This window comes from Mitsuokella sp. UBA4253, from assembly GCF_002395285.1.
Lineage (GTDB): Bacteria > Bacillota > Negativicutes > Selenomonadales > Selenomonadaceae > Mitsuokella > Mitsuokella jalaludinii.
The window spans coordinates 43,654-100,085 of record NZ_DGWR01000009.1 but is presented as its reverse complement, the minus strand read 5'-3'; the positions used below and the strand labels follow the sequence as shown (position 1 = coordinate 100,085).

Below are 56,432 nucleotides of genomic sequence, written 5' to 3'. Positions count from 1 at the left end.
TGCCGGACAAGCCGGGCCAGCTGCTCAACGTCTCGCGCATCCTCGCCGAAGAGAATGCCAACGTCATCAAGCTCGACCACGACCAGACGAAGGTCACCGACAGCTTCAAGAAGGTCGTATTGACCGTCACCGTCGAGACGCACAACGAGCAGCACATCCAGAAGATCATCCAGGCCCTCAACGCGAACGGCTACGAAATCCAGAAAATCTACTGAGTAAACGGGCAGGAAAATCCTCTCTTCGGAGAGGTTTTTTCCGCCCGTTTTCCTGTCTGAAGATTTTTATTCTTAGAAAGATAAAACCTTTATTTTCACCATTGACTTTCTGCGAAAGCTGTCTATATAATGAGGTATCCATTCATCTTTTTTTCAGATGGAACCCATCATTTTAAACGATAAGCATAGAAAGGAAGGACAAAATGTTTCTCATCGCGCTCTCCCCAATCCTATGGCTCATCATCGCGCTGAGTGTGCTCAAGATAGCGGCCTACAAGGCTTGCCCAATCGCACTCGTCATCGCCCTGACGGCCGGCATCTTCGTCAATGACATGACGATTCCCCACGCAGTCCAGGCGACGCTCGAAGGTGTCGCACTCGCCTGCTGGCCTATCCTGCTCGTCATCATCGCCGCTATCTTCACCTACAACCTGACCCTCCAGACGAAGGCGATGGACACGATCAAGAAGATGCTGACCTCCGTCAGCAATGACCGCCGCGTGCTGATCCTGCTGATTGGCTGGGGCTTTGGCGGCTTCCTCGAGGGCATGGCCGGCTTCGGCACGGCCGTCGCGATACCAGCCGGCATGCTCGCCGGCATCGGCGTCAACCCGGTGCTCGCGGCCATGGTCTGCCTGATCGCGAACTCAGTCCCGACTGCCTACGGCTCCATCGGCATCCCGATCGTCACGCTCGGCAATGTCACGGGCATCGACCCGATACAACTCGCGACCTACACGGCTCTACAGCTCATACCGCTCACCGTCCTCTGCCCGTTTCTCATGGTCATCGTCGCAAGTCACAGCCTCAAAGGCCTCAAGGGCATGGTGCTCATGTGCCTGGCGGCCGGCGTCGGCTTTTCTGCCACAGAGCTTGCCATCGCCATGTTCATGGGCCCGGAGCTCGCCGTCGTCGGCGGTTCCATCGTCGCGATGGCCGCCATCATCGCCTGTGCCAAGCTCTTCCCCGTCAATGACCCGGAACACGCCCTGCCACCGCATGACGACGAAGCGCCCATCACGGCAGGCACGGCCGTCCGCGCCTGGATGCCATTCATCCTCATCTTCATCTTCCTTCTCATGACGTCGAAGCTCATCCCGGCCATCCATGATCCATTGAACCTCATCAAGACCAGCGTGCTGATCTACGACGGCCCCGGCGGTGAACCGTACACCTTCACCTGGCTCGCAACGCCCGGTGTTCTCATCCTGCTCGCGGCCTTCATCGGTGGTACCATCCAGGGTGCCGGCTTCGGCAGCATGGTGGGCTGCCTGCGCCGCACGGCTTGGAACCTGCGCTTCACCATCATCACGATCATCACGGTCATCGCCACGGCTAAGGTCATGGGCTATGCGGGCATGACGCACGAGATTGCGGAGACGGCCGTCGCCGCGACGGGCACGATGTACCCGTTCATCGCCGCCTTCATCGGCTCCATCGGCACGTTCATCACGGGCTCCGCTACCTCGTCCTGCGTCCTCTTCGGCAAGCTGCAGACGGACTCGGCCATGGCCATCGGCGCGAGCGAGAGCGTCCAGGCCTGGATTGCCGCCTCGAATCCGCTGGGCGCCTGCGCCGGCAAGATGATCTCCCCGCAGAACATCGCGATTGCCGTCGCCGCCATCGGCACGGTCGGCTGCGAGGGCAAGCTCCTGTACTTCGCCGTCAAGATCTACATCCCGTTCGTCATCATCATGGGATGCATCGTCTACTTCGGTCAGTCCCTCGTCGGCTGAGCCGTCAAGCAAGAGAGCCTTCCCCTTCTCGGGGAGGGCTTTTTTCGTCTCTTGTGTTATACTATAGGTATTATGTTCTACAATAAAGATGGAGAGAAGGAGTTTTTCTTTGGATTTATCAAGACTCACGACGGAGCGCCGCAACCCGGCCTCCGCTCATATCGACAGCTGCACGACGCTCGAGATGGTCACGATCATGCAGCAGGAGGACAGCAAGATCGCCTCGGCCATTGAGAAGATCCTGCCGGAGATTGCCCGGGCCATTGATGCGACGAGCCAGCGCCTCGAAAATGGCGGCCGTCTCTTCTACCTCGGCGCGGGCACCTCGGGCCGTCTCGGCATCCTTGACGCCTCCGAATGCCCGCCGACGTACGGCACGGACCCCGAGCTCGTGCAGGGGCTCATCGCGGGCGGCATTCCCGCGATCTTCCGCGCGCAGGAAGGTGCCGAGGACAACCCGGGCCTCGCCGTCCACGACCTCAAAGAGCACGGCTTCTCCGCGAAAGACGTTCTCGTCGGCATCGCGGCGTCGGGCCGCACGCCCTACGTCATCGGAGGGCTGAAGTACGCAAGAGAGCTCGGCGCGCTGACGATTGCGCTCGCGTGCAGTGAGCACGCAGAGATCGCCGCGCTCGCCGACATCGCCCTGACGCCTGTCACGGGGCCTGAAGTCGTCACAGGCTCGACGCGCATGAAGGCGGGCACGGCCCAGAAGCTCGTGCTCAACATGCTCTCGACCGGCACGATGATCAAGCTCGGCAAGGTCTACGGCAACCTCATGGTCGACGTCAAGGCCAGCAACAAGAAACTCGAGGAGCGCGCCATCCGCATCGTCATGGAAGGCAGTGGCTGCGAGCGCACAGAGGCGGAGAAGGCCCTCAAGGGGGCCGACGGCCACGCCAAACTCGCCATCCTCATGGTCGTCGCAGGCGTCTCCGCTAGCGAGGGCAAGGCATTGCTCGAGCGCACGAGCGGCCATCTAGCAGCCGCCATCCGCCTGGCCGCAGGAGGGATGAATGCATGAACTACAATCATATCGCCAAACAAGTCTTCTCTCTTGTGGGCCCTACCGACAACATCCTATCGGCCACGCACTGCATGACGAGGCTGCGCCTCGTGCTGCACGCGAAGAGCCCCGAGCAAATTGAAGCGCTCAAGAAGGTCGAGGGCGTGCTCGGCGTCTACGACGCGGGCGAAGAGCTGCAGATCATCTTCGGCCCGGGGCGCGTCGACCGCGTGACTGAGGCCTTCCTGAAGGAACTCGAAGCGGCACGCGCTAGCGCTTCCCCAGCATCACCATCCTCTGCTGGCCGTCCGACTGCCGGCAAAGTCGGACTGTCGGACGGTGCACAGTCAGTCGGACCGTCCACCGCGACTTCTCTCTCGGAGTCATCAGACAGACCGGAGATTGGCGACGGCAAGGCGCTGCACGCGAAGATTCGCGCCAAGAACGCGACGCCCGTCAAGCTGCTCTTCAAGCGCATCGCGAGCATCTTCATCCCGCTCATACCGGCCTTCATCGCCTGCGGCCTCATCAGCGGCACCTTGAATGTCGTCAGCAAAGTTGAACCTGCATTTACCCAGACGGCCGTCTACCAGCTGCTCGCCATCGGCGGCAGCACCGTCTTCTGGGGCATGAACCTCTTCGTCGGCTACAACGCCGCCAAGGAGTTTGGCGGCACGCCGATACTCGGCGGCATCCTCGGCGCGCTGCTCGCCCATCCCGCACTCGCCTCGGTCGAACTCACGGACGGTCCGCTCGTGCCGGGGCGCGGCGGCGTCATCTCCGTGCTGCTCGTCGCTGCGCTCGCCGCCGCGCTCGAAAAGCAACTGCGCCGCATCATCCCCGAGATGTTCAGCCTCTTCCTCACGCCGCTCTTCACCTTCCTAATCTCAGGCACCGTTGCCATCTGCGTGCTGCAGCCTCTAGGCGGCTTCCTGTCCGACTGCATCGGCACGGCGGCCACGAGCGCCATCGGCTCTGGCGGCGCCGTCACGGGCTTCATCCTCGGCGGCACCTTCCTGCCGATGGTCATGCTCGGCATCCATCAGACGCTCACGCCGATCCACGCGGAGCTCCTCTCGCGCTACGGCGTCACGATCCTCCTGCCCGTGCTCGCCATGGCCGGCGCGGGACAGGTCGGCGCGAGCTTTGCCGTCTACTGCAAGACGAAGAACCACTTCCTCAAGAAGACGATTGCCTCGGCACTGCCCGTCGGCATCATGGGGGTCGGTGAGCCTTTGATCTACGGCGTAACGCTGCCGCTCGGCAAGCCCTTCATCGGCGCCTGCATCGGTGGTGCCTGCGGCGGTGCCGTGCAGGCGCAGTTCATGGTCGGCGCCGCCACGCTCGGCATCTCCGGCCTGCCGCTCGCCGCAGCAACAGACCAGATCCCCGTCTACCTCTTAGGCCTCATCACAGCCTACATCGGCGGCTTCATCGCAACGTGGCTCATCGGCTTCGATGACCCGCCAGAGGAAAAATGACAACCTTCCCCTGTCAGACGCATATGCAAACAGAAAGGGAGTTTTACATGGATATGGATAATGGAATCTCGCTCTATCCCGGCCTCGACAACACGCCAGCGGAGAATCTGGCACTCTTGGAAGAGGCCGCGCATGATGGCATCCGGCGCATCTTCACCTCACTGCACATCCCTGAGACGGATGTCAGCGCACTCAAGCAGGAGATCGGCACGCTGCTGCAGGCGGCGCGCCGCCACGGCATGGAAGTCATCTCCGACGTCTCGCCGGCGACCTGCCAGCTGCTCGACCTGCCCGACTTCAACCCGACTTCATTCCGCATGCTCGGCATTACGACGCTGCGCCTCGACTACGGCTTCTCCGCCGAGGAGATCGCGCGCCTCACGCACCGCTTCCCCGAGATGCGCTTCCAACTCAACGCCTCGACGATCACGCGACGCATCCTCAAGGACCTGCAGGATGCCGGCACGGACTTCTCGCGCATCGACGCCCTGCACAACTTCTACCCGCGCCGCGGCACGGGCCTCAGCGAGCAGAGCCTCGTCCACGCCAACATCCTGCTGCACCGCTACGGCATCCGCGTCGGCGCCTTCGTCGCGAGCCAGGGGCGCCGACGCTCGCCGCTCAAGGACGGCCTGCCGACACTAGAAGAGCACCGCGACGAGGCAGCCGAGCTCTCCGCCCGCCACCTCGTCGCGCTCGGCTGCGACTCCGTCTTCCTCGCCGACTCCCTGCCGACGGCTGAAGAGATCCAGGGCATCGGCCAGCTCCAGGGCGACCAGGTCACGCTGCACGCGCGCTACATGACGAAGGACCCCGTCCAGCGCGAACTCCTCGCTCACACCTTCACCGCGCGCCTCGACGAAGCGCGCGACGCCATCCGCGCGCAGGAGAGCCGCCGGCTGCTGCGCGAGATGCACGCCAGAGTCCTGCCCGACAACGCGACGACACACCCCATAGGCGCCATCACCATCGACAACGAAGGCTACGGCCGCTACATGGGCGAACTCCAGATCATCCGCATGCCGCAACCAGCCGACCCGCGCACGAACGTCGCCGCCATGGTCGACGAGAGTGAGTGCAACCTGCTGCAGTACATCACACCGGGAAGAAAATTTTCGTTCCGGTTCGCCCCTGAAACTGATATAATATAACTATATACCCTATGCGAGAGGAAATACGAAACAAATGGACGATACCATCAAAAATGAAGACCGTTGCGCGCTCTGCGAGATCAATCACCCGCATCCCGAGCGGATCCAATACGCACTGACCCACAAGCTCGACGACGAGACGAGCCTGCGCCTGTCGGAGCTCTTCAAGGTGCTCGGCGACAAGACGCGCATCAAGCTGCTCTCCTTGCTCGTTGTCGAAGAGGAGATGTGCGTCTGCGACATCGCCGAAGCCCTGCAGATGGGCCAGTCGGCCATCTCGCACCAGCTGCGCGTCCTGCGCACGGCCAGGCTCGTCAAGTACCGCAAGGACGGCAAGGAAGCCTGGTATTCCCTCGCAGACGACCACGTCGTCAAGCTCATGTGCCAGGGACTCGACCACGTGCGCGAATCCTGACACATCATCCCCGTTGACCCTTGTTACCCTTGGAAAGGACTCGATCGTATGCACAGGAGTCATCTCATGAAAGCCGGCCTGCTCGCCGGACTCTTTTCCGTGCTGTTCTCAGCCACCGTCTTTGCCGCCCCCGTCCTCAAGATCAATTCCTCCGGACGCGACGTCATGCTACTGCAGCAGAAGCTCCAGAACGTCGGCTACACGATCAAGGACATCGACGGCATCTTCGGCGAAGAGACGAAGCGCGTCGTCACGCAGTTCCAGAAGGACAACAACCTGCGCGCGACAGGCGTCGTCAACAACGCGACCTGGCGCGCCCTCAAAGATACAAAGTCCATCCACCACGGCTCAATCAAGGATAAGGAAGCCCTGCTCGAGCGCCTGAAGAGCACGGCGCCGAACTACGGCCCGACCGTGCCCAACAACAAGCCGATCCTCGAGCGCAGCAAGGTCAGCAGCATCATCTCGACAGCCAAGTCGTACATCGGCGTGCCCTACAGCTTCGGCGGCGCGACGCCAAAGGCCTTTGACTGCTCCGGCTACCTGCAGTATGTCTTCGGCAAGAACGGCATCAGCATCCCGCGTCTCGCCGACGACCAGTACCGCCTCGGCCTGCGCACGACGAGCAAGAGCCAGCTCGAGCCCGGCGACCTCGTCTTCTTCACCACCTACGAGCCCGGCCCCTCCCACTGCGGCATCTACCTCGGCGACGACCAGTTCATCCACGCCTCCTCCAGCCGCGGCGTCCGCATCGACAGCCTCTCCAACAGCTACTGGCAGCCGCGCTACATCGGCGGCAAGCACATCATCAAATGAAAATAGGAGATACCGGATGGTATCTCCTATTTTTTTGCGCCGTTTCTCATATCAAGTTCAGGAACGCCTCGTGTAGCCGCGTGTCGTGTCCGACTTCGGGATGAAAGGCGAGTGCCAGCTGCTGGCCATAGCACACGGCAGTGATATGGCCGTCTGTCTCGGAAAGCACTTCGACGCCTGGGCCGGCCGCTTCGATGTACGGCGCGCGGATGAAATTCTGGCGCATCGTGCCGATGTGGCGGACATCGGCCTCCGTGACGAAACTGCCGAGCTGGCGGCCGTAGGCGTTGCGGCGCACGGTGACGGGCAGCGTCTTGAAGCACGTGCGCGCATCGTTGCTCAGGTGCTCGGCCAGCAGGATAAGGCCGGCGCACGTCGCGAGCACGGGCATGCCCTCCTCGATCCAGGACTTGATGGGTGCGAGCATACCACTCTCCATGAGCAGCTTGCGCTGGACCGTGCTCTCGCCGCCCGGCAGCACGAGGCCATCCGGCTTCTGTCCGAGGTCGGCTGCGCTGCGCAGCTCGCGGCACTCCGCGCCGATAGAGCAGAGCATCGCTTCGTGTTCGGCAAAGGCGCCCTGCACGGCGAGCACGCCGATTCTCTTTGCCATATCATTTCCCCCGTTCTGCCATCAAGAGCGCAATCTCCTCCTCGTTGATTCCGACCATGGCCTCGCCGAGGTCTTCGGAAAGCGCTGCGATGATCTTCGGGTCCTCGTAGTTCGTCACGGCCTGCACGATGGCGCGAGCGCGCTTTGCCGGATTGCCCGACTTGAAGATGCCCGAGCCGACGAAGACGCCCTCGGCACCGAGCTGCATCATCAGCGCGGCATCGGCAGGCGTCGCGACGCCGCCCGCAGCGAAGTTGACGACCGGCAGGCGGCCATTGTCGTGGACATACCGAACGAGCGCGTACGGCACAGCGAGTGCCTTGGCCGCCTCAAAGAGCTCATCCTCGCGCTTTGCCGTCAGCGCGGCAATCTGGGAGTTGATCTTGCGCATGTGGCGCACGGCCTGCACGACATCGCCTGTGCCCGGCTCGCCCTTCGTGCGGATCATCGAGGCGCCCTCCGCGATGCGGCGCAGCGCTTCACCGAGGTCGCGCGCACCGCAGACGAACGGCACACGGAACTTGCGCTTGTCGATGTGATAGACATCATCGGCCGGCGAGAGGACCTCGCTCTCGTCGATGTAGTCAATATCGATGGCCTCAAGCACCTGCGCTTCGACGAAGTGACCGATGCGACACTTGGCCATGACCGGGATGGAGACGGCCTGCTGGATGCCCTTGATCATCTTCGGATCGCTCATGCGCGAGACACCGCCCGCCGCGCGGATGTCAGCCGGGATGCGCTCGAGCGCCATGACGGCACAGGCACCGGCCTCCTCCGCGATCTGCGCCTGCTCCGGTGTCGTGACGTCCATGATGACGCCGCCCTTGAGCATCTGGGCGAGCTGCTTGTTGAGTTCATAGCGATTGTCAAATTATTCTGCCATATCGATTCCTCCATCTCTCTTGCTGTGCACTGGAATGATTACATTCCCCAGTATACGCCTTTCTGGTTTTATCAAAAGTCTCAATCTACTTTATTTTCGCAAGGTCAAAAAACACGGTCATCCCACCTCCTGGTCAAAGCGACGGAAGAAATCTGGCCTTGCCTTGCAGGAATAGACTGACCCTAACGCGAATGAACAACAAAAGGTAATTTTCCAGAAAAAGAAATGAGGGAATCAAATGCTTTATACTATCGAGAACGACGAGCTCTGCGTGCAAGTGCGCGACCACGGCGCGGAACTGCGCTCCATCAAGGAACGCGAGGACGAGACGGAATACCTCTGGAACGGCGACCCGACCTGGTGGCGCTACAGCTCACCGGTGCTCTTCCCGATCGTCGGCAAGCTCAAGGACAACAAGTACCGTGTGGGCGGCAAGACGTACGAACTGCCGAGCCACGGCCTCGGCCGCATCTCCGATTTCCAGCTTGTCGAGAAAGAGGCGGACCGCATCGCCTTCTCGCTCTGCTGGACGGAGGAATCGCTCGCGCACTATCCGTGGAAATTCGAGCTCCAGGTGGCCTACGAACTCCACGGGAAACAGGTCAAGGTCATCTGGACGGTGCACAACCACGACGACCACGAGATGATCTACTCAATCGGCGCACACGGCGCCTTCCGCTGCCCGATCGTGCACGGGGAAGCATTCTCCGACTATTACCTCGAGTTCAACCATGAAGAGGATGCGCCGAACATGCCTCTCAACAAGGAGGGCCAGTACCTTCGCGCGCATGGCACGAAACCGCTCAAGGGTACGCGCCTGCCGCTCTGCTATGAAGAATTCAAGGACGACGTCCTCGCCTACCACAATCTCAAGTCGGACAAGGTCACGCTGCGCTCGACAAAGAGCGATAAGTCGCTGTCTGTCATCGCCAAGGACTTCCCCTACTGGGGCTTCTGGACCCCGGGCCAGGGCGGCGCGCCGTTCATCTGCATCGAGCCATGGCACGGCCACGCCGACTACGAGGACTTCGATGGCGACTTCGCCGACCGCGAGGGAAGTGAACGCCTCGCAGCAGGCGAAGAAGCGGTGTTCAGCTATACGATTGAGATTGGCTGACACAGTGAATCTGCAGCAGGGCAGCAGGGCCCTGCCACCCTGCCGCCATGTCGCGATTGACCATTGAGGCCGCACAAATCCCACGAAAAAAACGCTGGCAAAAGCTGTCAGCGTTTTTGTGTGCAAGAAAACGGGCGATGCGCTAGCCAGAGGGACGAGGCTGGCCAGAAGCGGAGCGTTGAGGCCCTGCGTGAAGAACCGATTTTTTGCCATCCCGCCCTTGCCAAAGAGCGTCGTCCAAGCAACGCGCGTTTAGCTCTTTGGCAAGGATTGATTCTGAGGCAAAAAATCGGTTTAGCAGGGGCTCATCGCGCAGTGCTGGCCAGCCCCGTCCCGTCGGCGTCAACTTTGCAAAAACTCAGCAGCGGCTCTCTGCCACTGCCTTGAAGGCCTTGCCTGCCGCCTCGATCGTGCGGTCGATATCTTCGTCACTGTGCGCGCCGGACATGAAGAGCGTCTCGAACTGCGACGGTGCGAGGTAGATGCCCTGCTCGAGCATGCTCTTGAACCAGACCTTGAAGGCTTCCTGATCCGAAGCACACGAGTCATCGTAGTTGTAGACCTCATGCTCGTTGAAGAAGATGCCGAACATCGAACCGGCCTGATGTGCCTGGATCGTGACGCCGGCTTCCTTGGCCTTCTCGAGCCAGCCGAGCAGGAGCTTCTTCGTCTTGAGCGTCAGCATGCGGCTGTAATCGGCCTCGCCCGGCTCCGGCTCTGCTGTGATGATCTTGAGCGTCTCGATGCCGGCAGTCATTGCGAGCGGGTTGCCCGAGAGCGTGCCCGCCTGGTAGACGGGGCCCGCCGGCGAGACCTTCATCATGATGTCGCGTCGTCCGCCGTAGGCCGCGACCGGCAGGCCGCCGCCGATGATCTTGCCGAGGCACGTGAGGTCCGGCGTGATGCCATAGGCCGCCTGTGCGCCGCCGAGCGATGCGCGGAAGCCGCACATGACTTCATCGAAGATCAGGATCGTGCCGTGTGCCTGCGTGAGCTCGCGGATCTTGCGCAGGTAGCCCTGCTTCGGCGGCACGCAGCCCATGTTGCCCGCAACCGGCTCGATGATGACCGCTGCGATCTCGTCGCCCATCTCATCCATGACCTTCGTGATGGCCTCGACATCATTGTAGGGTACCGAGATCGTGTCCGCCGCCGTGCCCTTTGTGACGCCCGGCGAACTCGGCACGCCGAACGTCGCCATGCCCGAACCGGCATTGACGAGCAGGCTGTCGCTGTGGCCGTGGTAGCAGCCGATGAACTTGACGATCTTCTCGCGCCCTGTGTAGCCGCGCGCCAAGCGCAGCGCGCTCATCGTTGCCTCCGTGCCCGAGTTGACCATGCGAATGACCTCGATAGACGGGTAGACCTGCATGACGAGCTTCGCGAGCTCCGACTCTAAGAGCGTCGGGGCGCCGTAGCTCGTGCCGCGCGTCGCCGCCTCCTGCAGCGCCTTGACGACGTTCGGGTGAGCATGGCCGACGACCATCGGGCCCCATGAGCCCACGTAGTCGATGTATTCATTGCCGTCGATGTCGAAGATGCGGTCCCCCTTCGCCTTCGCGATGAACGGCGGGTTGCAGTCGACATTGGCGTACGAGCGGACCGGGCTGTTGACGCCGCCCGGCATGAGCGTCTTGGCTTCGTTGAAAGCCGCCAGAGATTTTTCGAGATTCAGCATGTCTTACTCCTCTTCCTTGAGCCACTTTGCCGCATCCAGTGCGTGGTACGTGATGATGATGTCCGCACCGGCGCGCTTCATGCTCGTCAGCGTCTCGAGCACGATGCGCTTCTCGTCGATCCAGCCGTTCGCCGCCGCAGCCTTGACCATCGCGTACTCGCCGCTGACATTGTAGACGGCGACTGGATGATGGATGTGGTCGCGAACCTGGCGCACGACATCGAGGTAGGCGAGTGCCGGCTTGACCATGATGATGTCAGCGCCTTCCATGAGGTCGAGGTCGACTTCCTTGAGGGCCTCGCGCGCATTGGCCGGATCCATCTGGTACTGGCGGCGGTCGCCGAACTGCGGCGCGCTGTCGGCAGCATCGCGGAACGGGCCGTAGTAGCCCGAAGCGTACTTGACGGCGTAGCTCATGATGGAGACGTTGATGAAGCCATGCGCGTCGAGCGCTTCGCGGATGGCGGCGACGCGGCCGTCCATCATGTCGGACGGCGCGATGATGTCAGCGCCGGCCTCAGCCTGCGAGACGGCGACTTTCTGCAGGAGTTTGAGCGTCTTGTCGTTGTCGACGTAATGGCCCTCGAGATGGCCGCAGTGGCCATGCGTCGTGTACTGGCAGAGGCAGACATCGCCGATAATCATGAGCTCTGGCACCGCGGTCTTGATGGCCTTGATGGCGCGCTGCACCGGGCTCGTCGGGTCCCAGGCCGAAGAGCCGTCTGCATCCTTGTACTCCGGCAGGCCGAAGACCTCGACGGCGGGAATGCCGAGTGCGGCAATCTCCTTGGCAAGCTCGACGGCATTGTCGACCGAGAGATGGTAGCAGTTCGGCATGCTCGGGATCTCTTCCTTGACATGCTCACCCGGAACGACAAAGATCGGGTAGACAAAATCCTTCGCCGAGAGAGTCGTCTCCCGGACCATGGCGCGCATGGCCGGCGTGATGCGCATGCGGCGCGGACGAAGCTTCTGGTTATACATAACAACATCTCCTAAATACATAGATGTCTGGCAGATACCTGCCATGGCAATCGCAGAACAGAATGAAGTCGGCTCTCGCCTTTGCTCAGACGAGGCTTTCGCGCATGGCCTCGACGAGACCTTCGATGGTGTACGTCGAAGCCACGATGGCGGGCTCGATGCCGTGCCGGCGGGCCGTCTCGGCCGTCACCGGGCCGATGCAGGCGGTCTTGACGCCCGCGAGCGGCTCAATGCCGCCGAGCAGCTTGACGAGGTTCTCGACGGTCGAGGAGCTCGTGAACGTCACGAAGTCGATGGCGCCGCGCTCGAGCTCATCCCGGAGTGCCGCGCGCTCTTCCTCACTCGTTTCGGCCATGACCGTCTGGTAGACCGGCACGACGTCGACCTCGGCCCCCTGCTCGCGCAGTTTCTCGGGCAGGATCTCGCGCGCTGCCGCAGCGCGCGGCAGGAGGATCTTCGCGTGCGGCGGCAGCTTGCCTTTGAGGGCTTCTAAGATGCCCTCTGCGCGGAACTCCTGCGGCATGACGTCGGCGCGGATGCCGTACGAGGCGAGCTTCCCCGCCGTCGTCTTCCCGATGGCCGCAACCTTCGCGTAGCCGAGTGCGCGGACATCGCGGCCCGCGGCGAAGAGGCGCTCCATGAAGCGCTCGACGCCGTTCGTGCTCGTGAAGATCAGCCACTGGTAGGCGTCGATTCCTGCGATGGCCGCATCGACGGCCGCATAGCCGTCATCCGGCGCAGCGATCGCGATGGCCGGCTTCTCGATGACGCGGGCACCGAGGTCTTCGAGGCACGCAGTGAGCTTCGATGCCTGGCTGCGCGCGCGCGTGACGAGCACCGTCCGCCCGAAGAGCGGCTTCTGGCTCAGCTTATCGAACCACTGCAGGTTCTCGCGCAGCTTGACGACCTCGCCGACGATGAAGATGGCCGGCGGCTTGAGTCCCTTCCGCTTGACGTCCTCAGCGGCCGTGCCGACCGTCGTCATGAGGACTTCCTGCTCCGGCTTCGTGCCCCAGCGTATGACGGCTGCCGGCGTATCTGCCGGGCGTCCGTTCTCTATGAGCTCTTCCGTGATGTGCGGCAGATTGGCGACGCCCATGAGGAAGACGAGCGTGTCGACACCCGTCGCCAGCTTGTCCCAGCGGATGTTGCTCTTGCCCTTCGTCGGGTCCTCATGGCCCGTGACGACGGCAAACGACGTCGCGATGCCGCGGTGCGTGACGGGGATGCCCGCATAAGCCGGCACCGAGATGGCCGAGGTGATGCCCGGCACGACCTCAAAAGGCAGGCCGTTCTCCTCGAGCAGCAGACCCTCTTCGCCGCCGCGGCCGAAGACGAAGGGATCGCCGCCCTTGAGGCGCACGACTGTCTTGCCCTCTTTCGCCTTGTCGACGAGCAGCTGATTGATGTCCGGCTGCTTCATCGTGTGGTGGCTCGACGCCTTGCCGACGTAGATGAACTCGGCATCGCGCGGCGCCCAGCCGAGGATGCGGTCATCCGCGAGGCGGTCGTAGACAACGACCTCGGCGCGCTTCAGGCAGTCGACTGCCTTGAGGCTGATGAGGCGGTAGTCCCCAGGACCAGCCCCGACCAGATATACCATACCTGCCATAATAAAACTCTCCTCTTCTCTTCGTGAAATATCGCCAGCGCAGACGCAGCTGCGCCCAGGTTCTCTCTGCCCGCCTCACCGGTCGAGCAGCAGGCCGATCTCGTGCAGGATCTCGATGCCGCCCATCGCGAGCAGCTTGTCGGCAAGCGATGTGCCGAGCGACTCGGCCTCTGCCGCGCTGCCCACAGCAGTGTCGCGGTAGAGGCGCGCGCCGTCGAGCGAGACGATGACCGCCTCGACATGAAGCCGCTCTCCGGCAGCAGGCACTGCGTAGACGCCGACAGGCACCTGGCAGCCGCCTTCGACGCGGGCCAGGAAGGCGCGCTCCGCCCTGGCACAGGCCACCGTCTCCTCGTCGTTGAGGAAGGCGATGAGATTGCGCACCTCGCCGTCATCCGCGCGCGTCTCGATGGCAAGAGCGCCCTGCCCGACGGCCGGCAGCACCATCTCGCGCGGCAGCACCTCCGTGATGCGGTCCGCAAAGCCGAGGCGCTTGAGGCCTGCCACGGCCAGGATGATCGCGTCGAAGTGCTCGCGCTCAAGCTTCTCCAGGCGCGTGTTGACATTGCCGCGCAGGTCCGAAATATTGAGGTCCGGCCGTGCGTGCAAGAGCTGCGCCTTGCGGCGCAAGCTCGAGGTGCCGACCTTTGCGCCCTGCGGCAGATTCTCGAGCGTCTTGTACACAGGGCTCACCACAGCGTCCCCCGGATCAAATCGCTTCGTGATGGCAGAGATCACGAGGCCCTCCGGCACCTCTGTCGGCATGTCCTTGAGGCTGTGCACCGCGATGTCGATGCCGCCCTCGAGCATCTCCTGCTCGAGCTCTTTCGTGAAGAGCCCCTTGCCGCCGATCTTGGCGAGCGGCGCGTCGAGGATCTTGTCGCCCTTTGTCGTCATGAGCTTCTTCTCGACCCGCAGATCCGGATAGCGCTCCTTCAGGCAGTCTGCCACATAGTCTGCCTGCCAGAGCGCGAGCTTACTGCTTCGCGTCCCGATAACGATTGTGCCGTTCTTCACTCGTTGCCGCCTCCCCTATCGTGTCCAGCTTGAATAAGGCCCGCATGGCCTCGATGTAGAATGACTCCTGCGCTGTGCCCGCCGAAGCATTGAGCTTCATCATCGGCATGCGCAGGATCTTGCGCACGATCATGCGCGTCATGTGCTCGATCTGCCGACGCTCCGATTTCGTGAGGTCCGGCAGCTTCGACGATGCGCGGCGCACCTCGCGCTGGCGGATGCGCTCGCAGCGCTCTGAGAGCAGCGCCATGAGCGGACGGAAGGAGAGGTACTGGAATTTGTCCTCGATGGACTTCACTTCCTCCTCCACGATGGCATGCGCGAGCTTTGCCTCCTGCAGCCGCTCCTCCTTGTGCTCGTCGACGACGGCCTCCAGCGCATCGATGTTGTAGAGCGTCACGCCCTTGATGCCCGCGACCTCCGGATCGACGTCGCGCGGCACGGCGATATCGATGAAGAAGAGCGGCCTGCCCTTGCGCTTCGTCATGAGCTGGCGCGTCTCCCAGGGCTTGACGACGTAATGCGGCGCGCCCGTCGACGTCACGATGACATCGACATCCACCGCCCGCTTCAGCGCACCGTCGAACGGAACGGCCTCGCCGCCGAACTCCGCCGCGAGCTGCTCAGCCCGCTCGATGTGACGGTTTGCCACGTAGATCTTGCGCACGCCGTGTGCGACGAGGTGCTGTGCCGTGAGCTCCGCCATCTTGCCCGCGCCAAAGATCAGCGCATTCGAGGCTGCAAGCGAGCCGAACATCTCCTCGGCAAGCTCGACGGCCGCATAGCTGACGGAAACCGAATTGTAGGCGATGCGCGTCTCCGTGCGCACGCGCTTGCCCGTCGCGATGGCGCGGTGGAAGAGCGTATTGAGCACGGTGCTCGTCGTGCCGGCCTCGCGCGCAATCGCGTACGCCTCCTTGACCTGCGAGAGGATCTGCCCCTCGCCGAGCACGAGCGAATCGAGGCTCGACGCCACGTTGAAGAGATGGCGGATGCATTCCTCGTCGACGAACGAGTAGAGGTACGCGTCGATGTCCTCGTCGTTGCCCGTCAAGTCAAACAGGAACTGCTTGAGCGTCACTGCATCTTCCTCTGCATCGTCGACGACGGCGTACATCTCGCTGCGGTTACAGGTCGAGAGCACGACGGCCTCCGATATCCCCTCGTATTCGTTGAGATTTTCCAGCCCGTTGCGAACGGCCTGCCGGGAAATCGCGAAGTGCTCGCGCACCTCCACAGGCGCCGTCTTATGATTGAGGCCTAAAATCAATAATTGCATGTCGAATCATTACCTCCGCCCGGTTCAGACGACCGGCCTTGACTAATTCCATGATATCCCGCGACAATGCCGCGCGCCAGAATGCCTGACGGTCATCGCTCGTCGGCAGCTTGTCCTTCATCTCCTGACGAATGGCGGCCAGCCTCTCGATCCAGAGGCCGAAGGCCGGCGGGAATGCCTGCTCGAGCTGTTCGCGCAGGCTGCGCGAAAAGGCAGGGCTAAGGCCGCCCGTGCCGATGGTCAGCAGGAAGCGGCCGCGACGGATGCTCGCCGGCACAAAGAAGTCCGAGAGCTCCGGCTCATCGGCCACATTGACGAGCGCACCGGATGCGCGCGCCTCCTCGGCCGCCACGCGGTTGACCGCATGATCATCTGCCGTGCAGAAGACAAGGAACGGGCGCACGCGCTGCAGGAACCCCGTCTCGTACGGCTGGGCCAGCCAGAAGAAACATCCTGTCGACGCCTCCTGATAGAGCAGCCTCGTCAGAGCCGGTGCGATGACAATGAGGTGCGCGCCCGCCTGCAAGAGCACATGTGCCTTCCGCTCGGCAACGCGCCCGCCGCCGATGATCACGCAGACACGCCCTGCGATCTCCATATTGACCGGATACTGCACGCTCATCCCCCCGCCCATAATCTGAACATTCATCAATTACGAATCTCATTCATTTATTGTAATCACCTTCTTATTATAACGGATGTTTATGCAAAAGAAAAGAAGCTCCGAGCAAAAGTCGTCATGACTTTTATCAAAGCTTCTGATTCTGTATCTTATCGTATTATCTGCATCACGTCGAACCGTCGTCGGGGATGACATGCGCGGTCAGGAAGATCATGATCTCAGACTCGGAGCGGCTCTGGCGCACGCTGCGGAAGAACGCGCCGAGGATGGGCAGGTCGCCGAGGAACGGGATCTTCGACAGCGTCCTCGATTCATCGCTGCCGATCAGGCCGCCGATGACCATCGTCTCGCCGTCGCGCAGGCTGACCGTCGTGTCGGCACTGCGGTTCTGGAAGCGGTAGGCCTTGATGTCCTCGACGTAGAGCGGCGAACTGACCTCCGTGTGCACTGTCGCCGTGATGCGGCCGTCCTCGTGGATGCGCGGCGTGCAGCGCAGGATGATGCCGGCCTGGCGGTAGGTGTACGTCGTCGTCGTCGTGCTGTTCGTCACCGACTGCGTCGGCACGGGGACCTCGCCGCCGATGTTGATAAGCGCCTCCCGGCCCTGTACCGTCGTGATATTCGGCCGCGCGAGCATCTTGGCCTTGCCCTGCGTCACGAGCGCCTGTATTGTCGCGCTGTAGTAGAACTCGAACGGCACCCCCTCCGGGCCGCGTCCGAACTGGATGATGCCCGGCACCGTTCCGTCCTGCGTGTGGCGCTTGATCTCCTTTTCCTGCACTTCATGGTCCGTGCCCTTGTGGCGGTACGTCGTCTCGAAGTCTGGATATTGCGGCAGCGATGACCACTGCCACTCGACGCCGAGTTTCTTGGATGCATCCTTTGAGAGCGCCACGACCTTTGCTTCAAGCGATACCTGCTGCGGCTTGCAGTCGAGATGGCGCACGAGTTCCGCCACGCCAGATGCCTCTGCTGCCGTGCCGTAGAACAGCACGGAATTCGTCGCACTGTCGACGAGGACGCGGCGCGCACTGCCGCCCTCGCCTTCCTGCTCCGCATCCGCCCTGCCCGCCGCGCTGCGCAGCGAGAGCTCCGCCGCACGCGCGATGTCAGCGGGGTCGGCATGGCGCACGGGGTAGACGTGCACGCTCCTGAGGCCGTCTGCCCGCGCGGCCGTCGTCACGAGGTACGTCGTGCCCTCCTTGACGAGCACGAGCCCCTTCGAAGCGGCGACCATGCGCAGGAGTTTCGTCGGCTCCTCTGTCACATGGAGCGTCACCGTCCCCGCAACGCTGTCATCAAGCACGATGTTCTCGTGGCCCGCACGCGCCAGCGACATGAGCACGGAGCGCACATCGCCCTCGACGACCTGCATCTCGATGGGTGCGGCCTCCACGCCGCCTGTCAAAAAGCGCCCGAGCAATACCGTGCCGAACATTACCCTCCCTATCCTCTTTGTCCAGTTGACCGTCATCGGCTGCCTCCTTTCCTCTTCTCTTTTACGCATCTTGTGCTAACGCGTCTCTATCCTGTCATCTTGTCCGGCAGCTTCTCCATCCGAATGGAATGAAGCCATTGGCAGCCAGATTTCACCGTCTGGGCCGCAAAGCCGCACACCCGCCCTGCCGATCTCGACGACCTCGTAGCCGAAGAAGTGCTCGCCGACGGCCAGGGATCGGCTCTGCGCGCCGTCCGAGAGGATGACGAGCGGCTCCGCGCCCTGCACGATGCCTCGAAGTGCCAGTACAGGCTCAGGCGCGGAGATGGGCATCTCTGGAGCCGCCTCCGCCCTCATAGACGCTCGGGCGGGCAGCGCGGGCTGCTGCACATTTTGGGCAGATTCCGTCTTCTGCGCGGCTTTCACAGGCGCGGCCGCCGCTTCGCCGCGCTTCTCGTGCCCAGGCGAGAAGGGATTGCGCAGGTCTTCGACTGCCACCTGGCTCTCCATGCCGCGGATCTTCTCGTAGCGCGCGCCATCCCGGCCCTTCTCCGCCCTTGCGGGCGCACTGCCGCTCTCCGCGGCCGTCTCCAGCTGCGGCTGGTCCATCCCATCGGCTGCGCCCTGCCAGAACAGCACCACTGCCAGCAGTACAGCGGCCACAGCTGCAAAGGCAATCTGCTTTGGCGTCACATGCATCAGCATCCCTCCCCTTATATTATTATATTTACATTATTCTGATTTCATTTTATACGAAGAAAGGCTCTGCCAAACGGACAGAGCCTTTCCTGCGCCTTTGACTGCGTCTGTGTACTGCCACAGATAAGCCTCGGGTATGTGCTATGGATTATTTTGCAGCTTTAGCAGCCTTGAGTGCCTGGAGCTTCGGTCCCATGATGCGCTTGTAGGACTCGACGCCCGGCTGGTTGAAGGCATCGACATCTGCGAGTTCGCCCTCATAAGCAACGCTCATCGCGAGCATGTAGAGGAGTTCGCCGAGGTGGTAGGCATTGAGCTCCGGCAGTGCGAAGCATGCGTTGTAGCGCTTGTTCGAAGCGAGTGCATCGGCATTCGACTGGCGGGCAACCTCGAGGGCCTCGCTCATCGTGACGCCGGAGATGTCAGCCAGCTTCTTGGCCTCCGGGAAGACATTCGGGATCTCGATATCATTTGCCCAGTTCTCGATCTTGACAAACTGTACGACCTTGTTGAGCTTGCCTTCCTGATGCTGCTGCGTCTGGGAGTGCATGTCCGTCGTGCCGACAGCAACGAGCGGCGTGCGGCCGTAGCAGACTTCCTTGCCTTCCTTGTTGAACTGCTTGCCGAGGGACTCTGCGAGCAGCTGGATGTACCACTCGGATACGGACTTGAGGTAATCGCCGTACGGCATCATGACCTCGATGTCGCGGCCGTGCTTCTCCGAGGCAGCGAACTTCAGGGCTGCGTTGAGCATAGCCGGATTCTGCCAGATATCATCGTTCTGGCAAGCCTTGTCCATGTCCTTGGCACCGTCGAGGAAGCTCTTGATGTCAAAGCCAACACAGGCAGCCAGCGTCAGACCGACTTCACAGAAGATGGAGAAACGTCCGCCGACGCCATCCGGTACAGCGTACTGCGGCCAGCCCTTCTCGATGGCCAGCTTCTTGAGGAGCGTCTGCTTCTCCATGTTCGGATCTGTGACGGCAACGACTTCAACGTCGATGCCCGGGTACTTCTGCAGGGCATCGTAGATGACCATGAAGTTCGACATCGTGTCGAGCGTGCCGCCGGACTTCGAGATGACGAGCAGCAGGACCTTGAGGTTGCGCTTTTCGTGATACTTGAGGATCTTGGACTCCGTCTCCAGGTGATGGATGAGGTCGCCCGTGCTGCGCGGGTCGATGTTGTTGCCGCTGAAGTAGACCTTCGGGAAGCCATTGCGCTCTTCCTTCGTGAGTTCATTCCAGTATGCGCCGCACTGTACGTCGAAGATGACCTTATCACCGAGGTAGGAGCCGCCGATGCCCAGCGAGACGACGACATCGACATTGTCTTTGACATGGTCCGTCAGTTCCTGCAGGTGCTTCAGCGAGCTCGGGCTGTTGAGATGCCCCTCCTCTACGTACGGCAACTGGGAGAACAGGACTTTCTCCGGTTCGCCATCCTTCGAGAGATGCGCACGGATGAAGCCCGTCTCGCGCATGACCTTCATCGCCTCATGCGCCTTCTTGAGGTCTTCCTCGTAGGATTTGAGGTCCGCTTCCGTGACTTTGCCTTCACCGTAAAGATTGTCGTAGTCGAACGTAAAACCGGATTTCAGCTTTAAACTCATGTTCTAACACTCCTCTTCTTGTTCTGCTGCAGGTTCTCTCACCGCGGCCATTTGCTCAGGAATACGGAAGGGATACCGGCAGCAGATCGCTTATTCCATACGATTCCATTATACCATGTATCCCTTATTCTGTGAACTATTCTCTTCTGTGAAAGTCAGGCTAAGAGAGGCTTGACGGCCTCTGCGAGCTTCTCCTTCTCGGCCTGTGCCTCTGCGAGGTCCTTGCCGAGCGTCGTGAAGTACGTCTTGATCTTCGGCTCCGTGCCGGACGGGCGGACGACGACCGTCGAGCCGTCATCGAGCTTGTAGATCAGCACGTTTGCCTTCGGCAGCCCCGTCTTCTCCGGCTCTGCGTAGTCAATCGTCTCGACGACCTTCTTGCCGGCAAACTCCGTCGGCGGGTTCTGACGCAGGCTGACCATGATGCCCTTCATCTTGTCCATGCCCGAGAGGCCCGGGAACGAGAAGGCATCGACCTTGTTGTAGTAGCGGCCATACTGCTGATAGATCTCTTCAAGGCGCTGCTTGATCGACGAGCCGATGGAGCGGTAATAAGCTGCCATCTCGCAGATCAGCATCGAGGAAACGACGGCATCCTTGTCGCGGACGTACGGGCCGGCGAGGTAGCCGTAGCTCTCCTCGAAGCCGAAGATGAAGCGATCCGTCTCGCCAGCTGCCTCAAGCTGTGCAATCTGGTCGCCGATCCACTTGAAGCCCGTCAGCACGTGGCGGAGCTCCACGCCGTAATGCTCGGCGACCTTGTCAGCAAGAGGCGTCGAGACGATGGACATGACAGCCACCGGGTTCTTCGGCATCGTGCCCTTCTCGATGCGGCCCTGGCAGATGTAGTCGAGCAGCAGGACACCCATCTCGTTGCCCGAGACGAGCTCGTAGCTGCCGTCAGCGCACTTCATCGCGATGCCGACGCGGTCAGCATCTGGGTCCGTCGCGAGCATGAGGTCAGCCTGCTCCTTCTTCGCGAGCTCAAGGCCTTTCTCAAGTGCCGCAAAGATCTCCGGATTCGGATAACTGCAGGTCGTGAAGTAGCCGTTCGGGTACTCCTGCTCCGGCACGATCGTGATGTCCGTGATGCCGATGTCCTTGAGCACGCGCGTGACTGGCACGAGGCCCGTGCCGTTGAGCGGCGAGTAGACGAGCTTGAGGCCAGCCGTCTTCGCGAGGCCCGGGCGGACCTGGCGCGCCTCGATAGCCTTGTAGAAGGCATCTTTGCAGTCCTCGCCGACGAACTGGATCAGGCCCTTCTCGACGCCCTCGGCAAAACTCATGTGTTTTGCGCCCGTCAGCACATCCGTCTTCTGGATGGACGCGTAGACAACAGCGGCCGCATCATCTGTCATCTGGCAGCCGTCCGGGCCGTATGCCTTGTAGCCGTTGTACTGCGCCGGGTTGTGCGAAGCCGTGATCATGATGCCGGCGTTGCAGTGGTAGTAGCGCGTCGCAAAGCTCAGGGCCGGTACCGGCATGAGCTCCTCGTAGAGGCGCACGTGGATGTCATTTGCCGCGAGGACGCCGGCGGCCTCGCGCGCGAAGTTCCAGCCCTTGAGACGGCTGTCGTAGCTGATGGCGACAGTCTGCGTGCCGCCCTGCGTCTTGACCCAGTCGGCAACGCCCTGCGTAGCCTGGCGAACGACCCAGATGTTCATGCGGTTCGTGCCTGCACCAAGCACGCCGCGCAGGCCGGCCGTGCCGAACTCCAAAGCGACGGCGAAGCGGTCCTTGATGGCCTCATCATCACCGGCGATGTCATTGAGTTCCTTGTTCAGATCGAAGTCCACGAGATCGGCAGCTGCCCAGCGTTTGTACTCATCCTGATACATATTGAATCCATCCCTTCCTGAATCCCTTTTCAGCAATCATTGTCATTGTGATGTTTTGATTTATTGTTGTAGTTCTTTTTCGACAGAAATTGCCTGAATCCTGCAAATCCTACAAAAAGGCTCAGGCGAGATGATATTTTTTCTTGAAGCTCCGGTGCGTCCAGTAGAAAGCGATGGCCAGAGGAACGCAGGAGCCGATCCAGGCCATCGGGTTGGCAAGGCAGGCGCCGAGGTAGCCGAGCCAGCCGCAGAGGAAGAGCGCTGCCGCCGTGCGCATCAAGAGCTCCATGATGCCCGCGATCGTCGGCACGACGCTCTGGCCGAGTCCCTGCAGTGTGTAGCGGAAGATGAAGAGGAAGGAGAGGATCCAGTAGCACGAGCCGTTGACAATCAGGTACTCGTGGCCGAAGTCGATGACCTGCTGCGCCCCATCGCCGACAAAGAGGCGCATGAGCGAAGGGCCGAAGAAGATGAGCCCCGCGCCGGCAAGCACGGCAAACGTCACGGACATGTAGCAGCACTTGCGCACGCCCTCGCCGATGCGCTCGAACTTGCGCGCGCCGTAGTTCTGTGCCGTGTAGGCCGACATCGCGATGCCGAACGACATCATCGGCATCATCGCGATGGACTCGATCTTCTGGGCTGCTGCATAGGCCGCAACGGCCGTAGGGCCGAGGTCATTGAGCGCGACCTGCAGGATAACGGCGCCAATCGCGATGATGCTCGACTGGAACCCCATCGGCAGGGCGATGCGCAGGTGTTCCCAGTAGAGCTTGAAGTCCGGACACCAGTCCTCGCGGTGCGCGTGCAGTGCAGGGACCCTGCGCAGGATGAAGGCAAGGCAGAGCAGGTTGCCGCAGACCTGCGAGGCGAGCGTCGCCAGAGCAGCGCCCGGGATGCCCCAGCCGAAGACGAGGATTGCGATCGGCTCGAAGATGATGTTGAGCGTGAGCCCACAGGCGAGCAGCACGGTCGGCGTCTTGCTGTCGCCGAGCGCGCGGATGAGATTCGTCTGCGTCTGGTAGAATACGAAGAGGCCGATGCCTGCGTAGACGAGGCTGATGAAGGAATAGGCCCCGTCGAGGATCTCCGCCGGCGTCTGCATCCAGACTAGGAGCTGGCGGCAGAGCAGCACGCCGACGGTCGTCAGGACGATTGAGGCCAGGAGAGAGAGTACGGCACAGGCCGCAGCGCTTCGGCGCACACCCTCCTCGTCACGCGCGCCGAAGCGCTGGCCCGTGTAGATGGAGAGCCCTGTCGAGAAGCCTATGACGAAGCCGAGCATCAAAAACATCAGGGCGCCCGTGCAGCCGACGGCCGCCAGGGCATTGACGCCGAGGAAGCGGCCGACGATCAAGGTGTCGACAAAGGCGTAGAGCTGCTGGAAGATATTGCCCGCAATCAGCGGCATAGTGAAGAAGAAGATCAGCTTGGCCGGCGATCCTTCTGTCAAGTTCTTTGTCATTCGATATACCTCGTCACAAAGGTGCGCAGTGTCTCCTGCAGCACCGTCACATTGTCTAGGAGCGCCTCTGTCTGCGGGCGCAACTTCGTGTAGTGGAATACAGGATGGTGCGCGACCAGGTAGTCTGTCGGGAACGGCTCGACGGCCACGCCCTGCTTCTGGAAGTTGAGCACCGAGCGCTTCATGTGGAAGGCGCTCGTCACGAGTATCGGGTGCGAGAGGCCGTTCTCGCGCAGGATCTCAGCTGAGAAGCGGGCATTCTGACTCGTGTTGATGCTCTTCGTCTCCGTCAGTATCTTCTCCTCCGGCACGCCGAGGCTCATGAGCACGCGCTTGGCGATCTTCGCCTCCGCGCCCGTGTCCTCGTAGACCTGGCCGCCCGACAGCAGGATCGGCACGCCGAGCTGACGCTGCAGGCGCACGGCCGTCAAGAGGCGGCTCGCAGGGCTTGCGCAGAGCGTCCCCGTGCCGTCGACATCCGGCGTGTCGCTGTAGGCGCCGCCGCCTAGCATGATGATGACATCGCCCGACGCCTGCTCCGGCGGCTGGTAAGCAGATTCCAGCCAGCCCATCGTCTTCTCGGCGACAAAGCCCGTGCAGAGCAGGTAGAAGGCAAAGGTCAGCGCGAACAGGACGGCCGCCGCACGCTTCTCGCCGGGCTTCTTAAAGAGCCACCAGGACAAGACAAAGAGCGCCAGGATGAAGATGCCAGGCGGCAGTACCCAGCTGGCCCCGAATTTCAAGAGATAAACCATATCGCATCCTCCAAAAAAATAAAGCGCAAATCCCATCTTCATAGAGGAATCCCCGCATTTATCTAGAACCTATAAATTGTATATCCATTGTAACAAACTTGCCGCCCTGCGGCAAGGCTCGAACAGCGAAAAGGAGATTTTACCATGGCATTCATTGAACCAGCACCGGGACAGGCAGAAAAAGGCATTGGCACGATCACGATCGTCAAACTCCTGACACCTAAAGAACTCGACGGCAAGTGCGACATGTACGCAAAGGTCATTGTGCCGCCACTCTGCGGCATCGGCGTCCACAAGCACGAGGGCAATACCGAGACGTACCACATCCTCTCCGGCCATGCGCTCTACAACGACAACGGCAAGGAAGTCGAGATTGGTGCCGGTGCGACGACGTTCTGCCCGGACGGCGAGCAGCACGGCATCAAGAACACATCCAAGACAGAAGATCTCGTCTTCATGGCGCTGATCATCCGCAAATGATCGCCTCTATACAGCAAAAATGCGATCCAGCAGAGCTGGACCGCATTTTTTATGTCGTAAAATCAGTTGTTGTGCGAAACCATGTCCTCATTGCGCAGCTTGCCTTCCTTGGCGCGCTGTGCGAATTCAGCCGTCGCCGTGAAGAGCACGTCCGTCGAGCTGTTGAGGGCCGTCTCACAGGCATCCTGGATGACGCCGATGATGAAGCCGACGCCGACGACCTGCATGGCGATGTCATTGCCGATGCCGAACGATGCACAGGCGACAGGGATCAGCAGCAGGGAGCCGCCAGCCACACCCGAGGCGCCGCAGGCACCGACAGTCGAGACGAGGCAGAGAAGGAGTGCCGTCGGCAGGTCGACGCTGATGCCGAGCGTGTGCGCTGCGGCGAGCGAGAGGACGGCAATCGTGATGGCCGCGCCGCTCATGTTGATTGTCGCGCCGAGCGGGATGGAGATCGAGTACGTGTCCTCATCGAGGCCGAGGCGCTCGCAGAGTGCGAGATTGACCGGGATGTTGGCCGCAGAGCTTCTCGTGAAGAAGGCGTAGAGGCCGCTCTCCTTGAGCGTCGTCCAGACGAGCGGATACGGATTGCGGTGAATGTGCAGGTAGACGATCAGCGGATTCATGACCAGTGCGACCGTGAAGAACGCCGCGAGCAGGACGCCGAGGATCTGGACGTAGCCGAGCAGTGCACCGAGACCATTCGTGCCGATGGCATTGGCCACGAGGCCCATGATGCCGAACGGTGCAAAGCGGATGACCCACTGCACGATCTTCGTGACCGTCTTCGCGAAGTCGTTGAGCATGTTCTTCGTCGTGTCACTGGCCGCATGGAGCGCGATGCCAGCCAGGCAGGCCCAGCCGAGGATGCCAATGTAGTTGGCATTGGCCAGCGCGTGAATCGGGTTGTCGACGACCGAAAGAATCAGGTTGTGCAGGACCTCGACGATGCCGGACGGCGGCGCGAGCTGCGCATCGGCAACCTGCAGGTGCAGGACCGTCGGGAACGCAAACGAGTATGCGACGGCAACAAGTGAGGCGCAGAACGTCGCGAAGACGTAGAGACGCACGATTGGCTTCATCGAAGCGCTGGCATCAGAATTCTTCTGAGCCAGAGCATTCATGACGAGCACGAAGACGAGGACCGGTGCGATGCCCTTGAGGGCACGGACGAAGAGATCGCCGAGCACCGAGACGGCCGGCACGGCCTGCGGGGCTGCCAGCGCGATGATGATGCCGAGGATGAGGCCGACGATGATCAGCTTGATCAGTGCAGTCTCCCGGTATTTCTTACCAATCTTATGAAACATATGAATCCCCCTTGATTGCAATTGACGCAGTGAAACGAAATGCGTTTCTCTCAAAAGTACATGTGTTAGTATACACTAAACAGTAGCAGGATGCAATACTTTTCCCTGTAATTTGTGTTTTATACGCGTACTCTGTATCCCAGGAAAATAAAAAGCGTGTACACCTCGCCGAGATGTACACGCTCAGAGGACAAATCCTGTAATGCAATGCTCCATTCATTCTGCGCGGGCTTCCTGCTGCTCCCTCAGGCTCTCGAGCTCGATGAGATAGCGACCGACAGCATCCTGCCAGCGCGGCAGCAACGAGAACCCTGCCTCCGTCAAGCTCCTCTTGCTCATGCGGGAGTTATGCGGCCGCACGGCACGCGTCGGATAGGCAGAGGACGGCACAGGCTCAACGACAACTGGCATGCCGGCCTGGCGGAAGACCTCTGCCGCAAGCTCGGCCCACGAGCAGAATCCCTCGTTCGTCGCATGGTAGACGCCGTAGCGCTCCGTCTGGATCATGTCGGCGAGCAGCACCGAGAGATCGCGCGTGTATGTCGGTGAGCCGACCTGGTCGTCGACGACCGTGAGCTTTGCATGCGACTGGCCAAGGCGCAGCATCGTGCGGATGAAATTCTTGCCGTTGATGCCGAAGACCCACGAGATGCGCACGATGAAGCAGCGCCGGAGTATCGAGCTGACGGCCTCCTCGCCCATGAGCTTCGACTTTCCGTAGACATTCGTCGGTCCCTTTGGAGCATCCGTCTCATACGGCTCCGTGCCATCCCCCGGGAAGACGTAATCCGTGCTGATGTAGACCATCTTCGCGCGGAATTCGCGGCAGAGCTTGGCAAGGTTCGCCGTGCCCGCTGCATTGACGGCCATGCAGGCCGCCTCATCATCCTCCGCCCGGTCCACTGCCGTGTAGGCCGCACAGTGGATGACGCATGTCGGCTTGTAGATGGCCATATAGCGGCGCATCGCCTCCGCATCCGTCAGGGGGAATTCCCGGCTCGACACGCCCTGCACTTCAATGCCTCTATCCTTCAGCTCCAGGACACAATCGTGCCCGAGCTGTCCCGTTACACCCGTGACAAGTACCCTCATCCTCATGAACGCTCCTTCCATTCTTCCAATCTCTCATTCTTTCTTTACGATTCCAGATGGTTTCTTACCCTATTCTTTCCAGAGCGGCTGACTTCCTGCTTCAATTGCACAAAAGTACACAAATTTTCAACTCTCGTCGTTCGAGACTCTTTTTTTGTAGAGCATAAGAGGAAAACGGTAAAAACGCGACGAATAGATAAAAGATAACGAGAGGGATGGCGAAATATCCCGTTCCTCATGCGAGAAGCTTTCAGAAAGAAGGGAGTCTATTTATGGATCCAGCAGTATTGACCCTGATTGTCCTCGGGGTTGCAGCATTTTTCTTCGTGACGGAAATCATCCCGCTTGCCGTTACGGCAATGGGAGCTTCGATTGCCCTCGGCCTGCTCGGCGTGCTGACGCCGAAGCAGGTCTTCTCCGGCCTGTCGAATTCCACCGTCGTACTCTTCGCCGGCATGTTCGTCATCGGCGCCGCGATGTTCCAGACGGGCCTCGCCCAGCGCATCGGCATCACCGTCGTCCATGCCGCAGGCACGGGCGAGAAGCGCCTGATGGCCGCCATCATGATTGTCACGATCATCCTGTCCTCTGTCTCGTCGAACACCGCGACCGTCGCCTGCCTGCTGCCGGTCGTCGTGCAGATCTGCGCCGTCGCGCGCCTCGCCGTCTCGCCGCAGCTCATGGCCCTGGCCGTCGCGGCCAATGTCGGCGGCACCATCACGATGATCGGCACGCCGCCGAACATCCTCATGAGCGCAACGCTCTCCGCCAGCGGCCTGCAGCCCTTTGGCTTCTTTGAATTCGCCTGGATCGGCATCCCGCTCTCGATCGCCGGCGTCATCTACATGCTGACGATTGGCAGGCGGCTCTGCCCGCACGGCCATATCGACAGCAACCTCAGCGACCTGACGTCTGACCTGCCGAAGGATACGCGCAAGATGGCCATCTGTGCCATCATCCTCATCCTCGTCGTCGTCGCCATGGCACTCTCGAAGACGATCAACGTGCCGATGCAGACGGCCGCCATCATCGGCGCACTCGCCTGCGTCATCACGGGCTGCCTCAGCGAGAAGCAGGCATACGGCGGCATCGACTGGACGACCATCTTCCTGTTCGCCGGCATGCTGCCGCTCGCAGAGGCCATGGACAAGACGGGAGCCGGTGCGATGATCGCCAACGGCGTCGTCGGCATCATCGGCAGCAACGCCTCCCCGCTCATCATCGTCATGGCGCTGTTCCTTCTGTCCTGCGGCCTCACGCAGTTCATGTCGAACACGGCCGCCGCAGCGCTGCTCGCCCCGATCGGCATCTCGATTGCCCAGTCGATCGGCGTCTCGCCGTTCCCCGTGCTCATGGCCATCGGCATCGCCGCATCCTGTGCCTTCACGACGCCGGTCGCCACGCCGCCGAACACCCTTATCCTCGGCCCTGGCAAGTTCCACTTCATGGACTATGTCAAGGTCGGCCTGCCGCTCGTCCTCGTCTCGATGATTGTCTGCACGGTCATCATCCCGCTCGTCTGGCCGTTCTGATGCCGGATGTGCACTACCAGCCGAAACAATTCCACCAAAAAGTGAGGTACTTATATGGACAGAGAAGAATTACTGAGCACGCTCAAGAAGCTCGATGAAGAAGTATTTGCCGAATTCCAGGACGAGATCGAGGAGCAGCGCTTCACGATGTCCCTGATCCCGACCGTCAATGCCGAATCACCGTTTGCCGCCTACCTCGAGGGCAGCATCCTCGCCAACGTCAGCACGGATTACCACGGCATCAGCCGCACTGGGCGCTTTGAGCGCATGGCGGTCGAGCGCGCGCTCAAGTGCTTCCATGCGGAACACGCCATCGTACGCCTCGACAGCATCAGCGCCGCCTCGCGCGTCGTCTTCAAGGCGCTCTTGAAATCCGGCAATCCCGTCCTCTCCTTCAATGGCCGCAAACAGGAGCTCTGCCACGGCCTCTCCTACCGCTTCTCCATCTTCGGAGCAGACTGGGAGAACCGCGACATCGACTGGAAGGAACTCGACGAGCAGATTGCACGCCACCAGCCCAAGATCGTGATTTTCTCGCCGACGAGTTTCCCGTTCGCCATCGACACGAAGCGCCTCGCGAAAGTCACGCACGAGGCCGGCGCTCTGCTCTGGGTCGACATCGGCCAGAACGTCGGCCTCGTTGCCGCAGGCCTCATGCCGTCGCCCGTCGCTGACGCCGACGTCGTGACCTTCCCGACGAATGACTCGCTGCAGGGCCCTGAAGGCGCCATCATCCTCTGCAAGAAAGAACTGGCCGAGACGATTGAGCGCTCCGTCATCGACAACGGTCATTCCGCCCTGCACAAGAACCGCCTCGCAGCCCTCGCCGTCTCGTTGCGCGAGGCTTCCGAGCCGTCCTTCCGCCTCTACGGGCAGCAGGTCATCGCCAATGCGCGTGCCCTGAGCAAAGCCCTGCAAGAGAACGGCATCCCCATCTGGGGCGACGGCACAGACTGCCACCTCGTCGTCGCGGCATTGCCCCCAGATGCCGACCCGCAGAAGACCGAGCAGAAGCTGCACCGCGCGGGCTTCATGATCAAGACGGCACGCCTGCCGGATGCAGAGCGCAGGCCCGCACACCCCGTACTGCGCCTCTCCAGCCTCAATCCGACGACGCGTTCCCTGAAGGAAAAGGACATGGAGAAGATTGGCCAGCTCCTCGCCGCCGCCCTCAATGTGGATGACCCAGCCGCACTCGAGGTCATCCGCAAGAAGGTCAGCTCCCTACTCATGGACAAGCCGATTTACTCGGAGGAGTGGGTCGAGAGCATCGCCAACCCCGACATCTTCTTCAACGGAGCCGACGAGATCAGCGTCCGCAACATCGCCTCGAATGAGAAGAAGCACCTCTTCGGGCGCTTGTTCCACTGACAGAGAATCCATACACTGCATGAAAAGAGCGGCCATGGGAAAATTCCCATGGCCGCTTCCTTATGCCTGTTATCCTTCTTTATCGCTTGTATCGCTTTCGTCATCCTCTGCCAGCGGGATGGTCAGGATGAATTTCGTGCCCTTGTCAAGCTCGCTCTCGACGGCAATCTCGATCTCGTGCTGCTCGGCAATCCAGCTCGCGATGGAGAGGCCGAGGCCTGTTCCGCCGATGCTGCCGGCCTTCTTCGTGCGCGCGCTGTCCGCGCGGTAGAAGCGCTCGAAAATCTTGTCCTTGTCCTCCTGCGCGATGCCGATGCCATCATCGGCAAACGTCAGCTCCATGCAGCCCTTCTCTGGCAGGCGGCGAGACGAAACCGCGATATGGCCGCCTGCCGGCGTGTACTTGACCGCGTTCTCGAGAAAGATGCGCATCATCTGGCGCATCGTGGCCGGGTCCGCGTAGATGATGCCCGGCTCATTGACCGCGATCTGCACAGTGTGCTCCTTGGCAACGAGCTTCATCTTGCGGACGGCGTCGTCGACGAGCTCGTCGAGGTGGACGAAATCCTTGTGCAGGATCTGGCGCTTCTGGTCGGCGCGCGCAAGGAACAGCAGCTTCTCGATGAGGTCCTGCATATCCTCAGCCTCCGAGCGGATCGAGGTGATGCCCTCCTCGAGGATCTTCGCATCGGATCTGCCCCAGCGCGCGAGCAGGTCGGAGTAGCCGAGAATGACCGTCACCGGTGTCCGGAGCTCATGTGAGGCATCCGAGACGAAGCGCTGCTGCTGATTGAAGCCGCGCTCCAAGCGGTCGAGCATGTGGTTGAACGTCAGGGCGAGCTCTGACAGCTCGTCCTGCGCCGGCGGCACCTCAATGCGCTTGTCCATGCGCTCCACCTCTATCTTGCGCGCCGTCTGCGTGAGGTTCCGGATGGGCTGGAGTATCCTGTTGCTCAGGAAATATCCCGCGAGAAGCGCGACGAGCGTGCCCGCGATCGTGATGAGGAACAGCAGGCGCTGGAGTTCCATGAGGAAGTTCTTCTCCGCCGTAATCGTGCGGAAGAAGTGGATCTGATAAATCTGCCCGTGATCGGCTACATCCATTGACGTATAGTACATCATGAAGCGCTTGAACTCGACGACCTCCATGTCCTTGGCCGCCCAGAACGGGGGGTTCTTCACGCGATAATCCTCTACGACCTCAAGAGAAGGATAGTGCGAGTCGTTCTCGTAGATGACACTGCCCGTCAGGTCCGTCACGCGCATCACGACACCGGGCGGGACGAGATCGCCGCGTTTCAGGAATGCCTGCAGGCTGTGCGACGAGGCCAGCCCCTTCTGCACGTTCTGCATCGCGATGTGGATTTCCGTCTCCGCTTCATGGTAGAACGAGAAGTAGATGCCTAGGCCCATGATGGCGCTCGTGAGGAGCAGCACGACGAGCAAGATGGCCGCATAGAGGCAGGTGATCTTCGTCGAGATCTTCATGCGCCAGAGCGGGCTCCTGCAGTAGAGACGCTGCCAGAAGCCCTTACTCCTTGACCGCATAGCCTACGCCTCGGACCGTGTAGATGTACTTCTCATGGAAGTGGTCGTCGAGCTTGGCGCGCAGGTAGCGGATGTAGACATCGACGACATTCGTGTCGCCGCTGTAATCGTAGCCCCAGACCTTCTCGAGGATCTGGTCGCGCGTGAGGACCGTGCGCTTATTGCGCATCATGTACTCGAGCAGCGAGTACTCCTTCTTCGTCAGGTGGACCGTCTCGCCGTCGACCTCGACCTCATAGCGCTTCGGGTACATGACGAGATTCTTGACCTGCAGGCGCTCCTCGAGCGGCACGCCATTGTCCGGCACGTGCTTGCGCAGCGCATTGCGGATGCGGGCCATGAGTTCCTCGATGGCAAACGGCTTCGTCATGTAGTCGTCAGCACCGATGTCGAGGCCGGCCACCTTGTCCTCGACCTCGTCCTTGGCCGTCAGCATGATAATCGGCAGAGACGAGACCTCGCGCACGCGCTTGCAGATGGTCAGGCCATCCATGCCCGGCAGCATGACATCGAGCAGCACAAGGTCGAAGTTGCCCTGCATGATGCGCTCATAGGCGCGCGTGCCGTTCTCCTCGATCTCCGTCTCAAAGCCCTCGTGCTCGAGCTCGATCTGCAGGAAGCGCGCGATGCGGTGCTCGTCCTCGACAATGAAGATGCGTACTGGTTTACTCGGCTGATTCGCCTTATCCATGTGATCCCCTCCATATCCAGATGATATCCAATGACAAACGGAAGATAAGAAAAAAAGAGATATATTTTTTAATATATCTCTACTATATAGCAGCTCCCTGGAAAAAGAAAGGGATTCCTGCCGAATTAATTCGATTCTAATTGCTTTCACACCGTCTCTTCATCGCTGTGCTGCGCCCTCTCGCCGAGGAACATCTCGCGGAAGAGCTTGATGAAGTGCTCGCTCGACGAAGAGAGCGTGCGGTTCTTGAGCCAGGCGATGACCGTGTGCGTGCTCATCTCCGGCGAGACGAGCTTCTTGTAATGGAGATTGCCGTCCGTCAGCAAGGTGCGCGATGAGACGGGCAGGATGGCCGCGCCCATGCCGCGCTTGACGAGCAGGAGGTCCTGCACGATGCTGTCCGAGACGCAGAGGATGTGCGGGTCGAAGCCGAGCTTGCGGCAGTTCGCGATGAAGAGGCTCTGCCAGCGCAGCGGGATGATGATCGGCGTGTCACGCAGCTCCTCCATGCGGACTTCGCTGTCGGACGCACCGATGACCTGGTCCTTATTCATGACGACGACGAGCGGCTCATTCGGCAGCACGATCGACTCGTAGACCTTGGAGTCCACCTGCGTGCGCGTGATGGCGATTTCGATGACGCGGTTGTCGAGCAGCTCCAGGATGCGCGCGCCCTCGGCCTCCCAGATCTGATACGTGACCTGCGGGTAGCGGCGGTGGAACTCGGAGATGAGCTCCGGCAGCAGCAGTGCGCCCGACGTCGTGATTGTCCCGAGCTGGATCGAGCCGGCGATGCCGGAGCCGATTTCCGTGATCTCGCGCACCGTCCCGTCGACCATGCCGAGGATGTGCTCGACGCGCGAGTAGAGCACACGCCCCGCATCCGTCAGGCGGATGCGTCGGCTGCCGCGCTCGAAGAGCTGCACGCCGAGCGAAGTCTCCAGCCGCTTCATCTGGCGCGAGAGGGCCGGCTGCGCAATGTCGAGGCGCTGTGCCGCATGACTGATGTTGCCCTCTTCCACGATGGCATAGAATGCCCGCATATCCTTGATTTCCATAGTGATCTCTCTTTCCGGCCGGAGCCGCCTATAGCAAATATTCATACGTCCTATATCTCTTTCTTGCTATTATACTTTTTCTCACAAAAATAGGCAAATCTTTTTCCCAAAAATCATAGGTAGAAAGAGTTTATCTTCTCCCATATTTCTGTCAATTCACTCTTGTGCTTTTTCGTCCTCATGTTATAATATAATATCATTGGTATAGATAATCATCACGATATCGGTGGACGATAAAAAGGAGTTTTTCATATGACCAGAATCAAAGACGCACTCGATGCAGTTGCCGCGGCGATCATCGCCCAGAAAGATTACCTGACGGATCTCGACCGCCAGATCGCCGATGGCGACCACGGCATCAACATGGCCCGCGGCTTCCAGGCCGCGCTCGATGCCGTCGAGGAGATGGACGACACGACGAAGCCGGGCCCCGTCCTCTACACGATTGGCAAGGCATTCATCCGCAACGTCGGCGGCGCCGCCGGCCCACTCTACGGCACGGGATTCGTCAGAGCCTCCGAGGTCTGCGACGAGGACACGAAACTCAGCGTCGCCTCCTTCGAAAAGCTACTCGGCGCGGCTATTGCCGGCATCGAGAAGCGCGGCCATGCCCAGAAAGGCGACAAGACCATGCTCGACGTGCTGATTCCCATCCACGAGTGCTTCCTGCCAGAACATGCTGAGGGCAAGACGCTCTTCGAGGTCCTCCAAGAGGCCTCGCATGCCGCCAAAGAGGGTGTGGACTTCACGAAGACCATTGCCGCGCGCCGCGGCCGCGCAAGCCTCGTCGGCGAGCGCAGCATCGGCCATGAGGACCCGGGCGCTGTGAGCTCCATGCTCATGTACCGCGCACTCTACAACTTCCTGCGGAAGTGAACCGATAAAAATCGCTGAACCAGTCAGGCAAGGGCTCCATCCCTTGCCTTTTCTTGTCTCATAAGCTGTTCTGTAGTATACTTTTTAAAGATATCCCGCAATGCACACATCGTATACATAAAGAGGAGGAATTCCATTGACTAAGCAGACTGTCCGCACGCGTTTTGCGCCGAGCCCGACGGGCTACATGCATATCGGCAACCTGCGCACGGCCCTTTACGGCTATCTTTACGCAAAATCCCAGCAGGGCCAGTTCATCCTGCGCATCGAGGACACGGATCGCACGCGCTACGTCGCCGACGCCATCGACTTCATCAACCGCACGCTCGATATGGCGCACATCGTCCCGGACGAGAGTCCATCCCTCGGCGGCCCGTACGGCCCGTACGTCCAGAGCGAGCGCATGGATCTCTACAAACAGTACGCCGAGGAGCTCGTCAAGACGGGCCACGCCTACTACTGCTTCTGTGACCCGGACGAAGATCACTCGGCCGGCCAGTTCGGCGGCTATGACCGCACCTGCCGCAATCTCTCGCCGGAGGTCATCGAAGAGCACCTCAAGAACGGCGATCCCTATGTCATCCGCCAGAAGATGCCGCTCACGGGCGAGACGACGTTCTTCGATGTGCTCCACGGCAACATCACGATCAAGAACGAAGAGCTCGAGGATCAGGTACTCCTGAAGCGTGACGGCATGCCGACCTACAACTTCGCCAACGTCATCGATGACCATCTCATGCACATCACGCACATCATGCGCGGTGCAGAGTTCATCACCTCGACGCCGAAATACATCCTGCTCTACGAGTCGTTCGGCTGGGATGTCCCGACCTTCATCCACCTCGCTCCTGTCATGGGCAAGAACGAGGACGGCTCCATCTCGAAGCTCTCGAAGCGCCACGGTGCCACGAGTTTCGATGACCTCGTCAAGGCCGGCTACCTGCCCGACGCCATCGTCAACTACGTCGCGCTGCTCGGCTGGAACCCGAAGACGACGAACCAGGAGATTTTCTCGATGGATGAGCTCATCGCGCACTTCAGCCTCGAAGGCCTCTCGAAATCCCCGGCTGTCTTTGACTACGACAAACTCGGCTGGATCAACGGCGAATACCTCAAGGCCATGAGCGATGAGGACTTCGCCAAGATGGCGCGCCCATTCGCCGGCGACCTGCCCGACTACCTCGAGAAGAACTGGGCGCATCTCGCCGCACTGCTCAAGACGCGCATCCAGCGCCTCGGCGACCTGCCGCAGGAGATTGCCTTCCTCTGCGAGCAGCCGGCCTTCGATGCGGAGCTCTACGTCAACAAGCGCAACAAGGTCACGCCGGAGAAGGCCGCTGAACTGCTGCCGGGCATGATGGCCCTCTTAGAGGACGTGCCGGAGTCCGAATGGAGCAACGATGCACTCTACGAGAAGCTCAACGCCTACATCGAAGAGAAGGAAATCAAGAAGGGCCTCGCCATGTGGGTCCTGCGCATCGCCGCAGCAGGCCAGAAAGTCACGCCAGGCGGCGCCACGGAAATCCTCTCTCTGCTCGGCAAAAAAATTTCTTTGGATCGCCTCAAAAAAAGTCTTGCCAAACTGCAGGAAGTGTAATATAATAAATCAAGTCAGTTACGTGGCACCTTCGTCAAGCGGTTAAGACACCGGCCTCTCACGCCGGGTTCATGGGTTCGAATCCCATAGGTGTCACCACGGCGCCTTCGTCAAGCGGTTAAGACACCGGCCTCTCACGCCGGGTTCATGGGTTCGAATCCCATAGGCGTCACCATCGGCACCTTCGTCAAGCGGTTAAGACACCGGCCTCTCACGCCGGGTTCATGGGTTCGAATCCCATAGGTGTCACCATTGTATATCACAGCCAGGATGCAGTTGCTCCTGGCTTTTTTGCTTTTCTCAAAGCGCGCTCAGACAAACATCAGAAATCAGAAAGGATGATTCTCTTGCTATTCGCCTCCATGCTCGCCCTCGGCGCATTGATCGGCTTTGTCGGGGCCGGCGGCGCCGGCGTCACGATTGCCCTGCTGACCGTCGGCTTCCACGTGCCCATCCACACAGCGCTCGCCGTGGCCCTCGCCTCGATGGTCTTCACGATGCTGTCCGGCACGATCAGCCACTTCCGCCAGCACGAGGTGCTCGTCAAGACGGGTGCCATCATGGGCGCAGGCGGCATCGCCGGTGCCTATCTCGGCGCCAACTTCTCCAACATCGTGCCGTCCGCCATCCTCAGCGCGATCACAGGCATCATGCTCGCCTCGAGCGCTTTGACACTCTACATCAAGATGTACCAGGCCGAATGGCTCGGCCGCCACATCAAGATCCGTCAGGAGCCTCTGACGGGGCGCAAGCTCTGGATCTACGGCATCGCCATCGGCCTCTTCATGGGCTTCCTCTCTGGTGCCTTCGGCATCGGCGCGGCGGCCTACATCCAGCTCGCCCTCATGGTCGTCTTCGGCGTGCCGCTATTGCAGACCATCGGCACCTGCATGATGGTCATCCTGCCCATCTCGGCAGCAGGCGGCCTGAGCTACCTCTTCAACGGTCGGCTCGACTTCCCGATCTTCATCCAGACGCTCGCCGGCCTCATGATCGGCGCCTGGTTCGGTGCGAAGATGACGCACCTCGCCCCGCTGCCCCTGCTTCGCGTCTTCATCGTCGGCATGCCGGCCGTCGGCGGCCTCGTCATGATCCTGTTCCACTGATCCAAAAGAGAACAAAAAAAGCCATCCGCACGCTGTCGCGGATGGCTTTTCCTGTTCTCTGTCATTTCCTATCTTCACTGCACTTCAACATGTTCCTGCTGCAGCAGCGCGTAGAGCGCGCCGAGCATGCCGGCATCGTTGCCGAGTACGGCAAAGGCGAGGCGTGTCTTTACGCGCATGGCAGGCATGACGAGCTGCTCGAGGCGCCGCTCGAGCAGCGGCCCGAGAACCTCGCTCTGCGCCATGACACCGCCGCCGAGCACGATGACCTCTGGATTGAGCAGGCAGCAGACGGCCGCTAGGCCCTCGCCGAGGTTGTCAGCCAGTCCTTGGATGGCCGCCAATGCCGCCTCGTCGCCTTCGCGCGCCCAGTCGAAGACCGTCTCGCCCGTGAGCTCTGAGGGGCTCATGTTGTGTGAGAAGGCAGCCTCGCGGATCATGGCGCGCGTCGAGGCGACGTCCTCCAAGATGCGCTTCTCATTGTGCAGGCGCAGATAGCCGATCTCGCCGGCGCTGAAGCTCGCACCGTGCCAGATGCGGCCCTGCTGCACGAAGCAGCCGCCGAGGTTCGTGCCGACCGTGATCATAAAGGCAGAGGATGCGCCGCGGGCCGCACCGCGCCATACTTCACCGAGCGCCGCAGCATTGACGTCGTTCTCGACGAGCACGGGCAGCTGCATCGTCTCGCGCACGATGCGGCCGAGCTTTGTGCCGCTATAGCCGGGGAACGTCGTCTCACCGGCAAAGACGATCTCGCCGTCCTCGCCCGGCCGCACGATGCCAGCCGTATCGATGGCGATGCCCGCAAGCTCATGGCGCGCGGCCATGTCCTTGACGATGGCGAGGACCGCATCGGGGATGCTCACGGCCCCCGCTCTGGTCGGGCGGGAAGCTTTCTCGAGGAACCGGCCCTCCTCTGTTGCACAGCCGTACTTGATGGCCGTGCCGCCGATATCGATGACAGCATATGCACGCATAACATCCACTCCTCTCTGCGTTCTTGACACCATCGTTTCACGATTGATGGTGGCGGCGGAAGCCCTTGTCCTTCGCGACGAAGCGTCCCATCGCGCGGATGCGCCCACTCATGCAGCTGCGGCAGGCAGCCGGCGTGTCGGCCACGCAGACCTTGCCGGGGTACAGGGCATAGTTGCGGCGCGGGTCGCCCTCGGTGACATTCGGCATGACGACATTGGCCCCCGACGCGAGGATGAGCTCGCGGCCGTGCGGCACCATCGTCTCCATGGCCGTCGTTGCGGGGATGTTGGCCTCGGGCAGCAGCAGGCGCAGCAGGGCGACCATGCGTCGCGTCAGGTGAAAGTCGCCAGGCACCGCCGTGCCGAGCGGCGTGTCGGGATTCGGGATCAAGGGGCCGATGCCGACCATGTCCGCATCGAGCTGCTGGTAGAACAGGATGTCTGCCGCAATCGAAGCAAGGCTCTGCCCCGGCAGGCCCACGAGCGTCCCCGTGCCGACCTCATAGCCGAGCGCGCGCAGGTCGTGCAGGCAGCGCACGCGGTTGGCGTAGTCCATGCCCGGGTCCCAGCGCTCGTAGACCGCCTCGTCCGTCGTCTCGATGCGCAGCAGATAGCGGTCGGCACCGGCAGTGCGCCAGAGTGCGTACTCCTCATAGCTGCGCTCCCCCACCGACAGCGTCACGGCAAGGTCGAGCTCCTTGAGGCGACGGACGATGGCAGCGAGACGCTCTGCCGTGAAGTACAGGTCCTCGCCCGACTGCAGGACGACTGTCTGATAGCCGTAGCCCTTTGCCTTGTGCGCGAGCTCCACGATGGTATCGGCGTCGAGCCGATAGCGCTCGACCTTGCCGTTCTCGCGCCGCAAGCCGCAGTACATGCAGTTCTGGCGGCAGATGTTCGAGAATTCGATGAGTCCGCGCAGGTGCACGCCGTCGCCGACAAATGCATGGCGCACGCGGTCAGCAGCCGCAGCGAGGCATTCTTCCACCTCCGGTGCGCCCAGTAGTGCTGTGATCTCCTCGGGCGTCAGCACATGCGACGCTTCTGCCCGCTTCACGCACGCTTCCATTTCCTGCTGCTCCACACCGCTCCTCCTCTCAAATCTATCCCTTTATTTCCTTGCGCGGTGCTTCGCCGTGCCGGCCGTGCTGTCGGCATCTGCTGACTGCGACGCAGCTACAAGCTGGAACAGCGGGTCCTTCTTCGTCTTGAGGATCTTGGCATCGGCTGCACTGAGCTTGCCCTTCGTGCGCGCGATGAGCTCATCCTGATGCTTGGCCGCATACTGCAGGACAGCGTTGCAGAACTTCGAGTCGACATCCTTGCCCGAGAGCTTCTTCATGTCGATGGTTGCCGCGTCGACAGTCGAGTCGAGCGCCGACCACGTGCTGTCGAGGTCGTCATGCTTCGTGACCTTTATCGTGCGGTCGCGCAGGTCGATGGCGAGGTAGTCGGCACAGCCGACGAGGTCGTCGTACCCCTTGACTGACAGCATCTTCCAGCGGCGCTTGTCGATGACATCCTGCTTCTGTACATCATCGAACGTGCGCAGCGTCGGCACGATCAGCGTACCGATATCGATTTCCCCGTTTGGATTGACCGCGTAGCACATCTGCTCCTTATTGAAGTAGTAATTCTGCCGCGCCGTCGACTGGACCCACTGGAAGACATTCTCCGGCACATCTATGCTGGCCGCCTCACAGGCCGGCACTGCCGTGAAGAAGGCAGCAGCAGCCATCAGGCCGAGGCAGGTATTCTTGAACTTGTTCATGAGATTCCCTCCTGTATCGTGCTGTATCGTGACACCATCAGTATAGAACTGTCGGCTGAAAGTTTAGTGAAGCACTCAGTCGTCGCTCTCCTTGTAGAGTTCGTCGAGGACGTACGGCGTCTCCTGGTAGACGTAGTAGTTGAGCCAGTTGGCAAAGAGCAGGTGCGCGACGCTGCGCCAGCGCACGACAGGCTTCTTCGTCGGATCGTCATCGGGATAGTAGTTCTGCGGAATCTTCGGATGCATGCCAGCCTTCTCGTCGCGGTCGTACTCCTGCTTGAGCGTCAGCGGGTCGTACTCTGCATGGCCCGTGATGAAGAACTGGCGCTTCTTGAGGTTGGCGATGGCGTAGACGCCGGCATCCCCCTCGGCCTCCGCCAGGATCGTGAGCTCCGGCACCTTCTCGATGTCCTCGCGGTGGTTCTCCGTATGGCGCGAGTGCGGCACGAAGAACTCATCGTCGAAGCCGCGGAAGAGCTTCTCGTGCTCGACGCAGAGGTGATGCTTGTAGACGCCGAAGATCTTCTCTGGCACCTGGTACTTCGGGACGCCGTAGTGGTAGTAGAGGCCGGCCTGCGCGCCCCAGCAGATGTGGAACGTCGAGTAGACATGCGTCTTGCTCCACTCCATGATCTCCGAGATCTCATCCCAGTAGGCGACTTCCTCGAATGGCATCATCTCAACGGGCGCGCCCGTGATGATCATGCCATCGTACTTCTTGTGGCGGACTTCTGCGAACGTGCCGTAGAACTCCGTCAGGTATTCCTGCGACGTGTGGCTCGGCGTGTACGACTCGGTGTAGATGAAGTCCACCTCGATCTGCAGCGGCGTATTGCCGAGCAGGCGTAAGAGCTGCGTCTCGGTGATGTACTTGATCGGCATGAGGTTCAGTATGAGGATCTTGAGCGGGCGAATATCCTGGCTGTAAGCGCGGTCCGCATCCATGACGAAGATATTTTCTCCTTCGAGGATATGGGCGGCCGGCAAGTTGTTCGGTATCTTGATTGGCATGAAAACACTTCCTTCCACATGCCACGGCAGTAAAACGGAAACAGATACAATATTTCTTATTATATCACATCCAACAGTCTGTACACAAAAAGGCAGACCCCTTTGAATAAAAGAGATCTGCCCGCTTGATTCCCGTATATCGACTCACCAGATGCTGTAGCGATGGACCCAGCTGGCATTGGCCTTCGCATAGGCGCGCAACTGCAGGAGCCCTTGATACGCTGGCGAATCGGCCGCAATCATGTGATAAGCGCCGTCGAGACCGCTCTCCACATCCTGCCATCCCTGAGACGGCGTCCAGGTCTCCGCGCGGATCAGGCGCTCTGTTCCCTGCGGCAGATTGACCGTCCGCTTCATGAAGGTGATCTTCGTGACATTGCCGTCGGCGTCCTTGTGCTCGGACCACTGCCAGAAGAGCAGATTGTCGCCTTTCATGCGCATCGTCGTCGTGTCGGCCGTCACATGCGTCTGCGTGCCATCGACGTCCGCATGCGAGTAAAGCGTGAGCCAGCGGTCCTTGGCGCTGGCCCTGTCCACTTCGCCGACACCGAATACCGAATCGACGATGGCATCATAGAACGCCTCATCGAACTGCTGGCTCGTAATCTCCTTCACGCGCCCGTCCACCTTCGACCAGATGACTGCGCCCTGCGGGTTGTAGAAATCCTCTTTCGTGTACTGGATGGTCCTGTTCTGCGGATTGATGGCCACCTCCGCAAGGCTGTATGACAGCTGCGCGGGGTCAGGGATCAGGCCGCTAAGGCCGTAATTGTCGAGCGTCTCCTTGGCGCCCTCGTAGCTGTACGTCGTCTTCGTCCATGCCGTAATCTCCGTCGCGACGGAGCCATGGCTCGTCTCCGCGCTGTGCGTGACGTGAACAGAAGACGGTTCAAAATACTTGCTGTACTTGCTGTCCGACGACAGCCAGTACCAGCCCTCCGCCCGCACAATGCCGAGCGGCATGAACAAGAAGCAGACGAGCAGCAGGAGCAGGCTCGCCGTAATGCAGGATGCGTGTTTCATGTTACTCACCTCTGTTGTATTTGTTTCTCTTCTATTGTATCGTATTCATGCAGGTACAGCAAGGACAGCCAACTAAAACGAGCCGCAATCAGTCAACACCTGGTATCGCGACATCGTCGAGGATGCCGAGCAGTGCGGCGATGGCCATACCGTAATTCGTCATCGGCACGTGCGCGCTCCGGCAGGCCGCGACGCGGCTCATGACATAGGCGCGGTTGAACATGCAGGCGCCGCAGTGGATGACGATGTCGAAGGGCGTGAGATCCTCGGGGAAGTCGCGGCCCGCTGTCACCGTCACGGTGATTGCATCGCCGAGCACCTTCTTGAGCAGGCGCGGCAGCTTGACGCGGCCGATATCCTCGCGCAGTGGCTTGTGGGTGCAGGCCTCGGCGATCAGGATCTTTGCATTGGCAGGCAGCGCGCGCAGGAGGCGGGCCGACTCGGCGAAGAACGGCGCATCGCCTTTGAACGCAGCGAACAGCACGGAAAACGAAGTCAGCCGACAGCCTGCGGGCAGCAGCGCGTGGACCGTCCGGAATGCCTGCGAGTCCGTGATGACAAGGTCCGGTGCCTTTGCCATTGAGGCGAGCATCGCGGGCAGGCAGTCCGTCGTGCAGCACGAGACGAGGCACTTGCGGTCGAGCAGTTCGCGCAGCGTCTGGACCTGCGGCAGGATCAGGCGTCCCTTCGGCGCCTGGATGTCCTGCGGCATGACGAGCAGGACTGCATCCCCGCTCTCGCAGACCTCGGCCGTGATGCTGCGCGCCCGGTAGTCCTCTGGCAAATGGCGCGCGATTTCCGCGCGCAGCGCCGCTAGACCCTCGCCCGTCGCAGCGCTGACGAGCACGGGACGCTCACCTGTCCTCGCTTCGATGACCTGCGCAAGAGATGCGGCCGCCGTGCTCTCATCGATGCGGCTGATGACGGAGATGGCGGGAACGCCGCGCCTCTTCAGCTGCTCGAGCCAGCGAAAGGCATCTTCATTCCCTGCCGCTCCTGCTCCATCATCCGGACCGGTTGAAAGCAGCACGAGGGCGATGTCCGTCTCCTTCGCCGCATCTCTCGTGCGCTCGACGCGCAGTTCACCGAGGCTGCCGCTGTCGTCGAAGCCTGCCGTGTCGATGAAGACGACGGGACCGATGCCGTGGATCTCCATCGACTTGTAGACCGGGTCTGTTGTCGTGCCCGGAACATCCGAGACGGTCGCGACATGCTGTCCCGTCAACGCGTTGATAAGAGACGACTTGCCGCTGTTGCGGCGGCCGAACAGGCCGATGTGAAGGCGCATCGCGCGCGGTGTATCATTGAGGCTCATGCTCATTCCCCCTTTTCCCTAAGTATAGCACAGCCGGATGTTCCCACCCATGAGATTGTGGTAAAATAGAAAGAGCACATACGAAGAAAACGAGGGATACAACATGAGTGAGTACACGAATTTTGAGATTGGCCAGAAATTCCCGATGCCGATTGCCACGCAGGCCGACGGCGCGATGTTCCAGGTCGACGCCAACGGCGCGATGTTCATCCTGCAGCTCTCGCGCACGGACGTCATCGCGCGCGAGGCCTTCCGCACGGGTGAGATGGAATTCGCCTTCTACGAGCAGGACGGCCTGCTCTTCCTGCTCTACCAGATTGACGGCATCTTCAAGGAGGGCTGGGGCGATGCGCCGCTGTCGCTCCACAACCTCAAAGAGGGACTGATGCCGACAGAGAAGAGCCTGCAGGACAAGACCCTGCACCTCTACCTCGTCGACACGACGCTGCAGATCCTGCTCGCCCAGCGCGACATCGAGCTATCGGACAAATGCCAGTCTGTCATCAGGAAGCACGTCGCCGCCCAGAAGAAGAAACCCTTCTCGGCAGAAGGCTTCCGCAAGAAGGTCCAGCGCATCTGGGCCGAGAAGACACCGGCGATGATGCGCGAAGCGGCCGCGGCCGTTCAGCACGTCGCCCTCTCCATCCCGCATGCGCCGCAGATGCCAGAGACAGCCAAGAAACTCCATTGAGCATTGACCGAGGCTCAACGGCATAAAAAAAGACTCGCCAGACGGCGAGTCTTCTGTATTTTCGCGTGTGTTCAGGCAACGCCCTCTGCAGCGATTGCAGCAGAGCGCTTACTCAGCCAGCTTTCGACGAGCTCGCGCTCATCGGCCGTGTCAGCTTTCACATCATCCGCGGCAGCATACTGCTCGAAGCTCTTGCCCATGAGCTTCGCTGCCTTAGCGAACTGTCTCACGCGGACCGGCACATAAACTTCTTCCATCCACTGCGAATAAATCTGTACTTTCACGATAATCTCTCCTTGAAACTGCATGAATAACAAAAAAGTAATGGTAACAAACACCCACGACTCACTTCTGTCAATCATCCAGACTACAAGACAAACTTCCCTACATGTGACGGCTCTCAAGAAGAACTCGCATGTGGCTCATCAGTCTGTGCCACCATCTTGCTAATCAGATGACTTTCCTCAAGCTGAGTTGTTTTTCTCGGTTCGATGTTATTATAACGTTACCGGTTCCATTCGTCAAGGGGTAAAACAATAATAATCATGATACAATATATGAAATTTATTCCAAATCGAACGAAACAAGCGTACGCTGACGCTTGTCGAAGCGGATGCTGCCCGCATAGCCGAAGCTCTTGGCGTAGTCGACGGCCATCTCATTGTAGTTGCCGCAATCCTCGGGCTTGTGCGCATCAGAAGTCGTGATGATGGGCAGGTCATAATGAGCCGCGAGCTTCATGAAATCAGGGTACGGCGAGATCTCATGGATGGGATAGCGGTAGTACGTGCCCGTATTGACGTCGACGACCATATCAGCTTTCTTGAGCGCCTTCGCCACGCGCGTGAGGTACGGCGTTACATCGAAATCCGGCAGGTAGCGGAACAGGCGGATGTTGAACGGATGGCCGAGCACATCGTAGAGGCCGGAGTCCGCGAGCTTCTCCACTTCTTCCGTATACCACTCGTAGATGTCCTCGAGCGAGTGCTTCTCCCACTCCGCCTTGATTTCCGACGAGTCGTAAGCCCAGCCGCGCAGGAAATGCACCGAGCCGATGATGTAGTCAAAATCGTAATCCTTGAGGATGTCGCGTACCTTCGCCTGGTCCTGGAAGTTACAGACCTCGATGCCGATCTTGACGCGATGCTTCTGTTGCAGCTTGTGCATGAAGGCGAAGTACTCGTCGAGCGTGTACTTGAACTTGTTGCTCTTGAGCCACTGCTGCTGGAACGTGCCGATGAACGAATCATCGAGTACGAGGTCTTCATAGTAAAGGTCCTTGAATTCCGGGAACGTGTGTGAGTGCTCTGAGATGCCGATCTCCGCAAGGCCGCGCTTCTTGGCGGCCTCGAAGAAGCCCTCGACCCATGTCTCGTCGTAGGAACCCTTCTCGAAATGCATGTGATAGTCCATGCGCATTTAAATCAGTCCTTCCTTCATCAGGCGCTCGATGCCCATCAGGACGCCCTTCTCCACATTTGTCCCCGTCTCGAAGCGCGCGAGCTTCTTGATTGCAGGGTACGCATTGCCCATCGCAAAGCTGTACGAGACGGCTTCCATCATCTCGGCGTCGTTCATGTAGTCGCCGAACGCGGCACATTCCTCAGGGCGGATGCCGAAGCGCTTCTGCACTTCCCTGACGGCCACTCCCTTGTTGATGCCCGGGTTCATGAGGTCCACCCAGTAGTCGCTGGCCAGGACGACCTGCAGGTCCTTCTCGAACTGGCGCACGAGCGGGTAGATCGTCTCTTCCGCGCGGCCCGTCGGATCGAACAGAGACACCTTGACCGGTTCATCCGGCACATCGATGAACGACGGGATCGGTTCAGAGTGCGTGTAGTACTTGTGGAGTTCCTGCAGGAATTCATCCGTGTACTGCCGGGAAAGCACGTAGCCGTTCTTCGTGCCGCAGAAGACGCCGTAAATCTCCGGGAATGGCTCGACTACCTTGAGCACCTGCTGCGCGATCTGCTTGTCCATCGGGCACGTGAAGATCTTCTCACCCTTGTACATGACGACCGTGCCGTTCTCGGCCAGGAACAGGAAGCGGTCCTTGTACTTCATGAAACTATCCTCAAGCGAATAATACTGGCGGCCGGAAGCCGGTGCAAACATGACGCCACGCTTTTGGAGTTCCTCTGCAATCTCGTCAAATCCCTCGGGGACATTGCCATGTTCGTCCAGCAGCGTCCCATCCATATCCGAAAAAATGATCTTGATCATACCATCCCTCACAATCTCAACATGCCGCCCGCAGCGGCCATGCAACACCATGAAATCACCCCCATTATAGCAGGAAACGACCGCTCTTTTCAATTCTTTCCCGCAGGTCGGGTGAAGGTGTATAATGAAAAAAGATTTTGAGCGCAGTGCGCACAGTTAGGAGAAGAATCCATGAAAGCAATCATCAACGGCAGATTCATCATCCCCGACGAGTCGGGACGTTTTACGGTCGAGGAAGGGCTCACACTATTCTTCGACGAGAAGATACAGAGAATCCGCCCCGCCGCCACCATCTCAGAAGATGAGCGCGAGGGGCTCGAGGAATGCATCGATGCGCGCGGGGCCTACGTCTCGCCGGGCTTCCTCAACGTCCACATCCACGGCTGCGTCGGTGCCGACACAATGGACGACGACACGGAGGCCATCCGACAGATGCAGCGATTCCAGGCCAGGACCGGCGTGACCTCCTTTTTGCCCACGACCATGACGTACGACTTCCCGACGCTCGAACGCGCCTTCCGCCACGTACGCGAGGCCATGGCGCGCGAAGAAGGCGCACGCGTGCTCGGCTGCCACATGGAAGGACCGTTCATCAGCCCAGCCAAGAAAGGCGCCCAGGCCGAAAAGAACATCGCTAAGGCCGACTTCGAGAAGATTGCACCATATGAGGACATCGTCAAGATCGTCACCGTCGCACCGGAGGAGCTGCACGACCAGGGCAAGTTCATCGCCGACTGCCATGCGCGCGGCATCGTCGTCTCGCTCGGCCACACGGCAGCCGATTACGAGACGGCGCGCCAGGCCATCGAGCAGTACGGTGCCAAGCACATCACACATCTCTTCAATGCGATGACTGGCCTGCATCAGCGGCATCCCGGCGTCGTCGGCGCCGCACTCGATACGGATGCCAACTGCGAGCTCATCGTCGATAACGTCCACATCCATCCAGCCGTACAGCGCCTCGTCTACCGCCTCAAGAAGGACCACCTCATCCTCATCACTGACTCCCTGCGCGCCTGCGGACTCGGCGACGGTCCGTCCGAGCTTGGCGGCCAGAAGGTCTTCGTCAAGGGCACGCTCGCAACGCTCGAGGACGGCACGATTGCCGGCAGCGTGCTCTGCATGAACGACGGCCTGCGCATCTTCCGCGAAAACACCGGTGCACCGATTGAAGAGGTCATCGAGGCGGTCACCAAGACGCCGGCTGCGGAGCTTGGCCTCTACGACAAGCTCGGCTCGCTGAGCGTCGGCAAAAATGCAGACATCACGATCTTTGACAATGCGCTGAACGTCCAGCGCACAATTGTCGCCGGACGCGACGCCTGGCATGCATGACCACCACGCAAGAATCCCCGCCCTCTCATGCCAGAGAGGCGGGGATTCTTGCTATCCTATCCTACGTTCCCATCACCCTTCTTCAGCCGGGCTGCCCAGGAGGGGAAGACGCCGATGGCACAGAGCACGGTGAAGACGATGAACGATAGCTCGATGTTGTAGACGAGTTCCTCCATCTCCGTCAGCGAATCCCAGTCAAGCGACAGGACCATCGTCACGATGGCCACCGAGACGACCTGCCCGACGAGACGCACCGTGCCAATCATCGCCGTCGCGAGGCTGTAGTGTCTTTTGGCGACAGACCCCATGATGGCATTGTTGTTCGGCGCAGCAAAGAAGGCACAGCCGACGCCGATGACGATGACGACCGGCACGACGAGCCAGAGCGACTGCAGCCGTACGGCCGCGACGAGGCCCAGTATCCCGAGCGCCGTGACAGCCATGCCGAAGGCTGCTATCTTCGCCGGCGGATATTTATCCGACAGCTTGCCCGCGGTCGGGGCAAGCAGAGCCATGATGACAGGCTGGATCAGCATCATGAGGCCCGCTTCGCGAGACGAAAGGCCGAGGACCGACTGCAGGTAAATCGACAGCAGGAAGCTGATGGCAAATGTCGCGCTGTAGTCGATCATCGCTGTGAGATTCGACAGCGAAAAGACGCGGTTCTCGACGAGCATGAAGACGGGCAGGATGGGATCTTTCGTCCTGCACTCGTGCCAGAGGAATGCGCCGAGAAGCACCATCCCCAGGAGCAGCAAACTCCAAGCCCAGGAGAGTTCCGCCAGCTCCGACAGACCGAACATCGCAAAGATCATCGCGAGACCGTAGAGCAGTGCGCCCCTGCCATCGACGCCTGTCACCTCCTGTTCCCTCCATTCCTGATGCAGGTAGCGCAATGTCGCGCAGGTACAGGCAAGACTGACGAGCGTGATGGAGAGGAAGATGCTCTGCCAGCCCGCGTAGTAATTGAGCAGTCCGCCGAGTACCGGGCCACAGGCCAGGCCCACGTAGACCATCGAGACCATCCAGCCGAGCGCGCGGCCGCGCTGCGTCGTCGGAAAGCAGAGCGCGACGATCGACATGTTCGTCGCATACAGCATCGATGCCGCCAGGCCCTGCAGCGCACGTGCCACGAGCAGGAAGCCCATATCCGGCATGACGGCACAGAGCGCGGAGGACAATGTGAAGAGCGTCGTCCCCAAGAGAAAGATGCGCCGCTTGCCGAAACGGTCCGCCATCTTGCCCATCGGCAGCAGGAATACGATGGAAGCGAGTAGAAAAATCTCGAGCACCCAGCCGAGTTCATTAGCCGAGACGCCGTAAGCGAGTCCGATATCCGGCAGCGAGAGCGTCAGGGCACTGCCCGTGAACGGCGTCACGAAGGCCGACATCATCATGGGCAACAGGATCTTCTCGCGATCCGTCAAAGTCATACAATCACCTGAATCCCCAAAAAATATATCACAACCCCATTTATTTTAATCGCATACTTTAAAAATCTTATTATACTGATACATATTTCCCAAGCGGAGAAATACCCCCATCGATTCATCAGAGTTATTCAGAAAGGATGTACTTATGCCAACCTCCAAATCGATATCCGGATTCCAGCGACGGGCAGACCTGCGCTTTTTCCTCTCCATCATCGCCGCCGGCCTTCTCTCCTTCACAGGCGTCGTCATCGAGACGGCCATGAACATCACCTTCCCGACGCTCATGCAGGAATTTGCCATCTCCACTTCCACCGTCCAGTGGATCACGACAGGCTACCTGCTGATCCTCGCCATCGTCATCCCGACATCCAGTTACCTCAAGCAGCGCTTCGCCATGAAGCGGCTCTTCCTCGCAGCCAACCTGCTCTTCCTGACAGGCACCTTGCTCGATGCGACCTCCGCGAGTTTTGCCCAACTGCTGTTCGGCCGCCTTTTACAGGGCGCCGGCACGGGCATCGCTCTGCCGCTGATGTTCCTCATCGTCATGGAGCAGGCGCCGCTCGACAAGATGGGCCTGATGATGGGCGCCGCCATGCTCGTCTGTGCACTCGCGCCGGCCGTCGGTCCCTCCGTCGGCGGCTACATCGTCAGCACCTTCGGCTGGCGCATGATCTTCATCGCCCTGCTGCCCGTGCTGCTCTTCTCGCTCGCAGCCGGCACGTACGCCATCCGCCAGTCCTCCGACTACGGCCCGTGCCCCTTCGATTCCCGTGGGCTCATCCTGCTCGGAGCTGCCTTTACCGCCTTCCTGCTGCTCACGAGCTATCTCCACGACCTGCTTTCAGAGCCGCTGCTGCTCGCCCTCCTGCTGCTCCTGACCGTCTTTTCGCTGCTGCTTTTCGTCCGTCAGGAGAAGCGCCTGCTCCAGCGCGGCGCGCATCCACTGCTCAACATCACCATCCTGCGCCACAGGGCCTTCACGCTCTCGGCGATGGGACTGCTCTGCTTCCAGTTCGTCTGCCTCGGCATCGGCTTTCTCCTGCCGAACTTCTCCCAGATCGTGCAGGGCGAGACGGCCTTCACAGCCGGCTGCATACTGCTTCCGGGCTGCATCGTCGGCGCCATGTTCGCACCCGTCAGCGGCCGCATCTACGACAGCCTCGGCGCCAGGAAGCCCCTGCTTACCGGCAGTGCGCTGCTGCTGCTGAGCCTCCTCCTCTTCCAATTTGCCATCCCTGAAGTCGGCACGCTCGGGCTCACTGCCATCTACGTCCTCTTCGCCATGGGACAGGGCCTCTCCGTCGGCAACATCCTGACGTACGGCCTCAGCGCACTGCCCAAAGCAATCCGCGCAGACGGCAACGCCTTCTGCAACACCGTACAGCAGCTCGCCGGCGCTGTCGGTACCTCCATCCCAGCCGCCATCGTCGCGGCCTGCCAGCAGAGCACGCAAAGCCTCGCCCCAGCGACCAGCCTCGGCACGAGCCGCGCCTTCCTGCTGCTGCTCTTCGTCGGCCTGCTGCAAGCACTCTGCATGAGCATTGCACTGCGCCGCACCCTTGCACCGCACCACTCAAGCCACGAGTGTTAAGATGAGAAAATATAATTTCATTTTCATAGAATCTCCATGCAGTTTTCAGCCCTCTCCCGTAAACTGAGCACATGAATACAGCGAATCAGAAAGAAGGGATTCTCATGAAGAAGAACTTTTACATGGACCTGCTGCTGTTTGTCAGCGGCCTCGTCTGCATCATCACGGGCATCGTGCTTGACTTCCATCTCTTCGGCGGCTTCGGCGGCGGCCGCGCCCTCAAGGGCATCATCACAGACGTCCACACTTACAGCGGCTACATCATGATGGTCGGCCTGCTCTTCCATCTCGTCTGGCACTGGAAGTGGATCAAGGCCGTGGCCAAGAAGCAGATCGGTCATTGAACCTCAACATGCATCAAAAAAGACGCATCCCCAATGGGATTGCGTCTTTTTTGATATCTCTCCTGTAAAGAGAGTCTCGCGTCATTCGCCGCGGCGGCCGTGGTAGAGGCACCACGGCTCTTCGCTCATGTAGTCGCCGCCGTGGTAGTAGGCTGCGCGCGCGCGGCAGCCGCCGCAGGCGCCCTTGTACTGGCAGGCGCCGCAGCCGCCGCTGTAGTCGAGCGTGCGGAGCTTCTGCAGGACTTCGTTCTTGGCCCAGATCTCGTCAAACGGCGTCTCGCGCACGTCGCCGAGCTCCATGTTGAGATAGGCACACGGCTGTACCTTGCCGCGTGGGCTGATGATGCAGTACGAGAGGCCGGCGAGGCAGCCGCGGTGGAAGCGCGTCTTGTAGCCGAGCTGGTCGGCGATGCGCAGGAACTGCGGTGCGCACGTCGGCTTGAGCTCGATGTCGACCTCCTGCTGCTTCTTCATGATGCGCGTGAGCACATCCTCATACTGCTCGGCGCGCAGCGACTCCTCTTCGATGGTCTTCGCGCGGCCCGTCGGCACGAGGAAGAAGAAGTGATGGGCCTTCGCGCCGATCTCGACAGCAAAGTCCGTCATGGCCTCGAGCTCGCCCTGGTTCCAGTCCATGACCGTCGTGTGGATCTGGAACGGCAGTCCGACGGCCGCGCAGTTCTTCATGCCCTGCACGGCGCCTTCCCAGCCGCCCGGGAAGCTGCGAAACGTGTCGTGCTTCTTCGGGTCGAGCGAATCGAGCGAGATACCCATCGCACGGGCACCGGCTTCCTTGAGCTTCTTCGCCATGTCGAGCGTGATCAGCGTGCCGTTCGTGCCGAAGACCGGGATCATGTGCAGGTCCGAGGCGTACTTGACGAGCTCGAGGATATCGGGGCGCATCAAAGGCTCGCCGCCCGAAAAGATCATGATCTTGAACCCGGCCTTGGCAATCTCCGAAAGGAGCTTCTTGCCCTCCTCCGTACTCAGTTCTTCTTCTGCCTTGCAGCCGGCATCGCGGTAGCAGTGGGCGCAGTACATATTGCAGGCATTCGTCGTATTCCACGAGATGATCTTCATTTCGTCTCCTCCGTCAGTCCAATCTCTTCGTCCGTCAAGTAGCAGCTCGGGTCCGACTCCCAGAAATCACCCGTGCGTGCCTCCGCGCGCGTGCGGAAGTTGCCGTTGCAGTTCTCAAGCCACTTGCACTTCGCACAGCGCCCTTTGAGGAGCGGCTTGCGGTCCTTGAGCCCCGCCATGATGGGATTCGTCGTATCCTGCCAGATATCGCCGAACTTGCGCTCACGCACATTGCCGAACGTGTGATGCTGCGTGAACTGGTCCGGGTGAACGTAGCCCAAGGGATCGACCTCGCCAAAGGCGATGCCCGAGCGGTTGCCGCCGTTCATCGAGATGTACTTCTTGATCTGGGCCGCCGTCTCGAGGTCGCCCGCCTCGAGCGCTTTGATGTACATGTAAGGGCCGTCGCAGTGGTTGTCGACCGTCAGGATCTCCTTCTTGAGCCCGCGCTCCTCAAAGTCCTTCGTGCGGCGGATGATCGTGTCCATCGCGCGGCGCGATTCCTCCGGCGTGACATCCTGGTCCATCATCTGCTCACCGCGCCCCGAGTAGACGAGGTGGTAGAAGCAGACGCGGTTGATGTTCTCCGCTTCGATGAAGTCGAAGATGCGGTCGAGCTCCTGGATGTTGTGGTGGTTGATCGTGAAGCGCAGGCCGACACGCTGGCCGACAGCCACGCAGTTCTTGATGCCCTGCATGGCCTTCTCATAGGCGCCCGCGACGCCGCGGAACTTGTCGTTGACATCCTTGAGGCCGTCGAGCGAGATGCCGACGTAGCCGACGCCGATGTCCTTGATGCGCTGCGCGACCTCGCGCGTGATCAGCGTGCCATTCGTCGAGAGCGTCGGACGCACGCCCTTTGCCTGCGCGTAAGCCGCTAGCTCGAAGAAGTCCGGACGGATCAAAGGTTCGCCGCCCGAGAACAGTAGCACGGGCACATGGAAGTCCGCGAGGTCGTCGATGAACTTCTTCGCCTCTTCCGTCGTCAGCTCGTCCTTGTATTTCTTGGCATCCGACTGCATGTAGCAGTGCATGCACTTGAGGTTGCATGTCTTCGTCGAGTTCCAGACGACGACAGGGCCAACGCCCTCTGCCGCGCCATTGCGCATCGTGTGCGCGTTCTTCGTATAGCGCAGGCGGTCGCCAAAGTATTCCCGTGCGAATAAGAGTTTCGTTACACTGATCATAAGCCTCTCCTAAAACATAGATAACATCATCTCATTGCGGCTCAGTCACGCCTTGCGTATCCCAGCGAGCAACAGGCGCGTCTTGAGTGCCACATTCTCTTGAAAACCAATGGGAAGCTTGCTGAAGGCCGCAGCCTGATAGACGGAATGGAACATCTCAGCGATGAGATCAGCCGGGGCATCGTCGCGGATCTCCCCCGCAAGCTGCCCCTCGCGCAGGATGTCCTCGAAGATCGGCTTGAAGCCAGGCGTCACCATGCCCTTGGGCATCTTGTCGTGTGCTTCAGTCTGCGGCTTGGCCGAATGCTCGGCGGCCGCGAGAAAGAGCGGCAGCAGGAAGCGGTTCTCGTCGAGGAAGCGCGCCGTGATGCGGCTGCCTGCATCGAGGAGCTCGTACGACGGCCGCTTGGCCGCGCGCATATCCTTGAGCGCCTCATCGACTTCGTGCACGAGACGGCCCAGCAGGCACATGAGGATCTCTTCCTTCGACTCAAAGTAGTTGTAGAACGTGCCGATGCCGAGGTCTGCGGCATTCATGATGTCGGCCACAGAAGTTTCCTTGAAGCCCTTGCGCGAGAACTCGCGGACGGCGGCATCCAGGATTGCCTTGCGCGACAGCAGCTTCTTCCGCTCCCGGCGTCCCATTTTCTCTTCCATGTCCATCGCTCCAGTCCATAAGAATTCATTCCCTTTATCATTGACTCTTTCTATTATAAAGGAAAATGCTCCCTTTATAAAGAGAAAAATGAATATAATTCATCTTTTTATTGTGGCGGCCCTCAAACCGGGATTTTCCAGCTCTATACACTTTTTTCAAAAAAAGTGTTGACACATGCGCCAAGGGGTGATATTATAATATCCGTTGACAGCGATAAACGCCAACAAGAACATGACTCAGTAGCTCAGCTGGATTAGAGTATTTGACTACGAATCAAAGGGTCGGGGGTTCGAGTCCCTCCTGGGTCACCATTTGAAATCAAAAAGCACTTGCCTCGGCAAGTGCTTTTTTCGTACCAGCCATCGGAAAGGATGATTTCATGCTCTACATCGTCACAAAACTCGTCACAGAGGGCCAGCAGAAAGCCTTCTCCATCATCGGAGCGTCCGAAGACAAGAAGCGCGCGGCCTCCATCGCCGCGGAGGTCTACAAGGACTACAACAAGAACGCTTCCTTCCAGAACATCGAGATGATCACAGAGTGGCTCGCCACGCGTCAGAACTACTCCTTCCGCAAGGACAAGGACCACCGCCTGCAACTCGCCATCACATCGCTCGAAGGCGAAGTGCAGCCAGAAGAGAAGCAGCTCGTCTTCAGCGCCGCCGCCGAGGAAGAAGAGCTCATGCGCCGCGTGAGTCAGGCGCTCTTCGAGGGCAAGCACACGGCTGAGCGCGGCCCAAAAGCCCAGACGCACTCCTGCCCGCTCGAATCGTGATGCATCCATAGAGACAAAAAATCCGCTCTTCATCGAGCGGATTTTTTGTCTCACGGTCACGCCTTGAGCGCCGCACCATTTGAAGCGATGACATCTCTGTACCAGTAGAACGACTTCTTGGGGTAGCGCGCGAGCGTTCCTGTGCCGTCGTCGTTGCGGTCGACATAGATGAAGCCGTAGCGCTTGCTCATCTGTGCCGTCGAGGCCGAGACGAGGTCAATGCAGCCCCAGGTCGTATAGCCCATGACCGGCACGCCGTCCATGATGGCCTCGCCAACCTGCACGAGGTGGTCGTTGAGGTAAGCGATGCGGTAATCGTCCTCGACCGTCCTGCCTCCCCTGCCGTCATCGACGAGCACATCGCGGGCGCCGAGGCCGTTCTCGACGATGAAGAGCGGCTTCTGCCAACGGTCGTAGAAGCGGTTGAGCGTGTACCGAAGCCCCTGCGGATCGATCTGCCAGCCCCATTCGCTGGCTTTGAGATACGGATTCTTCTTGCCCCCCAAGATATTGCCGCCGCCGGTCTCTCCGCCATGACCTTCGCAGATGCTGACATAATAGCTGAAGGATACAAAGTCGACCGTGTTCTCGCGAAGCAGCTGCTCCTCCTCCGGCGTCATCCGAATTTCAATGCCGTTTTCCCGGAAGTAGCGCTTCATGTAGCCCGGATAGCGCCCGCGCACATGCATATCGCCGAAGAAATCATTGAAGTGGTTGGCCTGCATCACCGCGATCATGTCGTCAGGGGCAGGTGTCAGCGGGTAGATGGGCATCGCCAGGATCATGCAGCCGACTTTTGCCTCCGGCATCATCTCATGTGCGAGCTTCGTCGCGAGCGCCGAGGCCACGAATTCGTGATGGCACGCCTGGTAGAGGTCTGTGAGGCTCAGCTCTTCGCGCGGCGTCATGATGCCGCCTGAGAGCAGCGGCTGGTGCAGGACGGAGTTGATCTCGTTGAACGTCAGCCAGTACTTGACCTTGCCCCGGTAGCGCGTAAAGAGCGTGCGCACATAGCGCTCGTAAAAGCCGATGAGCGCGTGATTCGCCCAGCCATTGTACGCCTTCGCGAGGTGCAGCGGCGTCTCGTAGTGCGAGATCGTCACCAAGGGTTCGATGCCGTACTTGCGGCATTCATCGAAGAGGCGGTCGTAGAATGCCAGCCCCTCCTCGTTCGGCTCCGCATCGTCGCCATTCGGATAGATGCGGCTCCAGGCAATTGACGTGCGGAAGACCTTGAAGCCCATCTCTGCAAAGAGCTTGATGTCCTCCGGATAGCGATGGTAGAAGTCGATGGCCTTGAGCTTGAGATTGTCAGGTGTCGGCTCCGCCGTCGGCCCCGCCAGGATGCCTTTCGGCATGACATCCTGGATGTCGAGCCCCTTGCCGTCCTCATGATAAGCACCTTCACACTGGTTGGCAGCCACAGCACCGCCCCAGAGAAAATCATCTGGAAATATCATCGTTCTAACCTCCTCGAATCAGCAGATTTTCCTCTGATGTACATCTTCTGCTTCGTTATCGTATCATTTTTCTCAGTCAGGAGCAAGATGGACATGAAAAAAGCGCCGCTTGCGCGACGCTATGCATTCAAGGTGGTGGGCAGGGATGGATTCGAACCATCGTAATCCGAAGATGACAGATTTACAGTCTGTTCCCTTTAACCACTCGGGCACCTACCCACAATGGTGACCCAGGAGGGACTCGAACCCCCGACCCTTTGATTCGTAGTCAAATACTCTAATCCAGCTGAGCTACTGAGTCATGTGATTGGTTATAAGATTGTTTTGGTGGGCCCACTTGGACTCGAACCAAGGACCGACCGGTTATGAGCCGGTTGCTCTAACCAACTGAGCTATAGGCCCATTGATATATGTGATCCGCAGAGCGGAATCAGGCAAATGGAGCGGAAAACGAGGCTC

General features: G+C 60.3%; 51 protein-coding genes, 7 tRNA genes and 1 pseudogene (1 of these 59 running past the window's edge). 23 read left to right on the top strand and 36 right to left on the bottom strand.

Going from position 1 to position 56,432, the window contains the following annotated elements; genetic code table 11:
• The 7 genes from ilvA to B2X55_RS04660 all read left to right on the top strand — a co-directional run.
• Window positions 1–215 carry the 3' portion of a threonine ammonia-lyase gene (ilvA, locus tag B2X55_RS04690; protein WP_286821073.1) on the top strand. The gene continues 1,039 nt to the left of window position 1, outside the view, so the window shows 215 of its 1,254 coding nt (coding positions 1,040–1,254); its start codon lies beyond the left edge, outside the window; its stop codon occupies window positions 213–215.
• Window positions 216–418: 203 nt separating this feature from the next.
• Window positions 419–1,951 (top strand): L-lactate permease, encoded by a 1,533-nt coding sequence (locus B2X55_RS04685; protein WP_226867675.1) that lies wholly within the window; start codon window positions 419–421, stop codon window positions 1,949–1,951.
• 88 nt (window positions 1,952–2,039) lie between these two features.
• Complete coding sequence (murQ, locus tag B2X55_RS04680) at window positions 2,040–2,975, top strand: N-acetylmuramic acid 6-phosphate etherase (RefSeq protein WP_286821072.1); 936 nt, start codon at window positions 2,040–2,042, stop codon at window positions 2,973–2,975.
• The gene (locus tag B2X55_RS04675; RefSeq protein WP_286821070.1) at window positions 2,972–4,438 is read left to right on the top strand and encodes a PTS transporter subunit EIIC; all 1,467 of its coding nucleotides are present in this window, start codon (window positions 2,972–2,974) and stop codon (window positions 4,436–4,438) included. Before murQ ends, B2X55_RS04675 begins: the two co-directional genes overlap by 4 nt.
• A 53-nt stretch (window positions 4,439–4,491) precedes the next feature.
• Window positions 4,492–5,589 carry a DUF871 domain-containing protein gene (locus tag B2X55_RS04670; RefSeq protein ID WP_286821069.1) on the top strand — a complete coding sequence of 366 codons (1,098 nt, stop codon included), beginning with the start codon at window positions 4,492–4,494 and terminating at the stop codon, window positions 5,587–5,589.
• Between the two features lie 34 nt (window positions 5,590–5,623).
• A complete protein-coding gene (locus tag B2X55_RS04665; RefSeq protein ID WP_286821068.1) occupies window positions 5,624–6,004 on the top strand; it encodes an ArsR/SmtB family transcription factor in 381 nt (126 codons plus the stop codon).
• Between the two features lie 66 nt (window positions 6,005–6,070).
• Window positions 6,071–6,820, top strand: coding sequence for an NlpC/P60 family protein (locus B2X55_RS04660; RefSeq protein WP_286821067.1), 750 nt, complete (start codon window positions 6,071–6,073; stop codon window positions 6,818–6,820).
• A gap of 46 nt (window positions 6,821–6,866) precedes the next feature.
• On the opposite strand, the gene pdxT is transcribed toward B2X55_RS04660, so the two are convergent.
• Entirely contained in the window at window positions 6,867–7,433 is a 567-nt protein-coding gene (gene pdxT / locus B2X55_RS04655; protein WP_286821065.1) for a pyridoxal 5'-phosphate synthase glutaminase subunit PdxT, read from the bottom strand.
• Between the two features lies 1 nt (window position 7,434).
• Window positions 7,435–8,304, bottom strand: a pseudogene (gene pdxS / locus B2X55_RS04650) (pyridoxal 5'-phosphate synthase lyase subunit PdxS); the annotation flags it as partial.
• A 253-nt stretch (window positions 8,305–8,557) separates the two neighbouring features.
• On the opposite strand from pdxS, the gene B2X55_RS04645 reads away from it, so the two are divergent.
• The gene (locus tag B2X55_RS04645; protein ID WP_286821064.1) at window positions 8,558–9,436 is read left to right on the top strand and encodes an aldose 1-epimerase family protein; all 879 of its coding nucleotides are present in this window, start codon (window positions 8,558–8,560) and stop codon (window positions 9,434–9,436) included.
• Window positions 9,437–9,794: 358 nt separating this feature from the next.
• On the opposite strand, the gene hemL is transcribed toward B2X55_RS04645, so the two are convergent.
• The 12 genes from hemL to B2X55_RS04585 all read right to left on the bottom strand — a co-directional run bounded on the left by hemL (window position 9,795) and on the right by B2X55_RS04585 (window position 24,435).
• Window positions 9,795–11,114, bottom strand: a complete 1,320-nt coding sequence (hemL, locus tag B2X55_RS04640; protein WP_286821063.1) for a glutamate-1-semialdehyde 2,1-aminomutase — start codon at window positions 11,112–11,114, stop codon at window positions 9,795–9,797.
• 3 nt (window positions 11,115–11,117) lie between these two features.
• The gene (gene hemB / locus B2X55_RS04635; protein WP_286821062.1) at window positions 11,118–12,098 is read right to left on the bottom strand and encodes a porphobilinogen synthase; all 981 of its coding nucleotides are present in this window, start codon (window positions 12,096–12,098) and stop codon (window positions 11,118–11,120) included.
• 85 nt (window positions 12,099–12,183) lie between these two features.
• Complete coding sequence (cobA, locus tag B2X55_RS04630; RefSeq protein ID WP_286821061.1) at window positions 12,184–13,710, bottom strand: uroporphyrinogen-III C-methyltransferase; 1,527 nt, start codon at window positions 13,708–13,710, stop codon at window positions 12,184–12,186.
• A gap of 75 nt (window positions 13,711–13,785) precedes the next feature.
• The gene (hemC, locus tag B2X55_RS04625) at window positions 13,786–14,727 is read right to left on the bottom strand and encodes a hydroxymethylbilane synthase (protein ID WP_286821060.1); all 942 of its coding nucleotides are present in this window, start codon (window positions 14,725–14,727) and stop codon (window positions 13,786–13,788) included.
• Window positions 14,687–16,006 carry a glutamyl-tRNA reductase gene (gene hemA, locus B2X55_RS04620; protein WP_286821059.1) on the bottom strand — a complete coding sequence of 440 codons (1,320 nt, stop codon included), beginning with the start codon at window positions 16,004–16,006 and terminating at the stop codon, window positions 14,687–14,689. The genes hemC and hemA overlap by 41 nt, the downstream gene beginning before the upstream one ends.
• Window positions 15,975–16,655, bottom strand: a complete 681-nt coding sequence (locus B2X55_RS04615) for a precorrin-2 dehydrogenase/sirohydrochlorin ferrochelatase family protein (RefSeq protein ID WP_081828426.1) — start codon at window positions 16,653–16,655, stop codon at window positions 15,975–15,977. The genes hemA and B2X55_RS04615 overlap by 32 nt, the downstream gene beginning before the upstream one ends.
• Window positions 16,656–16,794: 139 nt before the next feature.
• The gene (locus tag B2X55_RS04610) at window positions 16,795–18,066 is read right to left on the bottom strand and encodes a type II secretion system protein GspD (RefSeq protein WP_286821094.1); all 1,272 of its coding nucleotides are present in this window, start codon (window positions 18,064–18,066) and stop codon (window positions 16,795–16,797) included.
• A 75-nt stretch (window positions 18,067–18,141) separates the two neighbouring features.
• Complete coding sequence (locus B2X55_RS04605) at window positions 18,142–18,765, bottom strand: hypothetical protein (protein WP_286821057.1); 624 nt, start codon at window positions 18,763–18,765, stop codon at window positions 18,142–18,144.
• A 148-nt stretch (window positions 18,766–18,913) separates the two neighbouring features.
• Window positions 18,914–20,377 (bottom strand): glucose-6-phosphate isomerase, encoded by a 1,464-nt coding sequence (locus tag B2X55_RS04600; protein WP_286821056.1) that lies wholly within the window; start codon window positions 20,375–20,377, stop codon window positions 18,914–18,916.
• Window positions 20,378–20,532: 155 nt separating this feature from the next.
• Window positions 20,533–22,215 (bottom strand): phospho-sugar mutase, encoded by a 1,683-nt coding sequence (locus B2X55_RS04595; RefSeq protein WP_055161031.1) that lies wholly within the window; start codon window positions 22,213–22,215, stop codon window positions 20,533–20,535.
• A gap of 121 nt (window positions 22,216–22,336) precedes the next feature.
• Window positions 22,337–23,680: an MATE family efflux transporter gene (locus B2X55_RS04590; RefSeq protein ID WP_286821053.1), complete on the bottom strand. Its 1,344-nt coding sequence runs from the start codon at window positions 23,678–23,680 to the stop codon at window positions 22,337–22,339.
• Complete coding sequence (locus B2X55_RS04585; protein WP_286821052.1) at window positions 23,677–24,435, bottom strand: YdcF family protein; 759 nt, start codon at window positions 24,433–24,435, stop codon at window positions 23,677–23,679. The genes B2X55_RS04590 and B2X55_RS04585 overlap by 4 nt, the downstream gene beginning before the upstream one ends.
• A gap of 144 nt (window positions 24,436–24,579) precedes the next feature.
• Between B2X55_RS04585 and B2X55_RS04580 the strand changes: the two genes are divergently transcribed.
• Window positions 24,580–24,915, top strand: coding sequence for a cupin domain-containing protein (locus B2X55_RS04580; protein WP_286821051.1), 336 nt, complete (start codon window positions 24,580–24,582; stop codon window positions 24,913–24,915).
• A gap of 62 nt (window positions 24,916–24,977) precedes the next feature.
• Here the strand turns inward: B2X55_RS04580 and sstT are convergent, their stop codons facing one another.
• Both sstT and rfbD read right to left on the bottom strand, forming a co-directional pair.
• Complete coding sequence (gene sstT, locus B2X55_RS04575) at window positions 24,978–26,228, bottom strand: serine/threonine transporter SstT (RefSeq protein ID WP_036376237.1); 1,251 nt, start codon at window positions 26,226–26,228, stop codon at window positions 24,978–24,980.
• 216 nt (window positions 26,229–26,444) lie between these two features.
• A complete protein-coding gene (gene rfbD, locus B2X55_RS04570; protein WP_055161019.1) occupies window positions 26,445–27,320 on the bottom strand; it encodes a dTDP-4-dehydrorhamnose reductase in 876 nt (291 codons plus the stop codon).
• Between the two features lie 272 nt (window positions 27,321–27,592).
• Here rfbD and B2X55_RS04565 point away from each other — a divergent pair, with 272 nt between their 5' ends.
• Together B2X55_RS04565 and B2X55_RS04560 are read left to right on the top strand one after the other, a co-directional pair.
• Entirely contained in the window at window positions 27,593–28,852 is a 1,260-nt protein-coding gene (locus B2X55_RS04565) for an SLC13 family permease (protein WP_286821049.1), read from the top strand.
• A gap of 54 nt (window positions 28,853–28,906) precedes the next feature.
• Complete coding sequence (locus B2X55_RS04560) at window positions 28,907–30,223, top strand: hypothetical protein (RefSeq protein WP_055161013.1); 1,317 nt, start codon at window positions 28,907–28,909, stop codon at window positions 30,221–30,223.
• Between the two features lie 69 nt (window positions 30,224–30,292).
• Here B2X55_RS04560 and B2X55_RS04555 read toward each other — a convergent pair whose 3' ends face one another.
• From B2X55_RS04555 to B2X55_RS04545, 3 genes are all read right to left on the bottom strand, one after another.
• On the bottom strand, window positions 30,293–31,711 hold the full coding sequence (locus B2X55_RS04555) for a sensor histidine kinase (protein ID WP_286821093.1): 1,419 nt from the start codon (window positions 31,709–31,711) through the stop codon (window positions 30,293–30,295).
• Between the two features lie 43 nt (window positions 31,712–31,754).
• Window positions 31,755–32,462: a response regulator transcription factor gene (locus B2X55_RS04550; RefSeq protein ID WP_036376225.1), complete on the bottom strand. Its 708-nt coding sequence runs from the start codon at window positions 32,460–32,462 to the stop codon at window positions 31,755–31,757.
• A gap of 146 nt (window positions 32,463–32,608) precedes the next feature.
• Window positions 32,609–33,520: a LysR family transcriptional regulator gene (locus tag B2X55_RS04545; RefSeq protein ID WP_278743080.1), complete on the bottom strand. Its 912-nt coding sequence runs from the start codon at window positions 33,518–33,520 to the stop codon at window positions 32,609–32,611.
• 252 nt (window positions 33,521–33,772) lie between these two features.
• Between B2X55_RS04545 and dhaL the strand changes: the two genes are divergently transcribed.
• From dhaL to B2X55_RS04515, 6 genes are all read left to right on the top strand, one after another.
• On the top strand, window positions 33,773–34,396 hold the full coding sequence (gene dhaL / locus B2X55_RS04540; protein WP_270528514.1) for a dihydroxyacetone kinase subunit DhaL: 624 nt from the start codon (window positions 33,773–33,775) through the stop codon (window positions 34,394–34,396).
• A 136-nt stretch (window positions 34,397–34,532) separates the two neighbouring features.
• A complete protein-coding gene (gltX, locus tag B2X55_RS04535) occupies window positions 34,533–35,993 on the top strand; it encodes a glutamate--tRNA ligase (RefSeq protein ID WP_286821048.1) in 1,461 nt (486 codons plus the stop codon).
• Window positions 35,994–36,017: 24 nt separating this feature from the next.
• Window positions 36,018–36,092 (top strand) — tRNA-Glu (locus tag B2X55_RS04530).
• A 1-nt stretch (window position 36,093) separates the two neighbouring features.
• A tRNA-Glu gene (locus B2X55_RS04525) sits at window positions 36,094–36,168 on the top strand.
• A gap of 2 nt (window positions 36,169–36,170) precedes the next feature.
• A tRNA-Glu gene (locus tag B2X55_RS04520) sits at window positions 36,171–36,245 on the top strand.
• 95 nt (window positions 36,246–36,340) lie between these two features.
• Entirely contained in the window at window positions 36,341–37,099 is a 759-nt protein-coding gene (locus tag B2X55_RS04515) for a sulfite exporter TauE/SafE family protein (RefSeq protein WP_036376377.1), read from the top strand.
• 74 nt (window positions 37,100–37,173) lie between these two features.
• Here B2X55_RS04515 and B2X55_RS04510 read toward each other — a convergent pair whose 3' ends face one another.
• From B2X55_RS04510 to hydF, 6 genes are all read right to left on the bottom strand, one after another.
• Complete coding sequence (locus B2X55_RS04510) at window positions 37,174–38,076, bottom strand: ROK family protein (protein WP_286821047.1); 903 nt, start codon at window positions 38,074–38,076, stop codon at window positions 37,174–37,176.
• A 37-nt stretch (window positions 38,077–38,113) separates the two neighbouring features.
• Window positions 38,114–39,145, bottom strand: a complete 1,032-nt coding sequence (gene hydE / locus B2X55_RS04505; RefSeq protein WP_286821092.1) for a [FeFe] hydrogenase H-cluster radical SAM maturase HydE — start codon at window positions 39,143–39,145, stop codon at window positions 38,114–38,116.
• A gap of 42 nt (window positions 39,146–39,187) precedes the next feature.
• Entirely contained in the window at window positions 39,188–39,847 is a 660-nt protein-coding gene (locus tag B2X55_RS04500) for a hypothetical protein (RefSeq protein ID WP_286821046.1), read from the bottom strand.
• A gap of 75 nt (window positions 39,848–39,922) precedes the next feature.
• On the bottom strand, window positions 39,923–40,858 hold the full coding sequence (gene metA, locus B2X55_RS04495) for a homoserine O-acetyltransferase MetA (protein ID WP_270528511.1): 936 nt from the start codon (window positions 40,856–40,858) through the stop codon (window positions 39,923–39,925).
• A gap of 144 nt (window positions 40,859–41,002) precedes the next feature.
• A complete protein-coding gene (locus B2X55_RS04490) occupies window positions 41,003–41,881 on the bottom strand; it encodes a hypothetical protein (RefSeq protein WP_055160998.1) in 879 nt (292 codons plus the stop codon).
• An 88-nt stretch (window positions 41,882–41,969) separates the two neighbouring features.
• Window positions 41,970–43,196, bottom strand: a complete 1,227-nt coding sequence (gene hydF / locus B2X55_RS04485; RefSeq protein WP_286821045.1) for a [FeFe] hydrogenase H-cluster maturation GTPase HydF — start codon at window positions 43,194–43,196, stop codon at window positions 41,970–41,972.
• Between the two features lie 103 nt (window positions 43,197–43,299).
• Between hydF and B2X55_RS04480 the strand changes: the two genes are divergently transcribed.
• Window positions 43,300–43,887 (top strand): hypothetical protein, encoded by a 588-nt coding sequence (locus B2X55_RS04480; protein ID WP_270528508.1) that lies wholly within the window; start codon window positions 43,300–43,302, stop codon window positions 43,885–43,887.
• Between the two features lie 71 nt (window positions 43,888–43,958).
• On the opposite strand, the gene B2X55_RS04475 is transcribed toward B2X55_RS04480, so the two are convergent.
• The 3 genes from B2X55_RS04475 to B2X55_RS04465 all read right to left on the bottom strand — a co-directional run bounded on the left by B2X55_RS04475 (window position 43,959) and on the right by B2X55_RS04465 (window position 46,110).
• Window positions 43,959–44,171, bottom strand: coding sequence for a hypothetical protein (locus B2X55_RS04475; RefSeq protein ID WP_270528507.1), 213 nt, complete (start codon window positions 44,169–44,171; stop codon window positions 43,959–43,961).
• A gap of 280 nt (window positions 44,172–44,451) precedes the next feature.
• Entirely contained in the window at window positions 44,452–45,306 is an 855-nt protein-coding gene (locus B2X55_RS04470; protein WP_036376194.1) for a histidinol-phosphatase, read from the bottom strand.
• Window positions 45,307–46,110 carry an HAD family hydrolase gene (locus B2X55_RS04465; protein ID WP_270528505.1) on the bottom strand — a complete coding sequence of 268 codons (804 nt, stop codon included), beginning with the start codon at window positions 46,108–46,110 and terminating at the stop codon, window positions 45,307–45,309.
• Window positions 46,111–46,281: 171 nt separating this feature from the next.
• Here B2X55_RS04465 and nagA point away from each other — a divergent pair, with 171 nt between their 5' ends.
• The gene (nagA, locus tag B2X55_RS04460) at window positions 46,282–47,445 is read left to right on the top strand and encodes an N-acetylglucosamine-6-phosphate deacetylase (protein WP_286821044.1); all 1,164 of its coding nucleotides are present in this window, start codon (window positions 46,282–46,284) and stop codon (window positions 47,443–47,445) included.
• Window positions 47,446–47,501: 56 nt separating this feature from the next.
• Here nagA and B2X55_RS04455 read toward each other — a convergent pair whose 3' ends face one another.
• Window positions 47,502–48,878, bottom strand: a complete 1,377-nt coding sequence (locus B2X55_RS04455; protein ID WP_286821042.1) for an MFS transporter — start codon at window positions 48,876–48,878, stop codon at window positions 47,502–47,504.
• A 145-nt stretch (window positions 48,879–49,023) separates the two neighbouring features.
• Between B2X55_RS04455 and B2X55_RS04450 the strand changes: the two genes are divergently transcribed.
• Both B2X55_RS04450 and B2X55_RS04445 read left to right on the top strand, forming a co-directional pair.
• The gene (locus B2X55_RS04450) at window positions 49,024–50,469 is read left to right on the top strand and encodes an MFS transporter (protein ID WP_286821040.1); all 1,446 of its coding nucleotides are present in this window, start codon (window positions 49,024–49,026) and stop codon (window positions 50,467–50,469) included.
• A gap of 104 nt (window positions 50,470–50,573) precedes the next feature.
• The gene (locus B2X55_RS04445) at window positions 50,574–50,813 is read left to right on the top strand and encodes a DUF4405 domain-containing protein (RefSeq protein ID WP_279182127.1); all 240 of its coding nucleotides are present in this window, start codon (window positions 50,574–50,576) and stop codon (window positions 50,811–50,813) included.
• Window positions 50,814–50,894: 81 nt separating this feature from the next.
• On the opposite strand, the gene nirJ2 is transcribed toward B2X55_RS04445, so the two are convergent.
• The 3 genes from nirJ2 to B2X55_RS04430 are packed head-to-tail and all read right to left on the bottom strand — an operon-like array spanning window position 50,895 to window position 53,737.
• Entirely contained in the window at window positions 50,895–51,893 is a 999-nt protein-coding gene (nirJ2, locus tag B2X55_RS04440; RefSeq protein ID WP_036376175.1) for a putative heme d1 biosynthesis radical SAM protein NirJ2, read from the bottom strand.
• A complete protein-coding gene (nirJ1, locus tag B2X55_RS04435; protein WP_055160971.1) occupies window positions 51,890–53,080 on the bottom strand; it encodes a putative heme d1 biosynthesis radical SAM protein NirJ1 in 1,191 nt (396 codons plus the stop codon). The genes nirJ2 and nirJ1 overlap by 4 nt, the downstream gene beginning before the upstream one ends.
• A gap of 45 nt (window positions 53,081–53,125) precedes the next feature.
• Window positions 53,126–53,737 (bottom strand): TetR/AcrR family transcriptional regulator, encoded by a 612-nt coding sequence (locus B2X55_RS04430; protein WP_279182125.1) that lies wholly within the window; start codon window positions 53,735–53,737, stop codon window positions 53,126–53,128.
• 234 nt (window positions 53,738–53,971) lie between these two features.
• Here B2X55_RS04430 and B2X55_RS04425 point away from each other — a divergent pair.
• Both B2X55_RS04425 and B2X55_RS04420 read left to right on the top strand, forming a co-directional pair.
• Window positions 53,972–54,049, top strand: a tRNA-Arg gene (locus B2X55_RS04425).
• 68 nt (window positions 54,050–54,117) lie between these two features.
• Entirely contained in the window at window positions 54,118–54,513 is a 396-nt protein-coding gene (locus tag B2X55_RS04420) for a hypothetical protein (protein WP_286821037.1), read from the top strand.
• A gap of 56 nt (window positions 54,514–54,569) precedes the next feature.
• Here B2X55_RS04420 and B2X55_RS04415 read toward each other — a convergent pair whose 3' ends face one another.
• The 4 genes from B2X55_RS04415 to B2X55_RS04400 all read right to left on the bottom strand — a co-directional run bounded on the left by B2X55_RS04415 (window position 54,570) and on the right by B2X55_RS04400 (window position 56,375).
• Window positions 54,570–55,973, bottom strand: coding sequence for a glycoside hydrolase family 1 protein (locus B2X55_RS04415; protein ID WP_286821036.1), 1,404 nt, complete (start codon window positions 55,971–55,973; stop codon window positions 54,570–54,572).
• A 133-nt stretch (window positions 55,974–56,106) separates the two neighbouring features.
• Window positions 56,107–56,192, bottom strand: a tRNA-Tyr gene (locus B2X55_RS04410).
• 4 nt (window positions 56,193–56,196) lie between these two features.
• Window positions 56,197–56,274: transfer RNA gene (locus tag B2X55_RS04405), tRNA-Arg, on the bottom strand.
• A 24-nt stretch (window positions 56,275–56,298) separates the two neighbouring features.
• Window positions 56,299–56,375 (bottom strand) — tRNA-Ile (locus B2X55_RS04400).
• Between the last annotated feature and the right edge of the window lie 57 nt (window positions 56,376–56,432).

Bases quoted from the DNA above. Each gene is read 5' to 3' on its own strand.
- B2X55_RS04685 (WP_226867675.1), top strand. From the start codon at position 419: ATGTTTCTCATCGCGCTCTCCCCAATCCTATGGCTCATCATCGCGCTG.
- murQ (WP_286821072.1), top strand. From the start codon at position 2,040: ATGGAGAGAAGGAGTTTTTCTTTGGATTTATCAAGACTCACGACGGAG.
- B2X55_RS04675 (WP_286821070.1), top strand. From the start codon at position 2,972: ATGAACTACAATCATATCGCCAAACAAGTCTTCTCTCTTGTGGGCCCT.
- B2X55_RS04670 (WP_286821069.1), top strand. From the start codon at position 4,492: ATGGATAATGGAATCTCGCTCTATCCCGGCCTCGACAACACGCCAGCG.
- B2X55_RS04665 (WP_286821068.1), top strand. From the start codon at position 5,624: ATGGACGATACCATCAAAAATGAAGACCGTTGCGCGCTCTGCGAGATC.
- B2X55_RS04660 (WP_286821067.1), top strand. From the start codon at position 6,071: ATGAAAGCCGGCCTGCTCGCCGGACTCTTTTCCGTGCTGTTCTCAGCC.
- pdxT (WP_286821065.1), bottom strand. From the start codon at position 7,433: ATGGCAAAGAGAATCGGCGTGCTCGCCGTGCAGGGCGCCTTTGCCGAA.
- B2X55_RS04645 (WP_286821064.1), top strand. From the start codon at position 8,558: ATGCTTTATACTATCGAGAACGACGAGCTCTGCGTGCAAGTGCGCGAC.
- hemL (WP_286821063.1), bottom strand. From the start codon at position 11,114: ATGCTGAATCTCGAAAAATCTCTGGCGGCTTTCAACGAAGCCAAGACG.
- hemB (WP_286821062.1), bottom strand. From the start codon at position 12,098: ATGTATAACCAGAAGCTTCGTCCGCGCCGCATGCGCATCACGCCGGCC.
- cobA (WP_286821061.1), bottom strand. From the start codon at position 13,710: ATGGCAGGTATGGTATATCTGGTCGGGGCTGGTCCTGGGGACTACCGC.
- hemA (WP_286821059.1), bottom strand. From the start codon at position 16,006: ATGCAATTATTGATTTTAGGCCTCAATCATAAGACGGCGCCTGTGGAG.
- B2X55_RS04615 (WP_081828426.1), bottom strand. From the start codon at position 16,655: ATGAATGTTCAGATTATGGGCGGGGGGATGAGCGTGCAGTATCCGGTC.
- B2X55_RS04610 (WP_286821094.1), bottom strand. From the start codon at position 18,066: ATGTTCGGCACGGTATTGCTCGGGCGCTTTTTGACAGGCGGCGTGGAG.
- B2X55_RS04605 (WP_286821057.1), bottom strand. From the start codon at position 18,765: ATGCATGTGACGCCAAAGCAGATTGCCTTTGCAGCTGTGGCCGCTGTA.
- B2X55_RS04600 (WP_286821056.1), bottom strand. From the start codon at position 20,377: ATGAGTTTAAAGCTGAAATCCGGTTTTACGTTCGACTACGACAATCTT.
- B2X55_RS04595 (WP_055161031.1), bottom strand. From the start codon at position 22,215: ATGTATCAGGATGAGTACAAACGCTGGGCAGCTGCCGATCTCGTGGAC.
- B2X55_RS04590 (WP_286821053.1), bottom strand. From the start codon at position 23,680: ATGACAAAGAACTTGACAGAAGGATCGCCGGCCAAGCTGATCTTCTTC.
- B2X55_RS04585 (WP_286821052.1), bottom strand. From the start codon at position 24,435: ATGGTTTATCTCTTGAAATTCGGGGCCAGCTGGGTACTGCCGCCTGGC.
- B2X55_RS04580 (WP_286821051.1), top strand. From the start codon at position 24,580: ATGGCATTCATTGAACCAGCACCGGGACAGGCAGAAAAAGGCATTGGC.
- sstT (WP_036376237.1), bottom strand. From the start codon at position 26,228: ATGTTTCATAAGATTGGTAAGAAATACCGGGAGACTGCACTGATCAAG.
- rfbD (WP_055161019.1), bottom strand. From the start codon at position 27,320: ATGAGGGTACTTGTCACGGGTGTAACGGGACAGCTCGGGCACGATTGT.
- B2X55_RS04565 (WP_286821049.1), top strand. From the start codon at position 27,593: ATGGATCCAGCAGTATTGACCCTGATTGTCCTCGGGGTTGCAGCATTT.
- B2X55_RS04560 (WP_055161013.1), top strand. From the start codon at position 28,907: ATGGACAGAGAAGAATTACTGAGCACGCTCAAGAAGCTCGATGAAGAA.
- B2X55_RS04555 (WP_286821093.1), bottom strand. From the start codon at position 31,711: ATGAAGATCTCGACGAAGATCACCTGCCTCTATGCGGCCATCTTGCTC.
- B2X55_RS04550 (WP_036376225.1), bottom strand. From the start codon at position 32,462: ATGGATAAGGCGAATCAGCCGAGTAAACCAGTACGCATCTTCATTGTC.
- B2X55_RS04545 (WP_278743080.1), bottom strand. From the start codon at position 33,520: ATGGAAATCAAGGATATGCGGGCATTCTATGCCATCGTGGAAGAGGGC.
- dhaL (WP_270528514.1), top strand. From the start codon at position 33,773: ATGACCAGAATCAAAGACGCACTCGATGCAGTTGCCGCGGCGATCATC.
- B2X55_RS04510 (WP_286821047.1), bottom strand. From the start codon at position 38,076: ATGCGTGCATATGCTGTCATCGATATCGGCGGCACGGCCATCAAGTAC.
- hydE (WP_286821092.1), bottom strand. From the start codon at position 39,145: ATGGAAGCGTGCGTGAAGCGGGCAGAAGCGTCGCATGTGCTGACGCCC.
- B2X55_RS04500 (WP_286821046.1), bottom strand. From the start codon at position 39,847: ATGAACAAGTTCAAGAATACCTGCCTCGGCCTGATGGCTGCTGCTGCC.
- metA (WP_270528511.1), bottom strand. From the start codon at position 40,858: ATGCCAATCAAGATACCGAACAACTTGCCGGCCGCCCATATCCTCGAA.
- B2X55_RS04490 (WP_055160998.1), bottom strand. From the start codon at position 41,881: ATGAAACACGCATCCTGCATTACGGCGAGCCTGCTCCTGCTGCTCGTC.
- hydF (WP_286821045.1), bottom strand. From the start codon at position 43,196: ATGAGCCTCAATGATACACCGCGCGCGATGCGCCTTCACATCGGCCTG.
- B2X55_RS04480 (WP_270528508.1), top strand. From the start codon at position 43,300: ATGAGTGAGTACACGAATTTTGAGATTGGCCAGAAATTCCCGATGCCG.
- B2X55_RS04470 (WP_036376194.1), bottom strand. From the start codon at position 45,306: ATGCGCATGGACTATCACATGCATTTCGAGAAGGGTTCCTACGACGAG.
- B2X55_RS04465 (WP_270528505.1), bottom strand. From the start codon at position 46,110: ATGATCAAGATCATTTTTTCGGATATGGATGGGACGCTGCTGGACGAA.
- nagA (WP_286821044.1), top strand. From the start codon at position 46,282: ATGAAAGCAATCATCAACGGCAGATTCATCATCCCCGACGAGTCGGGA.
- B2X55_RS04455 (WP_286821042.1), bottom strand. From the start codon at position 48,878: ATGACTTTGACGGATCGCGAGAAGATCCTGTTGCCCATGATGATGTCG.
- B2X55_RS04450 (WP_286821040.1), top strand. From the start codon at position 49,024: ATGCCAACCTCCAAATCGATATCCGGATTCCAGCGACGGGCAGACCTG.
- B2X55_RS04445 (WP_279182127.1), top strand. From the start codon at position 50,574: ATGAAGAAGAACTTTTACATGGACCTGCTGCTGTTTGTCAGCGGCCTC.
- nirJ2 (WP_036376175.1), bottom strand. From the start codon at position 51,893: ATGAAGATCATCTCGTGGAATACGACGAATGCCTGCAATATGTACTGC.
- nirJ1 (WP_055160971.1), bottom strand. From the start codon at position 53,080: ATGATCAGTGTAACGAAACTCTTATTCGCACGGGAATACTTTGGCGAC.
- B2X55_RS04430 (WP_279182125.1), bottom strand. From the start codon at position 53,737: ATGGAAGAGAAAATGGGACGCCGGGAGCGGAAGAAGCTGCTGTCGCGC.
- B2X55_RS04420 (WP_286821037.1), top strand. From the start codon at position 54,118: ATGCTCTACATCGTCACAAAACTCGTCACAGAGGGCCAGCAGAAAGCC.
- B2X55_RS04415 (WP_286821036.1), bottom strand. From the start codon at position 55,973: ATGATATTTCCAGATGATTTTCTCTGGGGCGGTGCTGTGGCTGCCAAC.